46 protein-coding genes and 1 pseudogene (1 of these 47 running past the window's edge) are annotated in these 57,671 nt (G+C 61.1%); 32 read left to right on the top strand and 15 right to left on the bottom strand.

Going from position 1 to position 57,671, the window contains the following annotated elements:
• The 4 genes from QMK33_RS17885 to QMK33_RS17870 form a co-directional block, all read left to right on the top strand.
• A protein-coding gene (locus QMK33_RS17885; RefSeq protein ID WP_283565985.1) for a glycoside hydrolase family 130 protein crosses the window boundary here: on the top strand, positions 1 to 124 show its 3' portion. It extends 1,094 nt beyond the left edge of the window; 124 of the gene's 1,218 nt are visible here — the last part of the coding sequence; the start codon falls outside the window, past its left edge; it ends in the stop codon at positions 122 to 124.
• An 11-nt stretch (positions 125 to 135) separates the two neighbouring features.
• Positions 136 to 1,896: an arylsulfatase gene (locus QMK33_RS17880; protein WP_283565984.1), complete on the top strand. Its 1,761-nt coding sequence runs from the start codon at positions 136 to 138 to the stop codon at positions 1,894 to 1,896.
• 45 nt (positions 1,897 to 1,941) lie between these two features.
• Positions 1,942 to 3,120: an AGE family epimerase/isomerase gene (locus tag QMK33_RS17875; protein WP_283565983.1), complete on the top strand. Its 1,179-nt coding sequence runs from the start codon at positions 1,942 to 1,944 to the stop codon at positions 3,118 to 3,120.
• A 125-nt stretch (positions 3,121 to 3,245) separates the two neighbouring features.
• Complete coding sequence (locus tag QMK33_RS17870) at positions 3,246 to 4,790, top strand: glycoside hydrolase family 28 protein (protein ID WP_283565982.1); 1,545 nt, start codon at positions 3,246 to 3,248, stop codon at positions 4,788 to 4,790.
• Positions 4,791 to 4,902: 112 nt separating this feature from the next.
• Here QMK33_RS17870 and QMK33_RS17865 read toward each other — a convergent pair whose 3' ends face one another.
• Both QMK33_RS17865 and QMK33_RS17860 read right to left on the bottom strand, forming a co-directional pair.
• A complete protein-coding gene (locus QMK33_RS17865) occupies positions 4,903 to 6,339 on the bottom strand; it encodes a DEAD/DEAH box helicase (protein ID WP_283565981.1) in 1,437 nt (478 codons plus the stop codon).
• 104 nt (positions 6,340 to 6,443) lie between these two features.
• Positions 6,444 to 7,391, bottom strand: coding sequence for a YihY/virulence factor BrkB family protein (locus QMK33_RS17860; protein ID WP_283565980.1), 948 nt, complete (start codon positions 7,389 to 7,391; stop codon positions 6,444 to 6,446).
• 131 nt (positions 7,392 to 7,522) lie between these two features.
• On the opposite strand from QMK33_RS17860, the gene QMK33_RS17855 reads away from it, so the two are divergent.
• The gene (locus QMK33_RS17855) at positions 7,523 to 8,080 is read left to right on the top strand and encodes a DUF2062 domain-containing protein (protein WP_283565979.1); all 558 of its coding nucleotides are present in this window, start codon (positions 7,523 to 7,525) and stop codon (positions 8,078 to 8,080) included.
• Between the two features lie 90 nt (positions 8,081 to 8,170).
• Here the strand turns inward: QMK33_RS17855 and QMK33_RS17850 are convergent, their stop codons facing one another.
• The 5 genes from QMK33_RS17850 to QMK33_RS17830 all read right to left on the bottom strand — a co-directional run bounded on the left by QMK33_RS17850 (position 8,171) and on the right by QMK33_RS17830 (position 11,626).
• On the bottom strand, positions 8,171 to 9,160 hold the full coding sequence (locus QMK33_RS17850; RefSeq protein ID WP_283565978.1) for an enhanced serine sensitivity protein SseB C-terminal domain-containing protein: 990 nt from the start codon (positions 9,158 to 9,160) through the stop codon (positions 8,171 to 8,173).
• A 110-nt stretch (positions 9,161 to 9,270) separates the two neighbouring features.
• On the bottom strand, positions 9,271 to 9,678 hold the full coding sequence (locus QMK33_RS17845) for a c-type cytochrome (RefSeq protein ID WP_283565977.1): 408 nt from the start codon (positions 9,676 to 9,678) through the stop codon (positions 9,271 to 9,273).
• Positions 9,679 to 9,729: 51 nt separating this feature from the next.
• Positions 9,730 to 10,443, bottom strand: coding sequence for an SCO family protein (locus QMK33_RS17840; RefSeq protein WP_283565976.1), 714 nt, complete (start codon positions 10,441 to 10,443; stop codon positions 9,730 to 9,732).
• Positions 10,444 to 10,633: 190 nt separating this feature from the next.
• Complete coding sequence (locus tag QMK33_RS17835; protein WP_283565975.1) at positions 10,634 to 11,149, bottom strand: nucleoside 2-deoxyribosyltransferase domain-containing protein; 516 nt, start codon at positions 11,147 to 11,149, stop codon at positions 10,634 to 10,636.
• A gap of 21 nt (positions 11,150 to 11,170) precedes the next feature.
• The gene (locus tag QMK33_RS17830) at positions 11,171 to 11,626 is read right to left on the bottom strand and encodes a hypothetical protein (RefSeq protein ID WP_283565974.1); all 456 of its coding nucleotides are present in this window, start codon (positions 11,624 to 11,626) and stop codon (positions 11,171 to 11,173) included.
• A 162-nt stretch (positions 11,627 to 11,788) separates the two neighbouring features.
• On the opposite strand from QMK33_RS17830, the gene QMK33_RS17825 reads away from it, so the two are divergent.
• Positions 11,789 to 12,787: an aldo/keto reductase gene (locus QMK33_RS17825; RefSeq protein ID WP_283565973.1), complete on the top strand. Its 999-nt coding sequence runs from the start codon at positions 11,789 to 11,791 to the stop codon at positions 12,785 to 12,787.
• Between the two features lie 282 nt (positions 12,788 to 13,069).
• Here QMK33_RS17825 and QMK33_RS17820 read toward each other — a convergent pair whose 3' ends face one another.
• Complete coding sequence (locus QMK33_RS17820) at positions 13,070 to 13,915, bottom strand: Fpg/Nei family DNA glycosylase (RefSeq protein WP_283565972.1); 846 nt, start codon at positions 13,913 to 13,915, stop codon at positions 13,070 to 13,072.
• Positions 13,916 to 14,118: 203 nt separating this feature from the next.
• Positions 14,119 to 15,054 (bottom strand): M48 family metalloprotease, encoded by a 936-nt coding sequence (locus tag QMK33_RS17815; RefSeq protein WP_283565971.1) that lies wholly within the window; start codon positions 15,052 to 15,054, stop codon positions 14,119 to 14,121.
• Positions 15,055 to 15,282: 228 nt separating this feature from the next.
• Here QMK33_RS17815 and QMK33_RS17810 point away from each other — a divergent pair, with 228 nt between their 5' ends.
• The gene (locus QMK33_RS17810; protein ID WP_283565970.1) at positions 15,283 to 16,107 is read left to right on the top strand and encodes a polyphosphate kinase 2 family protein; all 825 of its coding nucleotides are present in this window, start codon (positions 15,283 to 15,285) and stop codon (positions 16,105 to 16,107) included.
• Positions 16,108 to 16,165: 58 nt separating this feature from the next.
• On the opposite strand, the gene QMK33_RS17805 is transcribed toward QMK33_RS17810, so the two are convergent.
• Positions 16,166 to 16,414 (bottom strand): hypothetical protein, encoded by a 249-nt coding sequence (locus tag QMK33_RS17805; protein ID WP_283565969.1) that lies wholly within the window; start codon positions 16,412 to 16,414, stop codon positions 16,166 to 16,168.
• 482 nt (positions 16,415 to 16,896) lie between these two features.
• Here QMK33_RS17805 and kaiC point away from each other — a divergent pair, with 482 nt between their 5' ends.
• Positions 16,897 to 18,348, top strand: coding sequence for a circadian clock protein KaiC (gene kaiC, locus QMK33_RS17800; protein ID WP_283565968.1), 1,452 nt, complete (start codon positions 16,897 to 16,899; stop codon positions 18,346 to 18,348).
• Between the two features lie 67 nt (positions 18,349 to 18,415).
• Positions 18,416 to 18,703, top strand: a complete 288-nt coding sequence (locus tag QMK33_RS17795; protein WP_283565967.1) for a circadian clock KaiB family protein — start codon at positions 18,416 to 18,418, stop codon at positions 18,701 to 18,703.
• A 6-nt stretch (positions 18,704 to 18,709) separates the two neighbouring features.
• On the opposite strand, the gene QMK33_RS17790 is transcribed toward QMK33_RS17795, so the two are convergent.
• A complete protein-coding gene (locus tag QMK33_RS17790; RefSeq protein WP_283565966.1) occupies positions 18,710 to 20,050 on the bottom strand; it encodes a type IX secretion system plug protein in 1,341 nt (446 codons plus the stop codon).
• A gap of 255 nt (positions 20,051 to 20,305) precedes the next feature.
• Between QMK33_RS17790 and QMK33_RS17785 the strand changes: the two genes are divergently transcribed.
• The 4 genes from QMK33_RS17785 (at position 20,306) to QMK33_RS17770 (ending at position 23,177) form a co-directional block, all read left to right on the top strand.
• Complete coding sequence (locus QMK33_RS17785; protein WP_283565965.1) at positions 20,306 to 20,713, top strand: hypothetical protein; 408 nt, start codon at positions 20,306 to 20,308, stop codon at positions 20,711 to 20,713.
• 300 nt (positions 20,714 to 21,013) lie between these two features.
• The gene (locus QMK33_RS17780; RefSeq protein ID WP_283565964.1) at positions 21,014 to 21,805 is read left to right on the top strand and encodes a M28 family metallopeptidase; all 792 of its coding nucleotides are present in this window, start codon (positions 21,014 to 21,016) and stop codon (positions 21,803 to 21,805) included.
• Between the two features lie 44 nt (positions 21,806 to 21,849).
• Entirely contained in the window at positions 21,850 to 22,224 is a 375-nt protein-coding gene (locus tag QMK33_RS17775) for a cupin domain-containing protein (RefSeq protein ID WP_283565963.1), read from the top strand.
• A gap of 50 nt (positions 22,225 to 22,274) precedes the next feature.
• Entirely contained in the window at positions 22,275 to 23,177 is a 903-nt protein-coding gene (locus tag QMK33_RS17770; RefSeq protein ID WP_283565962.1) for an alpha/beta hydrolase, read from the top strand.
• 227 nt (positions 23,178 to 23,404) lie between these two features.
• On the opposite strand, the gene QMK33_RS17765 is transcribed toward QMK33_RS17770, so the two are convergent.
• Complete coding sequence (locus QMK33_RS17765) at positions 23,405 to 25,315, bottom strand: ABC-F family ATP-binding cassette domain-containing protein (protein ID WP_283565961.1); 1,911 nt, start codon at positions 25,313 to 25,315, stop codon at positions 23,405 to 23,407.
• A 308-nt stretch (positions 25,316 to 25,623) separates the two neighbouring features.
• Between QMK33_RS17765 and QMK33_RS17760 the strand changes: the two genes are divergently transcribed.
• Complete coding sequence (locus tag QMK33_RS17760; RefSeq protein WP_283565960.1) at positions 25,624 to 27,000, top strand: sigma-54-dependent transcriptional regulator; 1,377 nt, start codon at positions 25,624 to 25,626, stop codon at positions 26,998 to 27,000.
• A 17-nt stretch (positions 27,001 to 27,017) separates the two neighbouring features.
• Here the strand turns inward: QMK33_RS17760 and QMK33_RS17755 are convergent, their stop codons facing one another.
• Positions 27,018 to 27,329 carry a hypothetical protein gene (locus QMK33_RS17755; RefSeq protein ID WP_283565959.1) on the bottom strand — a complete coding sequence of 104 codons (312 nt, stop codon included), beginning with the start codon at positions 27,327 to 27,329 and terminating at the stop codon, positions 27,018 to 27,020.
• 311 nt (positions 27,330 to 27,640) lie between these two features.
• On the opposite strand from QMK33_RS17755, the gene QMK33_RS17750 reads away from it, so the two are divergent.
• The 10 genes from QMK33_RS17750 (at position 27,641) to QMK33_RS17710 (ending at position 41,964) form a co-directional block, all read left to right on the top strand.
• On the top strand, positions 27,641 to 27,991 hold the full coding sequence (locus tag QMK33_RS17750) for a DUF7674 family protein (RefSeq protein ID WP_283565958.1): 351 nt from the start codon (positions 27,641 to 27,643) through the stop codon (positions 27,989 to 27,991).
• Between the two features lie 328 nt (positions 27,992 to 28,319).
• On the top strand, positions 28,320 to 28,400 hold the full coding sequence (gene kdpF, locus QMK33_RS23650; RefSeq protein ID WP_068333317.1) for a K(+)-transporting ATPase subunit F: 81 nt from the start codon (positions 28,320 to 28,322) through the stop codon (positions 28,398 to 28,400).
• A gap of 57 nt (positions 28,401 to 28,457) precedes the next feature.
• Positions 28,458 to 30,164, top strand: coding sequence for a potassium-transporting ATPase subunit KdpA (gene kdpA, locus QMK33_RS17745; protein WP_283565957.1), 1,707 nt, complete (start codon positions 28,458 to 28,460; stop codon positions 30,162 to 30,164).
• 190 nt (positions 30,165 to 30,354) lie between these two features.
• Positions 30,355 to 32,403, top strand: a complete 2,049-nt coding sequence (kdpB, locus tag QMK33_RS17740) for a potassium-transporting ATPase subunit KdpB (protein ID WP_283565956.1) — start codon at positions 30,355 to 30,357, stop codon at positions 32,401 to 32,403.
• 90 nt (positions 32,404 to 32,493) lie between these two features.
• On the top strand, positions 32,494 to 33,051 hold the full coding sequence (gene kdpC, locus QMK33_RS17735; protein WP_283565955.1) for a K(+)-transporting ATPase subunit C: 558 nt from the start codon (positions 32,494 to 32,496) through the stop codon (positions 33,049 to 33,051).
• A gap of 157 nt (positions 33,052 to 33,208) precedes the next feature.
• Positions 33,209 to 34,315: a porin gene (locus tag QMK33_RS17730; RefSeq protein WP_283565954.1), complete on the top strand. Its 1,107-nt coding sequence runs from the start codon at positions 33,209 to 33,211 to the stop codon at positions 34,313 to 34,315.
• A 16-nt stretch (positions 34,316 to 34,331) separates the two neighbouring features.
• Positions 34,332 to 36,308, top strand: coding sequence for a KUP/HAK/KT family potassium transporter (locus tag QMK33_RS17725; protein WP_283565953.1), 1,977 nt, complete (start codon positions 34,332 to 34,334; stop codon positions 36,306 to 36,308).
• Between the two features lie 45 nt (positions 36,309 to 36,353).
• Positions 36,354 to 37,523 (top strand): sensor protein KdpD, encoded by a 1,170-nt coding sequence (locus QMK33_RS17720; RefSeq protein WP_283565952.1) that lies wholly within the window; start codon positions 36,354 to 36,356, stop codon positions 37,521 to 37,523.
• 145 nt (positions 37,524 to 37,668) lie between these two features.
• Complete coding sequence (locus tag QMK33_RS17715) at positions 37,669 to 39,435, top strand: sensor histidine kinase (protein ID WP_283565951.1); 1,767 nt, start codon at positions 37,669 to 37,671, stop codon at positions 39,433 to 39,435.
• A gap of 90 nt (positions 39,436 to 39,525) precedes the next feature.
• Positions 39,526 to 41,964, top strand: coding sequence for a bifunctional YncE family protein/alkaline phosphatase family protein (locus tag QMK33_RS17710; RefSeq protein ID WP_283565950.1), 2,439 nt, complete (start codon positions 39,526 to 39,528; stop codon positions 41,962 to 41,964).
• Between the two features lie 253 nt (positions 41,965 to 42,217).
• On the opposite strand, the gene QMK33_RS17705 is transcribed toward QMK33_RS17710, so the two are convergent.
• On the bottom strand, positions 42,218 to 44,536 hold the full coding sequence (locus QMK33_RS17705) for a hypothetical protein (protein ID WP_283565949.1): 2,319 nt from the start codon (positions 44,534 to 44,536) through the stop codon (positions 42,218 to 42,220).
• A 127-nt stretch (positions 44,537 to 44,663) separates the two neighbouring features.
• Here QMK33_RS17705 and QMK33_RS17700 point away from each other — a divergent pair, with 127 nt between their 5' ends.
• Positions 44,664 to 45,800 (top strand): hypothetical protein, encoded by a 1,137-nt coding sequence (locus QMK33_RS17700; RefSeq protein WP_283565948.1) that lies wholly within the window; start codon positions 44,664 to 44,666, stop codon positions 45,798 to 45,800.
• Between the two features lie 152 nt (positions 45,801 to 45,952).
• Complete coding sequence (locus tag QMK33_RS17695) at positions 45,953 to 46,489, top strand: 2'-5' RNA ligase family protein (protein WP_283565947.1); 537 nt, start codon at positions 45,953 to 45,955, stop codon at positions 46,487 to 46,489.
• Positions 46,490 to 46,565: 76 nt separating this feature from the next.
• Here the strand turns inward: QMK33_RS17695 and QMK33_RS17690 are convergent, their stop codons facing one another.
• Entirely contained in the window at positions 46,566 to 49,589 is a 3,024-nt protein-coding gene (locus QMK33_RS17690; RefSeq protein WP_283565946.1) for a putative LPS assembly protein LptD, read from the bottom strand.
• A gap of 29 nt (positions 49,590 to 49,618) precedes the next feature.
• On the opposite strand from QMK33_RS17690, the gene QMK33_RS17685 reads away from it, so the two are divergent.
• The 6 genes and pseudogenes from QMK33_RS17685 (at position 49,619) to QMK33_RS17660 (ending at position 56,668) form a co-directional block, all read left to right on the top strand.
• Entirely contained in the window at positions 49,619 to 50,590 is a 972-nt protein-coding gene (locus tag QMK33_RS17685; RefSeq protein ID WP_283565945.1) for an N-acetylmuramoyl-L-alanine amidase family protein, read from the top strand.
• Between the two features lie 140 nt (positions 50,591 to 50,730).
• Positions 50,731 to 51,741, top strand: coding sequence for an MlaD family protein (locus tag QMK33_RS17680; RefSeq protein WP_283565944.1), 1,011 nt, complete (start codon positions 50,731 to 50,733; stop codon positions 51,739 to 51,741).
• A gap of 154 nt (positions 51,742 to 51,895) precedes the next feature.
• A complete protein-coding gene (locus QMK33_RS17675; protein WP_283565943.1) occupies positions 51,896 to 53,524 on the top strand; it encodes an acyl-CoA carboxylase subunit beta in 1,629 nt (542 codons plus the stop codon).
• Between the two features lie 18 nt (positions 53,525 to 53,542).
• A complete protein-coding gene (locus QMK33_RS17670) occupies positions 53,543 to 53,995 on the top strand; it encodes a hypothetical protein (protein WP_283565942.1) in 453 nt (150 codons plus the stop codon).
• Between the two features lie 114 nt (positions 53,996 to 54,109).
• Positions 54,110 to 55,261: a hypothetical protein gene (locus tag QMK33_RS17665; protein WP_283565941.1), complete on the top strand. Its 1,152-nt coding sequence runs from the start codon at positions 54,110 to 54,112 to the stop codon at positions 55,259 to 55,261.
• A 600-nt stretch (positions 55,262 to 55,861) separates the two neighbouring features.
• Positions 55,862 to 56,668: pseudogene (locus tag QMK33_RS17660) on the top strand (IS5 family transposase).
• Positions 56,669 to 57,671: the final 1,003 nt, after the last annotated feature.

The following is a 57,671-nucleotide window of genomic DNA, read 5'->3' as shown; positions in this document are numbered from 1 at the left end:
TACCCCGGAAGACGGGTTGCGCTCGGCCGCGTCGGTGCAGGCAATTAACACGCTCATTGACAGCAATTTAGCCGTGCCTGCCCCCACGGTAAGCGAGCGGGTGGCTAACGGGGTGGCGCGTTAACCAAAAAAACGATGCGCCGCCCCTCCGTTATCCTTGCGCTGCTGCTAGCGGCCGGCCTGGCCGGGGCTAGTGGGTGCAACCGGCCGCCGGCCCGGCCCAACGTTGTGCTGATTCTCACCGATGATCAGGGCTGGGGCGACCTGAGCGCCAATAAAAACCCGTGGGTGACGACGCCCAACATCGACCGGCTGGCCCAGCAGGGTACGAGCTTCGAGCATTTCTACGTGAGCCCGCTGTGCGCGCCCACGCGGGCCAGCCTGCTCACCGGGCGCTACCACCTGAGCACGGGCGTGGTGTCGGTGTCGAAGGGCCTGGAAACGATGGCCAGCGACGAAACCACGCTGGCCGAACTGTTTCGGGCCAACGGCTACCAAACCGGCATGTTTGGCAAGTGGCACAGCGGGCAGCACTACCCCAACCGGCCCAACGACCAGGGCTTCAGTGAGTTCCTGGGCTTTTGCGCGGGGCACTGGTCCAACTACTTCGATACGAAGCTGGACCACAACGGCCAGCCGGTGCCAACCGCCGGCTACATCTCGGACGTGCTGACCGACGCGGCGCTCAAGTTCATCGCGGCGAACCAAGCCAAGCCCTTCTTTTGCTACATCCCGTACAACGCGCCCCACAGCCCGTTTCAGGTGCCCGATGCCTACTTCAACAAGTACAAAGCCAAGGGCCTGAGCAATGAGCTGGCCTGCGTGTACGGCATGGTCAGCAACCTCGACGACAACGTGGGCCGGGTGCTGGCTTTTCTGAAAGAGCGGAACCTGGAGGAGAATACCATCGTCATTTTCATGACTGATAACGGCCCCAACGGTACCCGCTACAACGGCGACATGCGGGGCATTAAGGGGAGTGTGCACGAGGGCGGCATGCGGGTGCCGTTCTTCATTCGGTGGCCCACCAAAATTCCTGCCCGCACCGTGCTGCCCCTGCCCGCGGCCCACATCGACGTGTATCCGACCCTGGCCGGCCTGTGCGCCCTGCAACCCGTGGGCACCAAAAAGCTCGATGGTATCAGCCTGGCGCCCTACCTGCTAGCCGGCAACGCCACGGCGGCCCCCGACCGCAAAATCTTCACGCACGTCAACTTTATGGAGGTGCCGGCCACGCTCAATGCGGGTGGGTTTCGCAGCAACCAGTACCGGTTTGTGTATGAGCACAACGCGCCGCAGCTCTACGATGTGGACCAGGACCCCGGCGAGAAAAACGACCTCGCGGCGCAAAACCCGGCCCTGACCCAGCAGTTTTTGCGCGCATACCAAGCCTGGTTTACGCAGTCCATCAGCGGCATCTCGTACGAGCGGCCCATCGTGCTGTCAGAAAGGGGCGTGGTGCTGCCCGTGTACGAGGCCAACGTTTCGGCCGGCATCAAGCTCAAGGAGGGCCACGGCTGGGCCCACGACTGGGCCGAGCAGTGGCCCAGCACCCGCGACAGCCTCACCTGGAACATCGACTGCCAGACGCCAGGTACCTACACCGTAGCCCTGGATTATCTATGCACGGCCAAAAACGTGGGTTCGGTGCTCAGCTGCCGCGTGGGCCAGGTCGAGCACAGCGTCACCATCAGCCGGCCCTTCCAGGCCGCGCAGCTGCCGAGCCCCGACCGGGTACCCCGCAAGGAAGCGTATGAGATGGCCGCCTGGGGTCAACTGGTCGTCGGCACGTTCCGGGTGCCGGCCGGCAAAACCAGTATTTGCCTCAAAGCCCTGAAAATAACCGGCGCTACGGCGGCCGAAATCAACGGGTTGCAGCTGAGTTTTGATAAGTGATAACTAATTGATGGATAGTATATTAACTATTAATCTCCCCTTCCTATGAACTTAGCCGATTCCTTCCAGCAGGAGCTTGACCGCATTCTGGCCTACTGGCGCACCTACGCGCCCGACGAAGCTGAGGGTGGCTTCTTCGGCAAGATTGACAACGACAACCACGTCACGGCCACCGCGCCGAAGGGGGCGGTGCTGCACGCCCGCATTTTGTGGACGTTTGCGGCGGCCTGCAACCACCAGGCCAGCCCCGAAAACCTGGCCGTGGCCCGCCGGGCCTACGAGTATATTACGGCGCACTTTCTGGACGAGGAGCACGGCGGCGTGTACTGGTCGGTGGACTACCAGGGCCAGCCGCTCGATACCAAAAAGCAGATTTACGCGCTCGCCTTCACCATCTACGGCCTAGCCGAGTACCACCGCGCCAGCGGCGACAAAGCGGCCCTGGCGCACGCGCAAGCGCTGTTTCAGGCCATCGAAGCCCACAGCTTTGACCCCGCCGAGGGCGGCTACCTCGAAGCCTTTGCCCGCGACTGGCAGCCCCTCGGCGACCTGCGCCTGAGCGCCAAGGATGCCAACGAGAAGAAGACCATGAACACGCACCTCCACGTGCTGGAGGCGTACGCCAACCTCTACCGCGAGTGGCCCGACGCGGACCTGCGCCGGCAAATAAAGGCCCTGCTGCTCGACTTCACCGACCACATCATCGACCCCAAAACTGGCCACCTCGTCCTGTTTTTGGATGAGTACTGGCGGCCCCGGCCCGATGCCATTTCCTACGGCCACGATGTAGAGGCGGCCTGGCTGCTGCTCGAAGCTGCCGAGGTGCTGCACGAGCCCGGCCTCATCGCCCACTTCCAGAAAACCGCTGTGCAGCTGGCCCGCGCCGCCGCCGAGGGCCTGGCCCCCGATGGTGGCCTGGGCTACGAGCTGCACCCCGACGGCCACCTCGACGCCGACCGCCACTGGTGGGTGCAGGCCGAAGCCGTAGTGGGGTTCTACAATGCCTACCAGGTGAGCGGCGACGCGCAGTTTCGGGCGATGGCCGAGGGCGCGTGGCGCTTCACGCAGCAGCACATTCTGGACCAGCAAAACGGCGAGTGGTTCTGGGGCGTGCACGCCGACAACTCGCTGATGGCTGGCGAAGACAAGGCCGGCTTCTGGAAGTGCCCCTACCACAACGGCCGCGCCTGCCTCGAAATGCTGCGCCGCCTCCACAAGCAGTAGCGCGAAGTTTCCACTTCGTGCGCGAGCGCAGCGAGCAGGCGGGACCACGCGGCCCAAACGACCATGCTCGCTGCGCCTACGCACGGAGTAGAAACTTCGCGCTAAGCTACCCTGTCACCTTCGCTATGCTCAAGCTCTTTTTTCTTCTTAGTGCGCTGGTACTCAGTGCCAGTGCCGCGCTGGCCCAAACCTATTCGGTGCGCGCCTACGGCGCGGTAGCCGATGGCCGCACCGTGGCCACCGCCGCCATCCAAAAGGCCGTGGATGCCTGTACCAAGGCCGGCGGCGGCACGGTGGAGGTACCGGCCGGCACCTACCTCATCGGCACGGTATTTCTGAAAAGCAACGTGACCCTGCACCTCGACAATGGCGCGGTGCTCAAGGGCAGCCCCAATCTGACTGATTACCACGCCTATACGCTACCGCAGTACGGGCAGAACTACTACGGTATGCTGTTCACCGAAAACGCGGAGAACGTGGCCATTACCGGCGAGGGCACCGTGGATGGCAACAACCAGGCGTTCTACGACTTCACCCAGGCCAAGACTATCGACAGCGTGACGACGCGCTACACGCGCCAGAAAAACAACTACCGCCACGTGGCCAGCGGCATCGGCGACGGCCCGGTAGTGCCCAAGGACCGGCCCCGCCAAATGGTGGTGTTCTCGGTGTGTAAGAACGTGACGGTCAGCAACGTGTCGCTGATTAACTCGCCGTTCTGGACGCTGCACTTTGCCGACTGCAATGACGTGCGCCTCACGGGCATCCGACTCTATTCGGGCTTGTTGGTACCCAATGCCGATGGTGTGGATTTTACCAGCTGTAGCAACGTAACGGTGAGCGACTGCGACATTCAGGCCGGCGACGATGCGCTGGTGGTGGTGGGCTACGACCACCATTTTGAGATTCCGGGCTACCGTAACCTGCGCCACGTATCGGAAAACTTCGTGATTACGAACTGCAACCTGCAATCGGCCAGCAGTGGCATCCGCATCGGTTTCCTCGACCAGAATACCGTGCGCAACGTGACGGTGAGCAATTGCAACATCACCAACTCGACGCGCGGCATCAACATCTCGCTACGCGACGAAGGTTCGCTCGAGAACCTGACTTTTGATAACATTCGCATCGAAACCAAGCTGCGCACCGGCGACTGGTGGGGCAACGGCGAGCCGATTCACATCTCCGCCATTCGCGGCAACGCCGATAAAAGCGTGAAAATGGGCCGCATCAAAAACGTGCGCTTCAACAACATCACCTGCCGGGGCGAGAACGGCATCCTGCTCTACGGTACCGCCGAAAGCCCGCTCGAAGACGTGGAGTTTCACAACCTCACCTTCGACTTCACCGACAGTCCCCTCAACGGCGTGGCCGGCGGCAATGTGGACCTGCGCGGCAACCTCGACCCCAAATTTGGCCTCTTCGCCCGCGATATCCCCGGCCTGCTGGCCGAGCACATCAACGGCCTCACGGTAGATAACTTCAAGCTGAACTGGGTCGGTACGAAAGCCTCGTTTTTATCCAATGGCCTCGAAGTCAATCACTTCACCAATCTGCGCATCCGCGACTTCCAGGGTGCCGGCGCGCCCGGCAATGCCAAAGCCCAGCCAATCCTGTTGCACGACGGCACCGGAGCAGTAGTGGATGGCAAGGTGAGAAAGGCGAAGTAGCGCGAAGTTTCCACTTTCGTGCGCGAGCGCAGCGAGCAACTCGCGTTAGCGCCGGCCACACCGCCCGGTGCTGCCTGCTCGCTGCGCTCGCGCACGAAGTGGAAACTTCGCGCTACGCTACTTCCGTCACTCTTACTTTCACGCCCTTTACCTTCGCGCCGTTCAGCTTTTCGAGGATTTCGGCGGCCTGCTTGCGGGGCACGGCTACGTAGGAGTAGAAGTCGAATACCTCGATGCGGCCCACCGTGTGGCGCTCCAGGCCGCCCACGTTCACGAACGCGCCGACCAGGTCGTGGGCACTCACTTTGTGCTTCTTGCCGGCCGTAACGTGCAGGGTGATGGTTTCGGGGCGGGGCAGCTTATTGGCGGCGTTGGACGGGGGCATGGCCGGGGGCACCAGGCGCTTCCACTGGGCACTTTGGGCTGAGGGCCAGGCCTGCACGCGAGCCTGCTCGGGTGGGGTGGCCAGCAGGTGGGCGGTACCGGCTACGCCGGCCCGCGCCGTGCGGCCAGCGCGGTGCTGAAAGGTTTCGGCATCGTGCGGCAGGTCGTACTGAATCACCGTGTCGAGGGCCGGCACGTCGAGGCCGCGGGCGGCTACGTCGGTGGCTACCAGGGCCTGGGCCGAGTTATTGCGCAGCTTCATGAGGGCTTTGTCGCGCTCGGGCTGGGGCAGCTTGCCGTGCAGCACTTCGGCCGCCACGCCGCGGCCGCGCAGAAACTGGGCCAGCTCTTCCACCTTGTCGCGGGTGTTGGCAAAGATGAGCGTCTGGCCGGTTTCGGGCTGTTGCAGCAGGTGGTAGAGGGCGGCGGGCTTGTCCTCCACGGCGTTGAGCACGTGGCCGCGCAGGGTGAGCGAGGCGGGCAGGGCCGCGCCGGTTATCTCGCCGTTAATGCCGCCGGCGGCCGTTAGCATGCGGGGGCGGGTGAGGTAGTCGCGCACCAGGGCCATCACCTTGTCGGGCATGGTCGCCGAGAACAAGAGCGTCTGGCGGCGGCGCGGCAGGCGGCTGATAATGGTAGCCATCTCCTCCTGAAACTTCAGGTCAAGCAGCTTGTCAGCCTCATCCAATACCAACACTTTCAATTGGTTAGGAATAATGTTGCGCTTCTCCAGGTGGTCGAGCAGGCGGCCGGGGGTGGCCACTACCACGTGGGGCGTTTGCTGCAAGGTCTGCACCTCGTCGCGCATGGCGTGGCCGCCGTAGAGGGCCGCTACGCGCAGGCCGGGGGCGGCCATGTGCTTGCCCAGGCTCTTGAGGGCGTCGCGCACTTGCAGGGCCAGCTCGCGGGCGGGCACCAGCACAATGGCCTGCACGGCCTTGGCACTGGGGTCAACCTGGGCCAGGATGGCCAGGCCGTAGGCAGCCGTCTTGCCCGAGCCGGTAGGGGCCCGCCCGGCCACGTCCTGCCCATCCAGGGCTGGCTGCAACACGAGGGCCTGCACGGGCGTAGGATGGGCAAAGTTTAATTCGGCCAGGCCTTGCAGCAGTTCGGGCGAAAGGTTGAAATCAGAAAAAGAGGCCGGAGCGGCGGGGTCAGCTTGCATCCGGCAAAGGTACGGCTTAGGGGAATGGGTAATGGCAGTGGGTAATTGGTAATGGGGTAATGGGGTAATGGATAAGAGAACGTCATTACCCACTGCCCCACTGCTCACTCCTCCACATTCACCAGCCGGTAGCGCACGGCGGTTTTCTTGGGCTTAATATCGAGCCCCACATGGTGCGCGTAGACCTTGGTGAAGGCCGCGCCGAAGTAGAAAATCATGGCCGAGTAGAACACGAACAGAAGCACCAGCACCGAGCTGGCCGCCGGCCCGTAGATGGGTCCCAGGTCGCGGCTCACCAGCAGCTGGCTCAGCACGCGCTCGCCCAGCTCGATGAGTATCGCCGTGAGCAGCGCCCCGCGCCGCACGGCCCGCCAGGGCACTTTGGCCGAGCTGAGGGTGCGAAATACGAAGCCGCACCACACCGCCAGAATGAGCAGGCTCACCACCAAGTTGAGCACCCACACGGCGTAGAACGCAAAAATGACGTCGAAGCCGGACGCAAAATTGGCAAACAGCGACAGCACCGCGTCGGCCGAGAAGGCCAGCACCGAGAGCGCCGCCGTGGCTAGCAGCACGCCTGCCGAGCGCAGCCGCTCGCGCGCCGCCACCGATACGGAGCTGAGTTGCCGCCGCGGCCGCACGTGCCACAACTGGTTGAGCGAATGCTGAATAACCGTAAAAAGCGTGGTGGCAATAAACACCAGGAACGCGAAGCCCAGCCACGTGATGAGGCGGTTGCTGGCGGCGTGGCCCACGTTGTGCACCGTTTGGGCTACCAGGCCGGTGGCCGTACTGCCAATAACCTCGCCCAGCTTGGTGAGCAGCATCATGCGCGCGCCCCGCGCCGAGTACACCGAGCCCAGCAGTTGCACCAGAATGATGAGAATGGGCGGCAGGGCAAACGACGTAAAAAACGCCGTAGCCGCGCCCAGCCGCAGCGGGTCGTTGGCGGCCAACTCGCGGGCGGCGCGGCGCAGCAGTAGCCACAGCTCGACCCACCAGAGCAGGCGGTGCGGGGGCGGGGAAGCAGGAGAGGTAGAAGCCTTGGCCATAAGAAACTTAACGCCCCGCCAACAACATTTTGGGCCAGAGTAGGTAAAAAGAGCGGCCGCGTGGCGGGCGTCGTCACCAGCCAGGTGGCCGGGCGCGCTACTAAACAGGTTATTTCGCCGGCTAGTTACGCATGACCACAACTTCCACCTCCGCCACCGGGGTGCGGGCCGCGCCCGGAGCCCCGCCCCGCACCTGGATTCAGCGCCGGTTGACAGACCCGTTTCTGAGTTTGCTCAAGGCGGGCCTCTCCCCCGGCAGCCTGGCCCTCACGGCCGGCCTGGGGGTGGCGTTTGGGCTGGCGCCCACCTTCGGCGTTACCACGCTCATCAGCACGGCGGTGGCGCTACGCCTCAAGCTCAACGTAGCGGCCATGCAGCTGGTGTGCCACGTGCTGAGCCCACTGCAAATACTGCTGTTTCTGCCGCTTTTGCGTTGGGGTGCCACCTTGCTGGGCCATGGCCGCGAAGTAGCCCACCTCAACCTCGGCCAGATTAAGACGATGGTAAAAGCCGATGGCTGGGGCCAGGTGCTGCACTTGCTGTGGCGCGCCGAGCTGGGAGCGCTCCTCATTTGGGGCGTGGCCGCCGTGCCGGTAGTGTTCGTGCTATACGTGAGCCTGCGGCCGATTTTCAGGCGGTTCATTACGCGCCACGAAGAAGCCGAGGCCGCTGAAGCGAAAACATCTTAATCAATTGAAAATAAGCTACTTAATAAAAAGAGCGGCCCGCGTATTACGCGGGCCGCTCTTTTTATTAAGTAGCTGATACTAAGTCCTCAGCTAGGATTTGTAAACCGGCTGCACCTCGGGCTGCTGGAAGTAGGGGTTTACGCCTTCTTCCGACGTCAGGTCAAGCAGCATGAGGTCAACGTGCTGGAAATCGCCGGTGCGGCCTTCCAGCGCGGGGCCGAGCTGCTGCATAAACTCGGGGTCGTGGCTGATGGTATCGAAGCCCAGCAGCAGGCGCGGGGGCTGGCTATCGTCGCCGGCCAGCTGCATCTGCGCCACGTAAATGGACAGGATATCGGCATTGCTCGCGCCGAACTCGGCCAGCGACTCGGCCAGGCCCTCGGGCAGCTCGGGGGCGTTGAGCACCACTTGGGCATCGGAGGGCAGGCCGTTGCTCTGCGAGAGCTGGCCCGCGAGCAGCGCCTGAATCTCGGCCGCTGGCAGCAATTTGCCCGCCACCGAGAAGGGGTTCAGCACGCAGTCCTGGCCCTGGGTCATGGCAAAAAATGCCTGGCCCGGAATGGGTACCCAGCTCACGGTACCGGCATCCATGCCGCCATCGCTGAGGCGCGCTTCCGAGGAGAAAATGGGCAGGCGGCCATCCTGCAACACTTGCAGCTGAATTTGGGCACCTTCGGCCAGTTGCACTTCACCGGGGGCAATGTCCTCGGCGGGCGCCAGCACCATCAGAATGTTCTCCTGCAACAGCGCCTGGTAGAAGGCGGGGCGGGCGTTCTCATCCACCGGGGCCAGCAGCAGTAGGTGCTCCAGAATGTTCTGGGGCTCGTAGGGAAACTCGGCCTCGGTCGGCATACCCAGCGGCTCGGGCATGGGCGGAATACCAACCATAGGCGGCGCGCTGGGCGTGGGCGGGGCCACGTGGGCCGAGCCCTGGTAGCGGGGGCCTTTGGGCGCGGCCGCGGCCGCAGGGGCGGCGGGCTGGGCCGCGTCGGCGGCCGGGGTGGTGCCCGGCTGGGCCGGTGCCGAAGGGGTGGCCGGGGCCGACTCAGGTTTGTTTTTTAGAAAGTCGAAGAGACCCATGGAATTGGTAATGGTTAAGGGTTAATGCTTGATGCGTAATGGGCTGAGGAGTGGTTAAGTGCTCCCCAGGCATTAATCAGCAACCATTCAGCAGTAAAAGCAAAGGTAGCCTAACGCTCGCCACAGGCGCGCAAATCGGCCTCGGTGCCGGCAATGGTGCGGGCACCCGCCGGGCCGGGGTGGTTGCCCCAGTGGCTCTCGATAAAGTTGAGCAGGTTGGTAACCTGGGCCGGCGACAGCTGCCGGTGCGTGGCCGTGTCCTGCACGCCCAGCATCAACTGGTTGTAGCTCACGCCGTTTACCACAATCGGCCCCTTCAGGCCCACGCGCACAATGCAGGCCAGCTGGCCGGGGTGCTGGGCCAGATAATCGGAGCCCGCCAGCGGCGGCACCAGCTGCCCAATGCCTTCGCCCTGCCCGCCGTGGCAGCTGGCGCAGTGCAGCCCATAGAGGCGCTCGCCCTGGTTCTGCTTGTTGGTGAAGCAGCCCGTGAGCGACAGCAACACCAACAGCAGCAAGGAGTTACTAAGTAGGCCAGAAAAATTGAGTTTGAGGGCCGCCATCAGTGGTTAGCGTTGCGCCGTGGCCTGGCGGGTTTTTACCTCGGCCAGCAGCTTGGGCAGCTGGCGCAGCAGCTTGGCGGTTTCCTGGGGGTTGAGGCCGTCGTAGAGGCCGCGCACGTGGCCCTGGTCGTCAACGAGGGCAAAGGTGCCGCTGTGGGCAATGCCGCCGGGGGCTTTGGCATCGGGCATAGCCCCGGTGAAGTAGGCCTTGGCCAGGGCGTAGGCCGAGTCGCGGCTGGCCCGCACAAAGCGCCAGTTGCTGCCGGGCGTGTTCACGCCCAGGCGGCGGGCGTAGTCGCGCAGCACGGGTAGGCTATCGTGCTCGGGGTCAATGGTATGCGAAATAAACACCACGTTGGGGTTGGCCGCGTACTGCTTGTACACCTTCAGCATCTCGCTCTGCATTTTGGGGCAGATGCCGGGGCAGGTGGCAAAGAAAAAATCGGTGATGTAGACCTTGTGGGCCAGGCTCTGGTTGGTAACCAGGTGGCCATCCTGGTCGTGCAGGCGAAAGGCGGGCACCGTGGGGTACACCGCAGTAGTGTCGCCAGCGGGCCCCACCTGCTGCTCGGCGTCGCCGAGGTAGGGGAGGGTGGCGGAAGCAGTATCGGGCGCGGCATCCATGTGAATGGCCAGCGCGCCCGTGTCGGAGTCGGGGGCCGCCTGGTTGCAGCTGGCCAGAGCCAGCAGTGCCACGGCGGGCAAATATTTCAACAACATAACAATACAGAATAGAAGGCAACAACGCAGCCCGGCCCGCGGCCCGGCTCAGGATATAAACAGCCGTAGGCCACCAGTCGTTCGCGGCCGGCCGGGTTAGTAATCAGTAACCAATCAGAGTAGAAGCGCCCACCACTCAACGTAAAAACCATTTCTGCTCAATCTTTACGCCTTATTTTTAGGAGCCGTATTACCCCTTCAGGATTTGATTAGCCAAGTAGCTGGCCGCCAACGAGAGTGTGTTGAATTGGAGAATGCCGTAGCGATTACACACCACGTCCACGTTACCCTTGCGCCAGAACCCCTCCGGGCAAACTACCAGGAGTTTACCCGATTTGGCTTGTAAGCCGAGTTCCAGGAGGCTGATTGGGGATTGCGTACCGGGTTCCAGATACATGATGATATGCGTGGCCTTGTCTAGTGCATCGAGCTCCCAGTTAACCTGTTGGTAGAACTGGGGCTCAGCAAACCCCTGTTTCCATTCGCTATCCCAATCTTTGCGGCGCGGGTTATAAAAACTGTAGCTGGCAAGCCTGTGTAAGTAGGGGGGAGACGTACGCTCCCGGATGAATTCGCTGACTTCGAAGGTAAAATTGGCCTGCCATTCGGTGGCTTTGCCCATTTCAATACTTCCAGCAAGAAATACGCGGTGTTGTTTGAGGAAGCTGGGGGTAATGGAAGCTGGGGGGAAGAAAGTATCGCTCATGCTAGTATGCCCGGTGGTAGGTTATTTGGGCTGCGGGGCGGCGGGCGCGGCGGCCGGGGTGGCGCGGCGCAGGGTGGCGTTGCCCGAGTCGAGGGCCGCCGTAATCTGCTGCGCTACGGCCAGGAGCTGGGTTTGCTGGTCTTGCAGGTAGGTGAGGCGCTGGGGGGCGGGCGCGGTGCTATCGGGCGGCTGGTAGGCGTGCATCCAGGTCATCATGGCCTGGGAGGCGGTTTGCATCTTGGCCAGCACGGGGGCGTTGGCGGGTACCTTGGCGGCGGTAAGCTGGGCTTTGAGCTCGAAGAGCTGCTCGGTTTGGCCCATCAGGCTATCGTGGCGGGCCATGAGCGTGTTTTCGAGCGCGCGGGCCTGCACGGCGGGCGTGGCAGCCTCGGTGGTAGCCTTGGTGCCGCAGCCCGGCAGGCTCAGGCTCAGCAATCCAAACGCCGCACCCAGCGGCAAAAGCAGCAGTTTTCTCATGCCCTAAAGGTACGGCCGCCCCCGAAGATGCCAGCGGTTTTCGCGCGCTTTGCCAACCGCTGCACCCTCTGCGGGAACCTCTTACCCGTGCCAAATGCGCCGCTGATAAATCAAAAACCCACCCCCAGGAGTTTATCGCCCATCCTTTTCCCCACACAACATATGCAAACCCGCCAACTCGGCCGCTCCGGTCTCACAGTTTCTGCCCTCGGCCTCGGCTGCATGGGCATGTCTGACTTCTACGGCCAGCCCGACGATGCCGAAAGCCTGCGTACCCTAGCCCGCGCAATAGAGCTGGAAATCAGCTTCTTAGATACCGCCGATATGTACGGCCCCTACACCAATGAGGAGCTGCTGGGCCGGTTCTTCAAGGCCGATAAAACCCGCCGCAACAAGGTGGTGCTGGCCACCAAGTTCGGCATTGTGCGCGACCTCAACGACCCCACCAAGCGCGGCATCAGCGGCCGGCCCGAGTACGTGCGGCAGTCGGCCGAAGGCAGCCTCAAGCGCTTGGGCACCGACCACATCGACCTCTATTACCAGCACCGCGTGGACCCCACCGTGCCCATTGAAGAAACCGTGGGTGCCATGAGCCGCCTCGTGGAAGAAGGCAAGGTGCGCTTTCTGGGCCTCAGCGAAGCCGGCCCCGAAACCATTGCCCGTGCCCACGCCACGCACCCCATTGCCGCCCTGCAAACGGAGTATAGCCTCTGGAGCCGCGATGTAGAAGTAGAAATTTTGCCCCTGCTGCGCGAAAAAGGCATCGGCTTGGTGCCCTACTCGCCCCTGGGCCGGGGCTTCCTCACCGGCGAAATCCAGAAATTCGAGGATTTCGCGCCCGACGACTACCGCCGCCATTCGCCCCGCTTCCAGGGCGAGAACTTTAATAAGAACCTCAAGCTGGTAAACCACCTGCGCGACCTGGCCCAGAGTAAGCACGTCACGGCCAGCCAGTTGGCTCTGGCCTGGGTGCTGGCTCAAGGCAACGACCTCGCGCCCATTCCTGGCACCAAGCGCGTGAAATATCTCGAAGAAAACGTGGGTGCCCTTGAGGTGCAACTAACTGAGGATGAGCTGCGCCACCTCGATGAGCTGCTCCCCCTGGGGGCCGCCGCCGGCACCCGCTACCCCGAGGCTATGATGGGCATGGTAGGGCGGTGATAGCTGGACCACGGATTCGACGGATTTTTTTAGATTAGTCGGATTTTGTGGATGGCGCTTGCTCGGTGGGCTTTCTACTGGGTACTGAAAAGAGGCTGCCTTAATAGGCAGCCTCTTTCTGTTTTAGCAGGACTTACGCAGCAGGTCTTTTTTAGCCCCTACCAGGTACGACCCCGCTGGGGCTAAAAAAGACCTGCTGCGTAAGTCCTGTCTAGGTGTCGTGCTCCTTGTGTGCCCGACCATTCCTGCGGCTCAAGCCCTTATTCCGGGCCTGTGCTGCACTCAGGCTTCAGCTGCGGAAGAAGTTGCTGGCGCGGGCTGGCAGGTGGGGCAGATGTAGGTAGCCCGACCACCCACGTAGAATTTCTCGATTTTTACCTTGGGGTGGCGGGGGCAAAAGGTATGCGCATCGCTGCCCGGCGTGGCCGAGTCGTCCCACTCACGGGCGTGGATGAGGAAGGATTTGGGGAAATGCCGGTAATTGGCTTCGTGCCGAATGGCCGTCGTTAGTACCAATTGAATGGCGGCGTGCAGGGCAGTTGCCTCGGTTTCAGAAATAGTGTTTCCTATTCGCTCGGGGTGAATTTTAGCCTGGAATAATACCTCGTCCACAATCCAGTTGCCGAGGCCGGCGGTGAGGCTTTGGTCAAGTAGCAGGGGCTTTACAAATACCCGGCGGCGGCTGAGTTTCTGGTGTAGCTCGGCGGCGGTGATGAGCAGGGCGTCGGGGCCCAGCTTCTTGGCCTTTTGGTAGGCTTCGACGCTCTCAGCCAGGCGAATGCGACCAAATTTACGCGGGTCGATAAAGGCCAGGTTCAGGCCCGAGTCGCCGAGCTGCCAGGCCACTCGGGTAAAGCGCGGGGCATCGGGCGCATCGCGGAACGCGCCAATGTCGCCAGTCATGCCGAAGTGCAGCACCAGCAGGCGGCCGTTGTCCAGCTCCACAAAGCAGTTTTTGCCCAGCCGGCCGGTGCCGGTGATGGTGCGGCCCACGAGGGCAGTGCGCAGCTCGTCTTCGGACACGGCCAGTACGTGCGTATCGCGCACTTCTAAGCCGGTAATCTTTTGTCCCACAGCTACTTCGTTGATAAAACGGCGGTAGGTTTCGACCTCGGGTAATTCGGGCATTCTCTTTTAATTATCAGTTAGCAGTCAGCAAGTATTAAACACGCTAACGGCTTTTGCGGCCGAAGGATGCCGCCCGAAGGGTTGATAATTACTGACTTGTGACTTGCGCAAAAACCGTCCGTCATTGCCGCGCTCCACTGCGTTGTGCTCGCAATGACAAATGGTGCGCGTAAGCCCTCTGCTTGTCAGTTGCTAACTGAAAATCAGTCGTACAGCTTGGCCACGCGCTGGCCTTCCCGGTCGTACACGTCGCCGCGCGGCGTCACGAACAAGGAATGCTGCTGGCTGTCTTCGAGCACGAAGGGGAAAGCGGCGTTGCCGGTGCGGCGCAGGCGGCCCACCACCTGGGCGTCGCGCACGCGGTCGGTTTCGTCGTCGTCGCTGCTTTCATCAGCCAAGCGTACCACGTTGAGGGTGCTGGTGAGGTAAAAGGGCACCTCGGGGTTGTCGCGGAAGGTGAGCTGGCCCACTACCCGCACTGGCGCGTTACTATCGGCGCGCGTCAGTGCTACGGTAGCAGCTGAGCCATTGTCATCTGCATTAGGTTGCTGGTAAGTAGGATACGTACGCTGGCGCTGCTGCGCGGGGCGTGGGGCCACGGCAATGGGCTGGGCCGATGGCTGCGCGCGGCCAGCCTGGGTGCTGGCCACAATCTGGGCGGTGGCGCGGCCCCAGCCGCGGCCGATGGCGGCCAGGCGCGGGGCGCGGCCGGGGTGCGTGGCCGAGCCCTCGCTGGGCGACACGGTGGCCATGGCGGCCTGCGCCTGGGCCAGGCTGGCCCCCAAGCGGCGCAGCACGAAGCCCGAAAACTCGTCGGCCTCCAGCTCGTCTTCGGGTTGCGAGCCGCCCGCACGCAGCGTGTGGCCGTTGAGGTGGTGGCCCATTTCGTGGGCTAGGATGCTGATGCCCGCCCAGTCGGTGTGGCCGGCGCGGTTCACGGCGGCCAGGAAGCTGGGGTTGTAGAGCAGGTAGCGCCGGCCGCCGTACACCACGGCGGCGGCGTTAGCTACCTGGGTAGTAGCGCGCAGCTCGAAGCGCGGCTGCAAGCCCACGGCCTCGGTAATCTCGCGGATGATGCCCGCGGCCTGGCTGGCCGGCAGGTCGGTAGCGCGCGTTTGGGCCGCGGCGGGCTGTGCCAACGGGCTTAGTAAAAGTGCCGGCAGGGCCAGTACCGCGGCTAGCCGACGAAAAGAGCGGGGAAGCATGGACATGGAAAAGCGGGGTAAGGACAAGAGAAACAGGCAATTTCAGCGCCAAAAAGCACCGGCGGGCGGCAAGTGCGGCGCGCATAAACACAACGTTAGCCAGCACCTTTTTCGTTTAACTGATTTGCGGCCGGCATTGGCCGTTTTCAGCACATTTTCCTTATGGCATCAGCCCACTCTGCCACCACGCCCGCCGTGCGCGTGCGGCCCAGCACCCCCCTGCGCCTCGCCGACATCGACCCGGATAATAACAAGCCCTTCGACCACAAGAAGAAGGTGGAAAAACGCCTCGAAGAACTGCGCGAGCAGCTCAGCGACTACCAGGAAAACCTGTATGCCGAGCACCGCCAGAGCTTGCTCCTGGTGTTCCAGGCCATTGACACGGGCGGCAAGGATGGCACTATCCGCAACCTGCTCACGGGTGTGAACCCGGCCGGGATTGAGGTGGCTTCTTTCAAAGTACCTAGCAGCGAAGAGCTTAACCACGATTTTTTGTGGCGCATTCACAAGCACACGCCGGGGCGGGGCCACATCGGCGTGTTCAACCGCTCGCACTATGAGGATGTGCTTGTGACGCGCGTGCACGGCCTCATCGAGCCCTTCACCTGGCAGCAGCGCTACCAGGATATCAACCACTTCGAGCAGCTACTCACGCACAACGGCACGCGGGTGCTCAAGTTTTTTCTGCACATTTCCAAAGACGAGCAGGCCAAGCGCCTGCAAGCCCGCCTCAACGACCCCAAAAAGCGCTGGAAATTTGAGCCCGGCGACCTCAAAGAGCGCCAGTACTGGGATGCTTACCAGATAGCCTACCAGGAGACGCTGGCCGCCACCTCCACGCCCGAGTGCCCGTGGTACGTTATCCCGGCCAACGACAAGCGCGCCCGCGACCAGGCCATCGCCGAAATTGTGGTAGCCACCCTGGCCGAGATGAACCCGCAGCCACCCGCCGCCACGTTCGACGTAGCCGCGCAGGTGGTGGAGTAGTAAATGAGTAGTGTCGTTCTGGCTGTTTAGAACGGCACTACTCCAATTACTCATTTACCTAATTCATCCACAGCGTGGCTACGGCCTCGAAGCGGTGGGCGGCAAACGCGCCGTAGGGCCGCTCGGCATAGAAGCCCAGCACATGCACGTGGGGCTGGCCGGTGCGCACGTGGGGCATCACCTGCACGGGGTACACGCGGCCGGCCGTGGGCCAGTCGCCGACGAAGCCCGCGGGGCGAGCAGTATCGTCGATGCAGCGGGCAAACTGCTGCACGGGCAGGGGGGTCGGGAGCTGGGTCTTACGCATAGCCAAAGGTACGAAAAAAAGAGTAGATAAACTAAAAATATTGGCAATTAAAACCAGGCGTAAAATTGGGCAATAGACGGGCTTAAGGAGTAAAAGGGACTTGCCAGGTATTGGCACAAGCACGGCTAGCAGCACTACTAAAAAACACGGCTAACAAGTGTTTGTTTAACGGCTTATTTACGTTAAAAATGGGCCTATTGGATTGGGGAATAGTTACCCATCCGCGGGCCGGCCTGGCTGCCCCGCTGGGTATCGCCGTGCCAGGGCCTGGGGCGATTGTGAGCGGCAGCTACGAGCGCACTGGCCCTGACGATGCAGCGCGGCGATTAAGCGCTTAACTTGCGGGGAACGGGGCCCACCGGCAGTTTTGCTAACCGCCCGATAGTCTCGCTTTTTCTGCCCACATACACTGGAGCTGTTTCTCCTTACCGGAGCCGCCCCGCCAAGTAGTGCTGGCCCTACCGCCAGCCCCCTGTTTGCCCATGAGCATTAGAAAACTAGTTACCGGGATTACGGCCTTCGACCATATTTCGGCTGGGGGCCTGCCCTACGGCCGCACCACCCTGATTTCGGGCAGCTCGGGCTGCGGCAAAACGCTGTTTGGCGCGCAGTTTCTGGCCATGGGCATTCAACTGTTTGGCCAGGCGGGCGTATTTGTTACGTTTGAGGAGCAGGTGGAGGATATCCGCATCAACCTGCGCACTCTCAACTGGGATATTGATGCCTGGGAGCGCGACGGCAAATGGGTATTCGTGGACGCCTCCCAGAAGGACGACGACACGCTGACCGTGGGCGACTACGACCTCAGCGGCTTTCAGGTGCGGCTGGAGCGCGCCATCACCAAGTGCCAGGCCAAGCGCGTGGTGCTTGACTCGATTGGCAGCGTATTCAGCCAGTTTCAGGAGCTGAATTCCATTCGGCACGAGCTGTTTAAGGTGACGCTGGCGCTGGGGCGCCTCGATACTACCTCCATCATTACTACCGAGCGCACCGAGGAATACGGCAAGGTGTCGCGGCTGGGCGTGGAGGAATTTCTGACCGATAACGTCATTATCCTGCGTAATGTGCTGAGCGAAGAAAAACGGCGGCGCACCATCGAAATCCTTAAGTTTCGAGGCAGCTCACACGAGAAGGGCGAAAACCTGTTCACCATTCACCCCGAGCAGGCCATCGTCATCATCCCGCTCTCGGCCATGGACCTCAAATACCGCTCCTCGGGCGTGCGCGTAACCTCGGGCGTAGCCAAGCTGGACGAGATGTGCGGCGGTGGCTTCTACCGCGATTCCATTATCCTAGTCAGCGGCTCCATTGGGGCGGGCAAAACGCTACTGGTGGCCAATTTTATCGACGGTATTCGGGAAAAAGACGAGCGCTGCCTGCTGCTGGCCTTTGAGGAAAGCCGCGAGCAACTGTTTCGCAATGCCACCGGCTGGGGCCAGGACTTTACCAAGCTCGAAGACGACGGCTACCTCAAAGTAGTGTGCCTCTACCCGGAAGTAGCGTCGCTAGAAGACCATCTGCTTAATATTCAGGAGATTGTGCGTGAGTTCAAGCCCGACCGCATCGCCATCGACAGCCTATCGGCGCTCTCACGCACGAGCACCGACAAGGCATTTCGCGAGTTTATCATCGCCCTCACTTCCTTCCTCAAGCACCAGGAAATTACGGGCATGTTCACCGTCACCACCACGCTGCTCTCGGGCGGCACCTCCGATACCGAGGGCAATATCTCGCCGCTCACCGACACCATTATTCTCCTGCGCTACGTCGAAATGTCGGGCGAAATGCACCGTAGCCTGTCTGTGCTCAAAATGCGCGGCTCTAAGCACGATTCCTCCATCCGGGGCTTCACCATTGATGATAAGGGCATCAATATCGGCGAGCCCTTCACCGGCGTCAGCGGCATTTTGACGGGTATTCCTGCTAGGGGATAATTAGTTGATTTACTGATAGTTAAAAATAAACAAGTTACTAAACAAGCCTTAATTCTACTTGGTTATCATGAGCAAATACGCGTTGCAGCTCTATATAAATGGCAAAAATAATGTTTCGGTGGAGGCCGTCGATATACTAAATACTATTTGCCGGGAGAAATTAAACGGAGAATATTACCTGGAAATAATTGATATCCAAGAGCATCCCGACCGGGCGGAGGAGGAAGGCATTATGGCCATCCCCACGCTAATTCGTAAGTGGCCCCTGCCCGTGACGCGCCTGATTGGGGCGCTCACGGTGCGCTCGCGGGTACTGGCCGGCCTGGGCCTGTCGAGCCTGGAGCCGGTGGCCTAGCGCCTCCTAGCGCTTATTCAGGTCGAGAGCCTGGTAGGCGATGAGCAGGTCGGTGCGGGTGCCCGGCGGGCGGTAGTACACGAGCAGGTCGTACTGGTTTTCGGTTTCTTGGTGAGTGCCCTCAAAGTACACTTCGTCGGGGGCCGCGCCGGCCCGCTGGGGAGCCACGGCGTAGCTATAGTTGTAGTAGCCCTGCTTGAGCAGCGCCCGGCCCGTATAGCGCTGTTGCAGCGAGTCATACGCCAGCCGAAACTCCTCCTTGAGCTGCCAGTCGCTGAGCGCGCCGAGCACGTACACCGGGCCGGGCGCGGGCTTGTCGGCCTTCAGGTTGAAGGTGACCATGGCGTAGTCGCCGTTGTAAGCGCCGTTGCCAAACTCACGGTTTTCGAACACGCGCTGGCCGTTGGCATCCACGTACTGGTTGTAGGCCAGGCCGTTGCGGGTGGTTTCGGGCAGCAGCTCTACCTGCACGGGCGCGGTTTGGCGCAGCAGGCGGGCCACGCCCAGGCCGTTGGCTTGCAGCGAGCGCATATCAAAATAGCGGTACTCGCTAAGGCCGGCAAAGGCGTTTTCATAGTTGATGTACTGGTATTGCAGCACGCGCTCGGCGTCGCGCACGAAGGTGGGCGCCAGGTTGTAGTGGGCATTGTCCCAGCGGTAGTTCTGGCGCAGCACCACCTTCACCTCGGCGGCCGGGTTTACGAGGGCCACGGCGCTGTAGTTGATATTGAAATTGAGCTGCTGGTAGGCGTAGCGGGCATCGGTGCCGCCGGCGAGAATACCCTGCTCCAGATTCGCAATTACCTGATTGTCATACACCAGCATGCGGCGCGACACCAGCGGCACGCCGGCCGCGTTCTGCACTACCAGTACGTAGTTGCCGCTGAGCTTCACGCGCGGCACTTGCAGGGCGTAGTGGTAATAAGGCGTTTTGGTATTGACCGAGATGCGGTAATTGGTGAGCGTAAACTCGTTTATCTCGCCCAAAAACTGCATATCCGTAATCTGCGAGGGCGTCCAGCCCAGGTCGCAGTGCACGAGCTTGGCCGTGAGGCGCGGGGCCTGCTCGCCCAGCACATCAAACTCCAGCGTCACGGGCTGCTCCTGGCTCAGGGGCACAATGGGGGGCAGCAGCACGTCGTTGGCCTGGGCGGTGGGCACGTAGCACTGCACGCTGCGCACGCTGGGGTCATATATGTAGTCCTGGTAGCGCAGGGTGCGGTCGGCGTAGTACTCGGCCGGCCGCTGCTGGCTTACGGGGGCGTTGGGGTTGGTAATGGGCGTGCCGAGCGGCACGCAGGCCGTGGCCAGCAGTATGAGCGGGTAGGGAAGGAGGCGGAAGCGCATGGGGCGAAAGTACGGCTCCTGCTACCTTGCGCAGCCTTTGTAAGGCTCAACTGCTTAGCAACAAGCCTTGGCAAACAGTCATTGTACTCGTCGTGAAGTGGGCTGCGAGCAGTGCAGAACGGAGTGGCACTTTGTTTGGCGTAGGCAACGCCTGCGAACGCAGAAACGGAGTGCCATTCCGTTCTACACTGCTCGCAGCCTATTTCGTGATGAGTATATCATCCGCTGGCCTTCCTGTTTTTATTCCTCATTCTTATGCAGAGCCCCATCGAAACCAGATTACGAAAAGCCTTATTGCTTGATGGCTCCATGAGTCTGGCCCTTTACAAGCATGAAGTAGCGGAACACGTTGCCTACTGGAAAAAAGGAATGCGGCGCGATAAAGACGAATTTCTATTTGTAGTCGACGAGCACAGCGGCGATGTAGCCATGCTCCTGATAACGGCCAGGGGTGAATTATTTATCAACGAGCAAGGGCGGGAGAAACTACGGACCATCTGGCATCACGAGGGCGTGTACGCCCAAAATATGGAACTGATGATTCCGCAGATGGCAGCGTCACTTGCCGCGGGTGAGTTGTGGGTAACCGGGGTAAAAACAACTTCCCAATTGCCTGTCGGAAACCCCGGCTCCGCACTGCTACCCGACGCCGGCTATTTCTAAGTAATCCAAGTTGCGAGCCGCTTTACCGGTCTGCCGGCTCGCGCCGACGAACCGGCAAAGCGGCCACAGGAGTTGAATCTTTCCGTTACGGCGCGCTGGTCCCCAATTTGGGTTGAGTAGCCTATTTTCTGGCGTTACGTAGAGTACTATTCATTCGGGTCAGCTAACCGTTTCCCCATGCTGTGAGGCTGCTGACCGAGGGACTTTTCGGCTAGCGTCGGGCAGGGGCAGCAACGGAGGGCCCCGCCGTTGCACAGTCTTACCACTCACCTTGAAATGAGCGCCGCCACCCCGTAGCCTATGAACCTGCTGCCCTTTATAAAACAGCTCGACCACCAGCCCAATGCCACGCGCCGGGCGCTGATTGCGGAGCAGCTCAATGAGCTGAACGTCAGCTATATCGAGCAGCCCTATGCCACTGGCACCAACCTGGTGGTGAACCTGGGCCGGGCCGGGCGCAAAATCGGGGTGGGCACGCACTTCGACCGGGTAACGGACTCGGGCGGGGCCAACGACAATGGCTCGGCCATCGCCGTGGCCCTCGATATTATCCGCCGGCACCAGGAAAGCGGCAGCGCGGCCGGCGTGCGGGTGTTCTTCTTCGATGAGGAAGAAACGGGCCTGAAAGGCTCGCAGGCCTACGTGGCGCAGCACGGCACCCAGGACCTGGTGGGCCTGCTCAACCTGGAGCTGGTGGGCATGGGCGATAAGCTGGCGCTGTGGCCCGTAGAGGCGGCGCGGCAAGGGCCGCTGCTCAGCGCCTTCGAGGCCACGGCGCGGCGGCAGCACGTCGGCGTCAGCCGGTTTGGCCAGCTCGTGACAAATACCGCCGACCACGTATCTTTTCGCAGCGCCGGGCTAGCCGATGCCTTCACCATCACCTGCATCACCGACCAGGATGTGGCGGTGGCGCAACGTTACTTTGAGGCGATGACGCAGCAGGCCCCGCTGCCGGCCCTGTACGAACTACTGGTGCAAGCCCCCCTTTTTCGACACTACCACCAGCCTACCGATACCTACGAGAAGCTGAGCGAAGCCGCATTGGCCATGACCTCGGTCGCCGTGTGGGACACGATTCAAACTATGCAATAAGCGCTGCGCAGGCCGTATTACCAACAATCTAACTAACTAAGACAATGGAAGAAATCAAGCCAATCAACATTTTGCAGAAGTTCTCCCTGTTTAATAAACAGTGGACACCTCACATTATTGGCGAGCTTAATGGCCAACACGTGAAGCTTTGTAAACTTAAAGGTGATTTTGTGTGGCATAGCCACGAAAATGAAGACGAGCTTTTTATGGTTTTCAAGGGAACACTGCTAATGGATTTTAGAGATGGTAGAACCGTGGAGGTGAAAGAAGGAGAAATACTGATTGTGCCAAAAGGCGTAGAACACAGGCCTCATACGAATGGGGAAATCGTGCTCAACCTTCTTTTTGAACCCACAGCCACCTTGCACACAGGAGCCGTTGAGAGTGAGCTGACCGTAAAAAATTTGGATTGGATATAATAAAGAAACACTGATTATTTTCAAGGAATACAACGCAAGCCGTTTTGGATATGAAGAAGAAAATTGCAGTAGCAGTTTTATTTATTGCTCTGGCAGCTAATTCGTGCGCCGTTAAATTAGCTTCCGTAGTTGATAAAAGTCCTGAGCAGATACAGGCTGCTTATAAGATAACGAAAGATATTTCTTACGGCGCTGATAAAGAGCAGGCCATGGATGTTTACCAGGCAAGCAATGCGAAGAAATTAAAAAACAGCAACTACACCATTGTCTTTCTGCACGGCGGTGGGTATTACGTCAGCGATAAGTCCCGGGAGGAACGCTACGTTCAGCCGTATTTGAAAAAGGGAATGAATGTAGTTAACCTGAATTACCGAATTAAGCGTGGTATTCCCGTTGCCACGGAAGATTTAACATATGCCTTGAATTTTCTGAAAGCGCACAACGATACGTACCATCTGAATTTAGAACGGGTAATTCTGACGGGCTTTTCAGCCGGCGCGCACATTGCCAGCTTGGTGGCGGTAACGGCCAACGACCCAACGTATCCCAACAAGCTGGACGCGGGAATTGAGATTGCTGGCGTTATCAACTTTTCCGGCCCGGTGGATGGACTAGACGTGGTAGAGAAGGTTTTTATGAGCAACGAGGTGCCCGTCATGAAGGAAATTGGCTTTGCGCTTTTCCCGGCGACCACCGAGTATGCACCCAAGGAGTTTATTCGGAAATATGAGCCAATAACCTATTTCGATAAAAACGACCCGCCCTTTCTTATCTGGTACGGTGGCAAAGACGACCAGGTACCGCCCGAAACCTTTGCGAAATTCGTAGAATTACTCAACAAAGACAAGCAAAAGAATGAAGTGCTTTTCCTGCCACAAGGCCTTCACAGTCCTACTGCCGATGAGTTAAAAGACGCTTACGTGGAGATATTTAAATTTCTAGACAAAAGATAGCGCACGCTCAGAAGCTGTTGAAATTAATTAAAAGAACGTCATGCTGAACGTAGTGAAGCATCTCTGCTATGTCGTTGAATTACTAATCCCAACGGCGTGATAGAGATGCTTCACTGCGTTCAGCATGACGTTCTAAGAGTTTACTAGACAGCTTCTAATTCTTAAAAAGGCAAAAGCCCCGTTAGAAACACACGGTTTCTAACGGGGCTTTTGCCTGAAAGTAGTTTTTACATCTCCGCCAGCATTTCCCAGCGGTCATTTAAGCGAACCAACTCCTTTTTGACTTGCTCGAATTTCATGGTTGCGTCTTTGAGCTGCGCGGTATTCTGGTAGATTTTGGGGTCGGCCAGCTGCTTTTCGTATACGGCTAACTCCTTTTCGGTTTTGTCGATATTGGCTTCTACCTCAGCCAGCTCTTTGAGGGCTTTTTTCTGGTCGGGAGAGGGCGTTTTATGGTCAGCCGTGACGGGCTTAGCTTCCACTTTCGGCGCGGCCTTGGGGGCTTTGATGGCGGGGCCGCCGGCCAGCTTCTCGGCCTTAGCGCGGTCGTCCTGCCAGCGCTCGTACTCGTGGTAGGTGCCGGGGTATTCCTTGAGCTGGAAATCTTCGATAAACCAGATTTTGGTGGCCACGTTCTCCACGAAGTAGCGGTCGTGGCTAATCACGATAAACGTGCCCTCGTACTGCTCCAGGGCCTGAATGAGGATGTTGACCGACTGCATGTCCAGGTGGTTGGTCGGTTCATCGAGCAGCAGGAAGTTGGCTTCCGAAATCAGGGTTTTGGCCAGGGCCACGCGGCTTTTTTCGCCGCCGCTCAGCACCTTGATTTTCTTATACACATCGTCGCCCGTGAACAGGAACGAGCCGAGCACGCCGCGCAGCTCCATCTCGTTGCGCTTGCTGCCGGCGTTGTTCATCTCCTGGATAATCTCGTTATCCACCGACAGGCTTTCGAGCTGGTGCTGGGCGTAGAACGCCATAATGACGTTGTGGCCCAGCTGGTGCCGGCCGGCGGTGGGCTCCTCGGCCCCAGCCACGAGGCGCATGAGCGTCGATTTACCCTTGCCGTTGGCCCCGATGAGCGCGATTTTATCGCCCCGCTCGATGTGCACGTTGGTATCGCGGAAGATGAGCTTGTCGCCGTAGTTCTTGCCCACGTGCTCCATGCGCAGGATGTGGCGGCCGGGCTGCTGGGTGAAGGTGAACTTGAAATTTACCTTGGCCGCGTCGGGCGCAACGGCCTCGATGCGGTCGAGCTTGTCGAGGGCCTTCACGCGGCTCTGGGCCTGCTTGGCCTTGCTGGCGCTGGCCTTGAAACGCTCGATAAAGCGCTCGGCCTGCTTGATGGCCGCCTGCTGGTTGTCGTAGGCGCCCTGCTGAATCTCGGTGCGTAACACCTTTTCCTCCTGGTAGAACGAGTAGTTACCGGCGTAGGGATTAAGCTTGCCGCCGCTCACTTCCACGGTAGTGTTGGTGGTGCCATCGAGAAATTCGCGGTCGTGGCTCACGATGATAACCGCGCCTTCGTAGCCGGCCAGGTAGTTCTCAATCCACTTGATAGAGGGCAAGTCCAGGTGGTTGGTGGGCTCGTCGAGCAGCAGCAGCGAAGGCTGTTGCAGCAGGATTTTGGCCAGCATCACGCGCATGCGCCAGCCACCCGAAAAGGTCTTGAGTGGCTTCTGCAATTCGTCGGTGGAGAAGCCCAGGCCTTCGAGAATCTCTTCAGCCTTCGACTGCATGGTGTAGCCACCCAGCGCCTCGAAGCGCTCCTGCAAGGTGGCCAGCTTGTCGGCCAGCTCGTCGCGGTAGTCGGTTTCGAATTCCAGGAGCACGGCGTCGATTTTCTTCTGCAAATCCAGCGCCTCGGCGAAGGCCTGCATGGCCACCAGCAGGATGGACTCGTGCGAGTCGTAGCTCAGCAAATCCTGGTTGAGGAAGCCGAGGCTCACCTCTTTGCTCATTGAGATGGAGCCGCCGTCGGGGCGGTACTCGCCCACGAGCAGGCGCAGCAGCGTCGATTTGCCGGTGCCGTTGAGGCCCACCAGGCCAATTTTATCCTTGGGTTTGATGTGCAGGCTGGCCCGGTCGTAGAGGGTGCGGGAGCCAAAATGGAAGTCGAGGTCGGAAATTGAAATCATGGCGGGGCCGGCTGCGGCCACTGAAAGCGAAAAGAGGCGTGCGGAGGGGAGGCGCTAAATGCGCCGCGGGCCAGACACTAATGGCCGGGCAAAGATACGGCCCGGCCGGGGGTAGGCGAATACCTAACAGCAGGCAGTTGGGTCGGTGTTCGCTGGGGAAGATTATTTTCTCCGTCTGTCATGCAGACCGCAGGGAAGCATCTCGCCCGCTTCATCCAACGATGCGAGCGAGATGCCTCCCTGCGGTCCGCATGACAGATGGTAGGAATTCAGCCTGACAAACGTGAGAATTCCCCCACCTTTGCCCCATGTCAGCCGCTACCAGCCCCGAAACCATCTTGCTCATCGACGACGAAAACCAGCTGCGCGGCATCACGGCGCGGCTTTTGGAGCTGGAAGGCTACGCCGTGCTGCAAGCTCCCGACGCCTACCGTGGCCTGGCCCTGCTGGCCGAGCACGCCGAGGCTATCGTGCTCATTCTCTGCGATGTAAAATTGCCCGATGCCCACGGTGTGGAGCTGCTGCCGCGCTTCAAGGCCAGGGCCCCGCTGGCCGAAGTAGTGCTGCTGACCGCCTACGGCACCGTGCCCGACAGCGTGCGCGCCATGAAGGCCGGGGCCTTCGACTACCTCACCAAGGGCGATTCCGACGACCAGCTGGTGGTGGTGGTAGACCGCGCCGTGGCCAAGGCCCGCCTTCAGCGCCGGGTGGCCGAACTGGAAAAGCAGGTGGGCCAACGCGCTACGTTTGAGACGATTATCGGCCACGCGCCGGCCCTGGAAGCGGCCAAGCACCTGGCCCGCCAGGTAGCGCCCACCGAGGCCACCGTGCTGCTCGAAGGCCCCACCGGCTCGGGCAAGGAGCTGTTTGCGCAGGCCATTCACGAGGCCAGTGCGCGGCGGGCCAAGCCCTTCGTGGCTGTCAATTGCAGCGCTTTTTCCAAAGAGCTGCTGGAGTCGGAGCTGTTTGGCTACAAAAAAGGGGCGTTTACCGGGGCCATGACCGATAAAAAAGGCCTGATTGAGGAAGCCAGCGGCGGCACGCTTTTCCTCGATGAAATAGGCGAGCTGGAGCTGAGCCTGCAAGCCAAGCTGCTGCGGGTGCTGGAAAGCCAGGAGTTTATTAAAGTGGGCGATACCAAGCCCACCCGCGCCAACGTGCGCGTAGTGGCCGCCACCAACCGCAGCCTGCGGCAGGAAGCCGAACAGGGCCACTTCCGGCCCGATTTGTACTACCGTCTCTCGGTGTTTGTGGTGCCGGTGCCGCCGCTCAGCGCCCGCCGCGCCGACGTGCCCGAGCTGACGGCCAGCTTCTTACGCTACTTTGCTGGTAAGCTGCGCCGCAGCGCGCTGGCCCCCACCGAAGCCGCCTTGCAGTTGCTGCAAGCCTACCCCTGGCCTGGCAACGTGCGCGAGCTGCGCAACGTGCTGGAGCGGGCCGCCATTCTCACGCCGGCCGGCCAGCCGCTCGATGTGGCTGGCCTGCCCCTGGAGGTGCAGCTGGCCGCCGCGCCCGGCCCCAGCGCCAGCCTAGCCCTCGAAGACGAGCGCAGCCTGCGCAACGCCGAGATGCACCACATCCGGCGCATCTTGCTGGAAGCCAGCGGTAACAAGGCCGAGGCAGCGCGGGTGCTGGGCATTGCCCACACCACGCTCTACCGCAAAATTCAGGAATACGGGCTGTAAAACGGGCCGGCCGATTGCTAGCGCTGCACGGCGCGCACGGGCAGGTCGCCGTTGAATTCGCCGTGGGCGGCCCATAGCTCATAAGCCGCCACCGATAGGCGCTCGGCCAGGAAGGGGCGCATGGCGTAGCCCCGGCCCTCCAGGCAGTAGCGCAGAAAATCGGGCTCGGCCTGGCTGGTGGCGAAGCCGCGGGCCAGCACGTCGGCCTGGCGGGCTGGGGGCAACGCGCCCAGCCAGTCGTAGAAGTCGGTGGCCGTGAGGGGGAAGTTGCTGGTTTGGGCGTAGTAGGCCTTGGCGGCGTGGGTGATTTCGGTGAGTAGGTCGGACATAAGGCACGGGCCCCGGCTTGCGTAAGGGGCGCGCATAGCCTGCCAAATGCGGGGCCAACTACCGCAGAAGGCCGCTGGTGGGCCCCCAGGCCAGTTGGCAGCGGGCGCGAGGCCTAGCACTTTGCACAAAGCCCTAGCGAAACGCTAGCCCGCCGGGTGAGACCATGTGGCTGCTGAGAAGCTGGTATTTAGCATAAGTACTTAACTAAAAGATAGTTGTGAAATAGGGCGCAGGGTAGTAGCCCAGCTGGCCCCCGCCTTGTGTAGGTGGGGCGGGCCAGCTACTGGCCGCTTCTTAACCCCTTACCCAAATGACTTCCCTCGAAACGGCCGACCTGCTCACGGCCGAATTTCCCGAGCTTTCGGCCGACCTGCACGCGCCCAATATGCTGGGCAGCGTGTACCGCCAGCTCGATTGCTTTGCCGCCTTCACCCGCCGCGCCTTTGCCACTGGGCGGCTGGAGGTGCTGCGCCACTGCTTTGCCGTGGCCGACAGCCTGCTGCGCCGCGCCGACCGCTACCTCACCAACGCCATCAACAACGTGTACCTGCACGGCCTGCACCTCGACGGCAGCACCGCCGACACGCACCTAGCGCGCCAGCTCATGCCAGTGCACCTGTACGCGGCCTACTGCTACCCCCACACCAACATGCTGCCCTAACCGAGCCCCGCGCCGGGCTAGCGTTTTGCAAAGCACCCTAGCAAAACGCTAGTGCCACGCCCGCCCAGTAGCAACCTGCAAAGAGCGCCATTAAAATTTAATATTCTGTAAATCAACTAGTTATGATAAATATTCCATTGCTGCCCCCGCTTCGGGCCACGGCTTGCCACCGTTATCATCGCCGCTGCTGCTAGCGGCTTAGCTACTCTTTCCAACTAATGTCGCCCATTCTGATGATTCCCCTGCTCACGGCCACTGGCCTGGCCGGTTTCTGGCTCTTCCGCCGCACGGTTGACTTTTTCGACCACATCTAACCCCGCTCCCCGCCATGATGCTCGCCCTATTACTGCTTTCGCTGGCCACGTTTGGCTACCTGTGCTACGTGCTGCTGAAGCCGGAGAAATTTTGATTTAGCCCGCCGGGCCGCCCGCCGCGCCGCTTGGCAAGCACTCATTCCGAAAATACAATGAACAAAGAACTTCTCGGCATCCTCGTCATTTTCCTGACTACGGTGCTGCTGGCCGTGCCGCTGGGCCGCTACCTGGCCACCATTTACCGGGGCGACAAAAGCTGGTCCGATTTCCTGTTGCCCTTCGAGCGCCTGCTCTACCGCCTGGGCGGCGTGCGCCCCGAGCGCGAAATGACCTGGCAGCAGCACCTGCTGGCGCTGCTGGCCATCAACCTGGTGTGGTTTGGCTGGGCCATGTTCGTGCTCTGCACCCAGGGCAGCCTGCCCCTCAACCCCGACCACAACCCCAGCATGACGCCCGACCAGGCGTTTAACACGGCCATCTCGTTTCTGGTGAACTGCAACTTGCAGCACTACTCGGGCGAGTCGGGCCTGACGTACTTCTCGCAGGTTTTCTGCATCATGTTCTTGCAGTTTGTGACGGCCGCCACCGGCATGGCTGCTTGCGTGGTGGTATTCAATGCCTTGCGGGAAGGTGCAGTCGATAAGCTCGGCAATTTCTACGTCTATTTCGTGCGTAGCATTACCCGGGTGCTGGTGCCGCTCTCGCTCCTTGTCGCGCTGGTAATTGTCTTTCAGGGCACGCCCATGACCTGGCAGGCCAAGGCCCCGGTTGTTACGATGCAGGGCGACAGCACGTTTGTGAGCCGCGGCCCGGCCGCCGCCATGATTGGCATCAAGCAAATCGGCACCAACGGGGGCGGCTACTACGGCGTAAACTCGGCCCACCCGCTCGAAAACCCCACTTTCCTCTCCAATGCGGTGGAGAATGGCGCTATCGTACTCATTCCCATTGCGATGGCCCTGGCCTTTGGCTACTACCTGCGCCGGCCCAAGCTGGGCTGGATGGTGTTTGGGGTGATGACGGCCGGCTACCTGCTGCTGCAACTGCCCACCGTGTACCTCGAAATGCACGGCAACCCGGCCATTACCCACCTCGGCATCGACCAAAGCCTGGGCTCGCTCGAAGGCAAGGAAATGCGCCTCGGCGCGCCGGCCTCGGCGCTCTGGGCCATCCAAACCACCGTCACCAGCAACGGCTCGGTCAATGCCATGCACGACTCGCTCACGCCGCTTTCGGGCATGAACGCCATGCTCGGCATGATGACCAACGCCTTCTATGGTGGGGTAGGGGTGGGCTTTCTCAACTTCTTCGTGTTCATCATCGTGGCCGTGTTTATCTCGGGGCTGATGGTGGGGCGCACGCCCGAGTTTCTGGGTAAAAAGATTGAGGCCCGCGAGATGAAAATTGCCATTCTGATTGCCCTGCTGCACCCGCTGCTCATTCTGGCTGGTACGGCGCTGTCGGCGCACCTCTACGTGGGCAACCCCACCGAGTACGCCGGCTGGTTGGCCAACCCTGGCTACCACGGCTTCTCCGAAATGCTCTACGAGTACACCTCCGCGGCCGCCAACAACGGCTCGGGCTTCGAAGGGCTAGGCGACAACACGCCCTGGTGGAACATTAGCACCGGTGTGGTGCTGCTGCTCTCGCGCTACCTGCCCATCATCGGCCCGGTGGCCATCGCCGGCCTGCTGGCCCGCAAAAAGTACATCCCCGAAAGCGCCGGCACCCTGCGCACCGACACCGGCACGTTTGGCGTGATGGTCTTCTTCGTGATTTGGATTATTGCCGCGCTGGCCTTCTTCCCGGCCCTGGCGCTGGGCCCGCTGGCCGAGCACTTCACGCTGTACGCTAAGTAGTTGCAAGACTGCGCTAATGTGGCGCCTCACCCCCTAGCCCCCTCTCCGAAAAGGAGAGGGGGGACTAGCTCTAGTTTTTTAGTCTTACGCTTTTCATCGCTTTACCCGGCTAGCTTCTAAAACTAGAGCTAGTCCCCCTCTCCTTTTTGGAGGGGGCTAGGGGTGAGGCGCACGCCAGCCCAACCCGAAAATGGCAACCCAATCCCAATCCCTCTTTCAACCCGCGCTGGTGGCCGAGGCCACCAAGCAAGCCTTCGTGAAGCTTGACCCACGCGTCATGTTCCGCAACCCGGTGATGTTTACCGTGGAAATCGGCACCGTGGTGATGTTCCTGGTCACCATCGGCCTGCTGCTCAAGCCCGATGCGGCGCAGGGTAGCTTCGGCTACAACTTCACGGTGTTTATCGTGCTGTTTCTCACCCTTTTATTTGCCAATTTTGCCGAGGCCATTGCTGAGGCGCGCGGCAAGGCCCAGGCCGATTCGCTGCGCAAAACCCGCCAGGATACGCCCGCCAAGGTGCGCCAGCCCGACGGCACCTTCACGAGCGTGAGCTCGGCGCAGCTGCAAAAAGGCCAGGTGTTCGTGGTGGAGGCCGGCGAAATCATCCCCACCGACGGCGAGATTATCGAGGGCCTCGCCACCATCGACGAGTCGGCCATTACCGGCGAGTCAGCCCCGGTTATCCGCGAGTCGGGCGGCGACAAGTCGTCCGTTACGGGCGGCACCAAGGTGCTCAGCGACCGCATTGTGGTGCTGGTGACCACGGCCCCCGGCGAGTCGTTTCTCGACAAGATGATTGCGCTCGTGGAAGGCGCGTCGCGCCAGAAAACGCCCAACGAAATTGCCCTCACCATTCTGCTGGCCGGCTTCACGCTGGTGTTCGTGATTGTGTGCGTGACGTTGCAGCCCTTCTCGCGCTACGCTAACACGCCCATCGCGGTGGCCTCGTTCATTGCCCTGTTTGTGTGCCTCATTCCGACTACCATCGGCGGGCTGCTTTCGGCCATCGGCATTGCGGGCATGGACCGCGCCCTGCGGGCCAACGTTATCACCAAGAGCGGCAAAGCCGTGGAAACGGCCGGCGACATCGACGTGCTGCTGCTCGATAAAACGGGCACCATCACCATCGGCAACCGCAAGGCCACTCACTTCTGGCCCGCCCCCGGCGTAAGCGAGCGCGAGCTGGTAGAAGCCGCCACGCTCAGCTCATTGCACGACGAAACCCCTGAGGGAAAGAGCATTGTGGAATTGGCCCAGCAAGTGCGCCGCACCGATGCCGCCGACCTCAAGGTGCGCGCCGAGGGCAGCGAGGCCATCAAGTTCACGGCCGAAACCCGCAGCTCGGGCGTGACGCTGGCCAACGGCCTACGCATCCGCAAGGGCGCGTCCGATGCCATCCGCAACCTGGCCAATGCCGCCGGGCAGGAGTTTCCTAACGAAACCACTCAGCAGGTGGCCAAGGTAGCCAGCAACGGCGGCACGCCGCTGGTAGTGAGCGAGAACGACCGCATTCTGGGCGTAGTCGAACTCCAGGACATCATCAAGCCCGGCATTCAGGAGCGCTTCGAGCGGCTGCGCAAAATGGGCATCAAAACCGTGATGGTGACGGGTGATAACCCCATGACTGCCAAGTTTATCGCCGAAAAAGCCGGCGTCGATGACTACATCGCCGAGGCCAAGCCCGAGGACAAGATGCAGTACATCCGCAAAGAGCAGCAGGCCGGCAAGCTGGTGGCCATGATGGGCGACGGCACCAACGACGCGCCCGCCCTGGCCCAGGCCGACGTGGGCGTGGCCATGAACTCGGGCACCCAGGCCGCCAAGGAAGCCGGCAACATGGTGGACCTCGACAACGACCCCACCAAACTCATTGAGGTGGTGGAGATTGGCAAGCAGCTGCTCATGACGCGCGGCACGCTCACCACCTTCAGCATCGCCAACGACGTGGCCAAGTACTTCGCCATTGTGCCCGCCTTGTTCATGGTCGCCATTCCGGCCCTGGGCGCGCTCAACGTCATGGGCCTGAAGTCGCCGCAATCGGCCATTCTAAGCGCCGTTATTTTCAACGCCCTCATCATTCCGGCCCTCGTGCCGCTGGCCCTCAAGGGCGTAGCCTACACGCCGGTGGGCGCGTCGGCGCTGCTGCGCCGCAACCTGCTCATTTACGGGCTGGGTGGGGTAATAGTACCCTTCATCGGCATCAAGGTTATTGACCTGATAGTGGGCGTGTTTTTGTAAAACGGAGTGGCACCCCGTTTCCGCCCGCGCCGGTAGCGCCTTGTTAAACAACGACAAACGGAGTACCATTCCGTTTTACATTTTGAAACCATGAAATCCCAATTCTTAACCGCCCTGCGCCTCACGCTCACCATGCTGGTGCTGTGCTGCGGCATTTACCCCGCCATTGTGTGGGCCGCCGCCCAGCTGGCCCCCGGCCACGGCGAGGGCGTGCAAGTCACGCAAAACGGCCGCCTCGTGGGCTTCGCCAACGTGGGCCAGCGCTTCGACAAGCCCGAGTATTTCAACTCGCGGCCCTCGGCGGCCAGCTACCACGCCGACGGCTCCAGCGGCTCCAACAAGGGGCCCAGCAACCCCGATTACCTGAAGGAAGTGCAGGCCCGCCTCGATACGTTTTTGCTGAAAAACCCCGGCGTGCAGCGTGCCGACGTGCCAGCCGAGTTGGTTACGGCCAGCGGCTCGGGCCTCGACCCCGACCTCTCGCCCCAGGGCGCGCTGGTGCAGGTGCCCCGCGTGGCCAAGGCCCGCGGCCTGGCCCCCGAGAAGGTGCAGGCCCTGGTGCAGCAGCAAGTGGTACCCAGCTTGCTCGGCCCCAACAAGGTGAACGTGCTGGCCCTGAACGTGGCCCTGGATGCGCTGGCGAAGTAGTGCCTGGCTGATAAAATAAGTGCTGGGGTAGGGGGCGCATCTTTGTGGCGCACCTCTTACCCCACCCGCCGCCAGCCAAAATCTAAAGACCTGGCAAGTAGCAATTTATAATATAATAAGAAGAAAAGCGTGCGGCCACCCAGGCCGCTTTCTACCGATGAAAAAACTACTACTGGCTGGCTCGCTGGCCGCTTTGTGCGGCGTAGCACAGGCCCAAACGACTACCCCCGCCGACACTGCCAAGGCTGCGCCCGCCGCCGCCAATCCGCTCACCTACTACGGCTTTGTGGATGCCTACTACGGCTTCGATTTCAACCACAACAACACCAACGTGCGGCCGGGCTTCCTGTACGCGCACAACCGCCAGAACGAGTTCACGGTGAACAACGCCATCCTGGGCGCGCGCTACGACGATGGCAAGGTGCGCGGGGCGCTCGGCATTCATGCCGGCACCTACGTGAGCGCCAACTACGCCGCTGAAGACCAGGTACTTAAGCATATTTTTGAGGCTTACGCGGGCTTCCGGCCCTTCCAGAAGGCCTGGCTCGACCTGGGTATTTTCGCTTCGCACATTGGTTTTGAGTCGGCCATTTCGAAGGACAACTGGACGCTGACCCGCTCGCTGATGGCCGAAAACTCGCCTTACTACGAGTCGGGTGCCCGCTTTACCTACGAAGTGGACCCCAAGCTGACGCTCACCGCGCTGGTGCTCAATGGCTGGCAGAACATTCGCGAAAACAACCAGGGCAAGGGCCTCGGCACCCAGATTCAGTGGAAGCCTACGGCTAAAATCCTGATTAACAGCAGCACTTTCTACGGCAACGAGCAGCCGCAGGACTCGCTCATCCGCCGCCGCTACTTCCACGATTTCTACATTACCTACGCCGCCACCGAGCGCCTGAGCCTGGCCGCCGTGTTTGATGTGGGCAAGCAGCAGAGCGCCCAGCGCAGCGGCTACGACACCTGGCACACGGGCTCGGCCTTTGTAAAATACAAGCTCAGCGACCTGTTTTCGACCACCCTGCGCGGCGAGTATTACAACGCCGACCGGGGCGTCCTCATCAGCAGCATTATGCCCGCGCCCACTGATGCCCGCTTCCTGGCCGGCGGCACCTCCCTCAACCTCGACTACCTGCCCACGGCCAACGTAGCTTTCCGCGTAGAAGGGCGCTACCTGCGCGCCCAGGACGCTATTTTTCAGCACGACAACGGCAACTCGCGCAACTACGGCAACCTGACTACGAGCGTGGCGCTGTCGTTCTAACCCCCTCGCTTTTGCCATGACTGTGCCCAGCGCTACCCCCGATTTGGCCCTGGCCGCCCCCGTTTCGTCGGCCCACAGCCGCATTACGGCGGCGGGGCTGCTGGTGGCGCTGGGCATTGTGTACGGCGATATCGGCACCTCGCCGCTCTACACCGTGCGCGGCGTGTTTGTGACGCAGCCCGTGACCGAGCCGGTGGTGCTGGGTACCATCTCGTGCATTATCTGGACGCTCACGCTGCTCACCACCGTGAAGTATGTGGTTATCGCGCTGCGCGCTGATAACCACGGCGAGGGCGGCATACTAGCGCTGTATGCCCGGCTGCGGCGGCTGCCGTTGCGCCGGCTCTACCTGCCGGCCCTGGTGGGGGCGGCGGCGCTGCTGGCCGATGGCCTCATTACGCCGCCCATCTCGGTGGCCTCGGCCGTGGAGGGGCTGCGCATCCTTAAGCCCGACCTCGATACGGTGCCCATTGTGGTGGCGATTCTGGTCGGGCTCTTTGCGTTTCAACAGTTTGGCACCCAGATTATTGGCAAGCTGTTTGGGCCGGTCATGCTGCTGTTTTTCTCGATGCTGGCCGTGCTCGGGGTGGTGCACTTGGTGCAGGAGCCGAGCATCTTGCGCGCCTTCAGCCCACACTACGCCATTAGGATGGTGACGCAGGTGCCGGGCGCGTTCTGGCTGCTTGGCTCCATCTTTTTGTGCAGCACCGGGGCCGAGGCACTGTATGCCGACATGGGCCACGTGGGCCGGCAGAACATCTACGGCTCGTGGACCTTCGTGAAAACCTGCCTCATCCTCAACTACTTGGGGCAGGGGGCTTGGCTGCTGCGCCACCTGGGGCCGCCGCTGGGCGAGCAAAACCTGTTCTTTTTGCTCATGCCCAAGTGGGCGCTGCTGCCGGCCATCGGGCTGAGCACGCTGGCCACCATCATTGCCTCGCAGGCGCTCATTTCGGGCTCGTTTACGCTCGTTATTGAGGCGCTGCGGCTGCGCTTCTGGCCCAAAGTAAAAGTGCAGTACCCCACCGAACTGCGCGGGCAGGCCTACGTGCCCAGCGTGAACTGGCTGCTGTGCGCCGGCTGCGTGGGCGTGGTGCTGTACTTCCGCGAGTCGGGCCGCATGGAGGCGGCGTTTGGGCTGGCCGTGACCGTAACCATGCTCATGACCACGCTGCTGCTGGGCTACTACCTGCGCCTGCGCCGCGTAGCGGGCTACTGGATTGCGCTGCTGGTGGGTACCTACGTGCTCATTGAGGGCTCGTTTTTGGTGGCCAACCTGGCCAAATTCTCCCACGGCGGCTGGCTGAGCGTGCTGCTGGCGGGCCTGCTGCTGCTGGTAATGCTGAGCTGGGTGGCCGGCCAGCGCATTCGCAACGAGCTCACCGAGTTTGTGCCGCTGGCCGAGTGGCTGCCGCTGCTGCAACAGCTGAGCCAGGACGAGTCGGTGCCCAAATATGCTACCCACCTGGTGTATCTCACCAAGGCCGAAAACGCCAAGGAAATCGAGAATGCCATCATTCACAGCATTTTCCGCAAGCGCCCCAAGCGGGCCGACGTGTACTACCTGGTGCACGTGAACACCACCGACGAGCCCTACACGCGCCGCTACCACGTGACGCACGTGCTGCCCAACGAGCTGGTGCGCATTGACTTCTACCTGGGCTTTCGTATCGACCACGCCCTCAACTACATGTACCGCCAGGTGGTGGCCGACCTCGTGAAGAACCACGAAGTGGACATTACCTCGCGCTACGCCTCGCTGCGCGGGCAGGAGGTAGTGGGTGATTTTCAATTCGTTATCCTCAATAAAACCCTTCCGTACCAATACCTGCTGCGGGGCTGGCAGCGCCTGGCCCTGCGCCTGCACGCCGGCCTGAAGTGGCTTGGCTCTTCCGAAACCGAGAGCTTCGGCCTCGATAACAGCACTTACGAGGTCGAAAACGTGCCCCTACAAATGCCCCCGCGCCCCGAGCTGCTGCTCACCCGCGACTAGCGCCGCCCCGCCCCCAAAACCTCGTCCCAAACACATTCTTCTTCCATGCCTTCCGCCGAAAACGACCTGCGTGACCAATCGGCCGAGCGCTTCCTGCGTTTGGTGCGTGAGAAGCGGCGCGGCACGCTCAAGATATACCTGGGCCTGGCCGCAGGCGTGGGCAAAACGTATCGTATGTTGCAGGAGGCTAACGACTTGCACGCGAACGGCGTGGATGTGCTGGTGGGCTACGTCGAAACCCACGGCCGCGCCGGCACCGTGGCTCAGCTCAGCGAAGTGCCGCTGCTGGCCCGCAAGCAGGTGTTTTACAAAGGCCACGCGGTGGAGGAAATGGACCTCGATGCCATTGAGAAGCGCCGCCCCCAGGTGGTGATTGTGGATGAGCTGGCCCACTCCAACGTGCCAGGCTCACGCAACCAGAAGCGCTGGCAGGATGTGGAGGAGCTGGTGAAAAGCGGCATTTCGGTGATAACCGCCGTGAATGTGCAACACTTGGAAAGCCTGCACGACCAGGTGCTCAAAATAACGGGCACCGACGTAACCGAGCGCATTCCGGACCAGTTGCTGCGCGAGGCCGACGAGGTGGTGAACGTGGACCTGACCGTGGGCGAGCTGCGCGGCCGCCTAGAGCAAGGCAAAATCTACGATGCGGCTAAGGTGCCCACCGCGCTGGCCAACTTTTTTCAGCCCGAAAACCTGCTGCAATTGCGCCGGCTGGCCGTGCGCGAGGTGGCCCAGCTGCTGGGCCGCCAGGTCGAAAACGAAACTGGCGGCGCCTCGGCCGTGCCCGCCCAGCGCCGCAACGACGACCGCCTGCTGGCCTGTATTAACTCCAACGCCCAGGCTGCCAAGGAGATAATTCGTAAGGCCTCGCGTCTGGCCGACCGCTTTGGGGCCGCCGCCTGGTACGTGCTCTACGTGCAGACGGGCCGCGAAAGTGCCGACCGCATCGGGCTGGCCACGCAACGGCATCTGCTTAATAACCTGCAACTTGCCGTGGAGCTAGGCGCCCAGATACTGCGCGTGAAGGATGACAACGTGGTGGCCGCCATCCAGCGCATAGCGCAGGAAAAAAGCGCCACGCTGCTCGTCTGCGGCATCACCCGCGAGAAGGGCCTCTGGCAGCAGCTCAGCCGCAGCGGCGTCACCCACGACCTGCTCACGGCCGTGGCCCGCGACAGCGGCGATTTAGATGTGTATTTGGTAACGTATTGATTAACAGCATAAAATTCGTCTGTCATTGCGAGCGCAACATTCTGCGCATCAAGCAGAGATGGAGCGCGGCAATCTCTGCTTGATGCGCAGAATGTTGCGCTCGCAATGACAGACGATTTGATAAGTGCCTTCCTCCCCCTCTATTATGACCCTCAAGACCAAAATAACGCTCGGCTTCGTGGCCATGCTGGCGCTGCTGCTTAGCATCGGTGGCTACGCTTTTTACACGGTGCGGCAGCTCGATTTGAAATCGCGCGATATTCTGAAGGCCAACCTCTACTCGGTGGCGCTGGGGCAGCAGATGCTGCGCGGCCTCGATGCCCTCGGCCAGGAGCCGGGCAGCCCCGCCGGGCTGCGCCGGTTTCGGGAAAGCCTGACCCGCGAGGCCGGCAACATCACGGAGGTAGGGGAGCGCGAGCTGGTAGATTCGCTAACGCAGCAACTAGCTGTGTATGAGCGAACAATAAGCCAGAATGCCCGCGTACTGCCCGCCGCGTGGCGGCCCCTGCGCACCCAAACCCTACGCATAATGGACCTGAACACGGAGGCCCTCACCCGCAAAAACTCGCTGGCCAACCACTACGCCGAGCAGGCCAACCGCAACCTCATCCTATTCATCACGCTGGCGGTGCTGCTGGGGCTGGGCTTTGTGGCCAGCGTGCCCGAGGCGGCCGTGCAGCCCCTGCGCAAGCTGAGCGCGGCCTTGGCCCACGCCACGGCCCGCGACTTTGCGGCCACCATTCCGCAGGAAAGTAACGACGAGTTTGGGCAGGTGGCGGCAGCTTTTAACAAGATGCTGAGCGAGTTGCGCGAGTTTCGCAGCTCCACCGCCGCCGAGCTGCTCACGGCCCGCAACCGCGCCTCCAGCATCATCAATACCCTCGACGAGGGCTTGCTGGTGCTTGATGAGAGCCGCCGCATCTTGCTGGCCAACCCCGTGATGTGCGAGTTGCTGGGCCTGCCCGCCGATAAGCTGGTGGGCCGCCCCGCCAGCATCGTGCGCCTCGAAAACGACCTGTTCCAAACCCTACTGAAGCCCCTCGATGCGCCCAACCGCGAACAGGCCGTGGCCGAAGCGCCGGTGCTCACCATCACGCAGCGTGGCGAGGAGGCCTTTTACCGGCTGGCCGTGCAAGACCTGGTTTCCTTCAACGAGGCCAGCGACAAAACCGAGTTCGTGGGCCAGCTGCTGACGCTGCGCAACGTGTCGGACTTCAAGAAGCTTGACCAGGTGAAGTCCAATTTCCTGGCTACGGTGTCGCACGAGTTCAAAACACCGCTTTCCAGTATTAACCTCAGCCTGAAGGTGTTGCAAAAAGACAACCTGCCTGAGGAGGAGCGCCAGCACATCACCGATGGCATCCGGCACGAAACCCAGCGCCTCCAGCGCCTGGTGAGCGAGCTGCTCGACGTGTCGCGCCTCGACTCGGGCGAGGGTATTCAGCTCAACTTTGCGCCCACACAATTAGCTGATGTAGTGACCTTTGCAGAAGCCACCGTGCAGGCCCAGCTGGCTCACAAGCAGCTCACCCTCCAAACCGACCTGCCCGCCGACCTGCCCCCCGCCCGCGCCGACGTGGAGAAAACCACCTGGGTGCTTATCAACCTGCTGGCCAATGCCATCCGCTACTCGCCGGCTGGCGAGCGCATTACCGTGCGGGCCACCCGCGCCGGCAAGTTTGTGCAGGTAACCGTGCAGGATGCCGGCCCCGGCATCGCGGCCGAGTACCACGACAAAATATTCCAGCGCTTCGCGCAACTGCCCGATAAGGCGGGCTACACCGGCGGCTCGGGCCTGGGCCTCAGCATTGCCCGCGAGTTTATTACCACGCAGGGCGGCCGGCTGTGGGTCGAAAGCGAGCTGGGCAGCGGTAGTTCCTTCCACTTCACGCTGCCCGTAGCAGGGGTGTAGCGTCTGCGCTACCTCGCAACGTAACCTTGGCGTAACCAGAAAGCCGCGCGTTGCGCAGACCTTTGCGCGTTGCTGATTTTACCCGATGCTATGAAGCGCTTACTGGCCGTTGCGGCCCTCACCCTAGCTGCCGGCGCGGCCCACGCCCAGCGGCCCACCACCGACCCGGCCGCCGCCAAAATCCTGCTGCCCAACGGCTGGAGCCTCACGCCGGCCGGCACCGCGCTGCCCCTCGGCGACCTGCCCCTCAATATGCAGCTCGCGCCGGGTGGTAAGCTGCTGGCCGTTACCAATAATGGCCAGGGCAAGCAGAAGATTCAGCTCATCGACCCCGTTACCGAAAAGCTGCTCGACGAGCAGCCCATCGGCAAGGCGTGGTACGGGCTGGGTTTCAATGCGAAGGGCGATAAGCTCTACGCCTCGGGCGGCAACGACAATATCATTCTAGCCTACCCCGTGGTGGCGCGCAAGCTGGGCGCGCCCGACACGCTACGCCTCGGCCCCGGCTGGCCCAAGGCCAAAATCAGCCCCACCGGCCTGGCTGTGGCCGCGACCGGAGAGCGCCTCTACACCGTCACGAAGGAGGACAGCGCTCTCTACGTGCTGGATACCCACACCAAGCATACCCTCAGCAAGGTGAAGCTGGGGGCCGAAGCTTACGGCTGCCTGCTCTCGGCTGACCAAAAAACGCTCTACATCACGCTCTGGGGCGGCGATAAGTTGCTGGCCTACGACCGCGCCACGGGTCGCATCCGGGCCGGGCTGGCCACCGGCAGCCACCCCAACGAGCTGATACAGAGCCGCGACGGCCGCTACCTGTTCGTGGCTAATGCCAACGACAACTCCGTGTCGGTGGTTGACGCCAAGGGCTGGAAGGTGCTCGAAACCATCTCCACCAGCCTGTATCCCACGCGCCTCACCGGCTCTACCACCAACGGCCTAGCCCTAGCTCCCAACGGCAAAACCCTCTACATCGCCAACGCCGACAATAATTGCCTGGCTGTATTCGACGTGGCCACGCCCGGCCACAGCGTGGCGCGGGGCTTCATTCCTACCGGTTGGTACCCCACCTGCGTACGCACGCTGGGTGCTAAAATATTGGTAGCCAATGGGAAAGGCTTTTCGAGCCTGGCCAACCCCAATGGCCCGCAGCCAATGAAGAAAACCGACAACAGCGGCTACCAAACCGGCAGCACCGAGCAGCGCGAGGTGCAGTATATCGGCGGCTTGTTCAAGGGCACGCTCTCTTTCATCCCGGCCCCCGATGCGGCGCGGCTCAAGGCATATTCGGCGCAGGTATACGCCAATTCGCCCTTTACCAAAGCCAGCGAAACGCTGGCGGCCGGCGCGGCCGGCAACCCGGTGCCGCGCCGGGCCGGCGAAAAGTCGCCCATCAAGCACGTCTTCTACATCATCAAGGAAAATCGGACCTACGACCAGGTATTGGGTGATGTGCGGGAAGGGGAGGGCGACTCTTCGCTTTGTATTTTTCCGCGGAAGGTCACGCCCAACCACCACGCGCTGGCCCGCGAGTTTGTGCTGCTCGACAACTTTTACGTGAACGCCGAGGTGAGCGCCGACGGCCACAACTGGAGCACCGCCGCCTACGCCACCGACTACGTGGAGAAGTCGTGGCCCATCAGCTACGGCGGGCGCGGCGGCACCTACGACTTCGAGGGCACCCGCAAAATTGCCTACCCGCGCGACGGCTTTATCTGGGATTATTGCCAGCGCGCCGGCCTCAGTTACCGCACCTACGGCGAGTTTGCCGAGAACGGCAAAACGCCCCTCAAGTCACTGCGCGGGCACGTGTGCCCCAAAGCGCCGGGCTTCGACATGGACGTAACCGACGTGGCACGCACCCGCATCTGGGCCCAGGACTTCGACTCGCTGCTGGCCCGCGGGGCGGTGCCGCAGTTCAGCACCATCCGGCTCAGCAACGACCACACCAGCGGCCAGCGCCTGGGCAAGGTGAGCCCCACCGCGGCTGTGGCCGACAACGACCTGGCCCTGGGCCAGCTCGTGGAGCACATCGCCGCCAGCAGCATCTGGGGCGAGTCGGCCATTTTTGTACTGGAGGATGATGCCCAGAACGGCCCCGACCATATCGACGCGCACCGCTCGCCGGCCTTCGTCATCAGCCCCTACGTGCGCCGCGGCGCCGTAGACCACACCCTCTACACCACCGCCGGCGTGATGCGCACCATCGAGCTGCTGCTTGGCCTGCCGCCCATGAGCCAGTACGACGCGGCCGCCCGGCCGCTGTTCGGCGTGTTTCAAGCCACCCCCAACCTGGCCCCGTACCAGGCCAAAGCCGCCAACGTACCCCTCACCACCCGCAACACCGCCTGGAACCGCAGCGCCGAGCGCTCGGCCAAGTTCGACTTCGCCCACGAAGACGAAGTACCTGATTTAGACCTCAATGAGGTGGTCTGGAAATCGGTGCGCGGCGAAGAATCTACCATGCCCGCGCCCCGGCGCGGCGCTTTCCTGCAGCTCACCCCCAAGCGCAAGGACGACGACGATTAGCCCGCCTCGCCGGGAGTGATTGTGGGTCGTAAGTAGTAGTTTAACTACCTGACTATCAAAAAAATATTCAAAAAGGAACTGTCATGCTGAGGAAGGAAGCATCCTATCACGTTTGGACGACTTGTGCCGACGTTATAGGATGCTTCCTTCCTCAGCATGACAGGCCCTATTCGGATAGCTTCTTAGTAGGTGGATTAGCACTGGCAGCCCACCCAGCGGTGCTAATCCACCCAATCATTACCCGAAGTAGCTGCTAAGGCGCAATCGCCCGGCCCACGCGCTTGCCCAGCTTCTTCACGCGGCGAATAGCCTTCTTCACCCACCGGATGGGCTTGTGCAGCAGCCCTTTGCCTGCGGGCTCACTGGGTTGCGCGCTGGCTGGTATCGGCGCGTAGGGCCCCGGCGGCAGGGCCGTGCCACCGTCCGAGTGGCCCAGGCTGGTGGCTATTTTTTTGGGCACGCCCACGTTGTGCAAAAAGCCGCTGATAAGACCCTGCCGCCAAGCCGTGAACGCGGAAAACTCCGGTTCGCGGCGCGAGTCGATTTCGCCCACCACTAGGCGGCCACCGGGGCGCGGGTTCTGGTCGCGCACCACTACGTTCACCACCCCGCTCTTGAGGCGGCCAAACAGGGTTTTCTTGACTTCGCCCTCGTCGTAGCCTAAGAAGTTGATACGCAGGTCGGTATAATAAGCCCGCACCTCGCCCCTGATATGCTGGCGGTCAAGCCGCTCGTCAAAATCAATGTGCTGCACCTGCCCGCTCTTAAAGCTAATGAGCTTGGTGGGCCGCAGGGCGGGGTTGAGCACGCTGAACGGGGCCGGCCCAAAGCTGCCCCACAAGTGCTGGCGGCCGCGCGGGTCGAGCAGCGAGGTGGTGAGCTGAATTTCGGCCCGGCAGGTATTCTGCAAATACCCAGTGACCGTGCCGGTGAGCGGGTGCGCCAGGCTCATGCGGGCCGGGTCGTTGCTGACGTTGCGCAGCGTGGCATTCAGGCGATTGATGCTGAACGTGCCCAGCAGCGGCGTGCGGGCCCCGCGAAACTGCGCCAGGATAGTGCCGTTGCGCAGCTCCAGCTGGCCCACGTCGAAGTGCGCCCGCACGCGGCGCACCGCCTCGGGCGTGAGGAAGGAGGGCCGGCGGTTGATGGGCCCGCGCCCGTCGCTGTTGGTCAGCAAATGAGGCTGCTCGGCCATGACGCGCGCAATGCGCAGGTGGCTATTGGCCGAAAGCTGCTGAAAATCAAAGCCCTGCGCCCGCAGCTCGGCAATGCGAACAGTGAGTTGGGTGGTCTGGTAGCCGCTGTGCCGGTTGAGCTGCGCCGGGGTGAGGGTGGGCCGCATAGCCAGCGCGGTGAGGCGCAGCGCCTGGGTATCAGTATCGAGAAACGCCCGCTCGACGCTAACCGGATATACCGGGGCCAAAAACGTGGCTGTAATGCGCCCCGCGTGCCCGGCCCAGGCGCGGGCATACAGCACCCGCCGGGCCGCCGGCTGCTCAGCCACCGAATCGATGCGGAGGCTGCGGCCCGTTAGAAACAGGTGCCGCACGGCGGGCGCTTCGCGCACGCCCGCCACGGCCAGGTAGCCATCGTCGATGACCACCTGCCGCACATCGGCCCGTCGAAACAGCGGTTTTAATAATTGCCACAGCGGCGGCGGGGCCTTGGTGGGCGGTTTAAACGTGAGGTGTGGCCCAGTGAGCCGCACCGAATCGGCGCGCAGGCGGTGCTGGTGCTGCCAGGTAGCCGCTTGCAGGCCCTGCATCCGCGCCCGCGGCATGGTGAACGCCACCTGCAACGCCCCTGGCTTGCCCTGCCCCGGCGCAGGCGGCGTAATGTGCAGCGAATCAATGCCTAGCGATTGCTTATCGCTGGCAAAATAAAGCGCTTGCGTGGCAATAGTGTGCCCGCCCAGCTTCACCCGGGCCTCGTGCAGCGTGGCCTGCCAGTCGGTGGCCAGGGCCAGCCGCTCGGTATCGGTCACACCGGCCGGGCTTATGAGCAGGTCGCGGGCGCGGACGGTGGCCGCCGCCAGCTGGGCTACCGGCGCGCCGGCCGGCCCAAAGCGGCCGCCCACCCGGCGCAGGGCCAGGTAGCCCAGCCGCAGCGGGTGCTGCTGATAAAAAGGTGCGCCGGGCCGGGCCGGGGCCGGCCGCCGGGCCAGCGCCGCCACCTCCAGCCGCAGCGAGTCGAGGGTGAGGCTGTCGATGGGGGCGGTGGTGCCGCGCCACAGTGCCAGCAGGCCCACGCCGTGCAGGTCGAGGCGGGCCAGGCGGGCTTCGAGGCGGGGCAGAGTATCGGCGAGGGTAGGGGTGGCGGGGCGCAGTACTACGCCCCGCAGGTGCAGGCTGCGCGCCAGTAGCTCCGTGCGCAAGTCATTCACTGCCAGGGTATATTGGCCGTGGGTCTGTTTGGTTACCTGCTGCGTAAGCTGGCGGCGCAGCCAGGGGTCGAGGCCCCATTTCAGCCAGCTGAGGGCGGCCAGGATTACCAGGGCTAGTCCGGCCAGGAGCCAGCGGACCCAGTGGCAACCAGTAGCAGCGGAAGGAGCAGGAGGGGAGGGCACGGCCATAAGCTGAGCGCTGCTAACGGTGAATAGCCGGTTTAGGGTTGCCCCAATTCAGCCCTAAGCTGGCTATTTGCCGTAGAGCAGGCGACCTTTACGGGGTATTTAATTTTCCTGGATTATTCGCTGGCTTATGCAGTTTTCTTCCCTCCCGCTCGCGGCGCGCCTTGGCCTGGCCAGTAGCCTGCTGCTGCTGGCCGCCTGCGAAAAGGACAGTGATACCCGCATTGGCGCGGTGCTGCCGGCTACCATCAACTTCTCTGATGCCAATAGCCCGGCGGCCGGCCTCTACCCCGAGGGCGTGCAGTACGACGACCAGCAGGGGCGCTTCCTGGTGGGCTCCCAAACGGCCGGCCGCATCGGCCAGGTGCGCGACACTGGCCAGAATGATAAAGGCCAGGACGGCAAGGACTTAGGCTACGCCACGGGCTCCTACGCCGTTTTTACCGATGATGACCTGCTGGTTTCGAGCGTCGGCCTCAAGCTCGATGTGCCGCGGGGCCGGCTGCTCGTGGCCGTGTCAGACCCCGGCTACAATACTGGCCGTACCAAACCAACTACCCTGAATCAACTGGCTCGCCTGGTCGTGTTCGACCGCAGCAACGGCACCAAAATCAGCTCCGTGGAGCTTAGCGCCCTGCCCACGAGCTTTGCCAAGCACTTCGCCAACGACATTGCCATTGATAACCAGGGCAATGCGTACGTGACCGATAGCTTCGCCCCGGTTATCTACAAGGTTACGTTCACCAGCACCGGCGTGGGCACGGCGTCCATTTTCGCCACCGCCGCCGATACGTCGGCCCTGGCCGCCCCGGCCGGCCAGTTTGGCCTCAACGGCATTGTGTATCACCCCAATGGCTACCTGCTGGTGGCCAACTCCGCCAAGGGCACGCTGCTGAAGGTGACGGTGCCGGTGGTGGTGCCGCCCACTGCCAGCCAGCCCAACCCCGTCCTGGTGCCGAGCCGGACTACCAAAGTAACCCTGCCCGCCGGCCTCAGCCTGCTCAACGCCGACGGCTTGCAGCTGACCGCCAACACCGTGCTGCTGGCCGCCTGCAACGCCCAGGGCAAGGTGTACCAGCTCACCTCGACCGATGATTTTGTGACCGTAGCCACCCCCAAGAGCTACGACACGGGCGGCGGCTACCCCACCACCCTGGCCCGCCGCGCCGCCAGCACCAGCTACGTGCTGCAAGCGCACCTCGATGCCTTGCAGGCCAAGTTGCCTCCAGTGTCGACCTATGCCCTCAAGAAAGTAGTTTTTCAATAACTGCCCCGGCCCGGCTCCGGCGGCCCGCTCGCGGGCGCTGGTAGCCGGTGGGCGCGCCGCCCAACCCCCGAATAATTACTTCGCCCCGTAGCTTTAGGCCCGGTAGCGCCCTGCCAGTCCATTATCCTTTTCCCTCGCCCCGTTTCCGCGTCATGCTCGCCATTACTTCGCTGCTGCCCTCGCCGTCTTCCGACCACATCAATGCCCTCATCAAAAGCCTGGAAACGGAGTTCGGCCTGACCGACGTGCAGGCCACCCCCGAGCCGCACCTCACCTACCAGATTGTGGAGCCCGCCGACCTGGAAACGCTGAAAGAGGCGCTGCACGAGATTGCCCACACCACCGCGCCCTTTATTGCCCACACCACCGGGCTGGGCATGTTTCCGGGCGATAACCCTGTCATTCACATCCCAGTGCTGCGCTCCGATGCGCTCAACCTGCTGCACCACCGCATTCTGGAAGTAGCAGCCCCGCTCTGCTCGCGCACCGACAAGTTCAGCGCCCCCGACCTCTGGCTGCCCCACATTTCGCTGGCCCTGCACGACACTACCCCCGAGCTCCTCGGGCCGGTTATGCAATTTCTTAATAATCAGACGTTTAATCTAGAGTTGGAAATCAGCAACCTGGCTATCCTTCAGCCGCAGGGCGATATGTTTGTGCGCGAGGTAGTGTTTGAGTTTGGGCAGTAGCGTAAGCTAACGCCACCTGTCATTGCCGCGCTCCGCTTTGCTACGCTCGCAATGACAAACGATTGGGGCGCACTGCCTACCGGTTCAGAATCGTCTTATTCCGGTTCAGCTTCAGGTCTTGCAGCAGGCTGCTTTTGGCGGCAATGGTGAAGTTGTAGCCCCGGTAGGGCCCCACGGGTATCCAGAGGCCCGAAATCTGCCAGCAGTGCAGGTCGCGATAGAAGTTGACGGTGGGATACACAAAGGTATTGGCCCGGAAATCGTAGTTGAGGCTGGTGCTCAGGCGCAGGTTGGGCGTAAGCTTCACCGAGCCGCTGGCCGTCACGGCATTGCCCGAGAGCAGCGGCGTCACGCCATACAACGAGGGCCGGATGGGGGCCGACGCCGTGGTGTAGGAGGCCGTGTACTGCACCGTGGCCTCCCACGGAATGTCAAAGTCGATGTAGTCGGCGTAAATCTGCTGTTGCAGCGGCGAGCCCAGCACCGGGTCGTTGGCCGGGGCCACGGCCCGCGGAATGTTGGCCTTGCTCTTGGGCCGCGCGGCGGGGTTGAACTGGTAGCCCAGGCTCAGGTTGGCGTTGAGCAGGCGCGCCAGGCGCAGGTTTTTATCCTCCCACAGGTAGCGGGCGCTGAGCACCCGCTTACCAGTCGGCCCGCGCTCAGTGAACGTGGTGCTGCCGGTCGAGTCGCGCTGATAAAAAGAGAAGGCGCTGCTAATTACGATGTTAAGCTTTTTGGCTACCTGCACCCGGTAGCCCAGGTTGAGGTTCGATAATTTTTGCGGCACCAGCGAGTCGGGGGAGAAGTTGTACGACAAACTCAGGTCGATGCCGTCGGCCAGGCTCACCTTTTTATAGGGGTTGGTGCCGGTGGTATCCTGGCTGTTGCGCACCTTCATCTCAATCTGGTTTTGCAGGCTGAACGATATCGCGCTTACTCTGGCGCTGGCCGCCGTAGAATACACGGAGCCCTGGTAGCGCGAAAAGCTGCGGGGGTCCAGAATGCGGCCATTATAGGCGGCGCGTAGCTGGTTGTAGTCCTGCGCCCCGTTGGTGAAGGCGGCGTATTCCGAGCCCTTAGCCAAATCGGGCGAGTACGAGTAGCTTACGCTCGGCGACACCTTGTGCCGGATGGCCTTCACGTAGTGGTTACCCTTAAAATTGGCCGTGCCATAAAAGTTGGTCGAGGCCGATACGCTGCCCGAGTAGGAGTAGGACCGGTTGAAGCTCGGCGAAATAGTGTCGATGCGCACCGCCCGCGGCACCGGCTCGTAGGTATATCGCAGGCTCTGCAAATACCAGGTTTCGCCGTAGCTGATGGAAGGCTGAATCTGGATGTGGCGCGCCAGCAGCGTGGCCGCGGGCAGCGTAATCTGAAACTGGTGCTGCAAGCCGTTCTGGGCGTTTCGCAGTAAGTTATTGATATTCTTTAGGTTAACCGGAATATTGTAGGCCGTGCTGCTGCCACCCAGTAGCGGAATGTCGCCGGCCAGGGCGCGGGCCGGCACCAGGCTGCTGATGCGGTTTTGGGCCACCAGGTTGTAGCTGACGGCAAACTGCTCGTAGAACTTGCCGCTCGGCTGAATGCCCAGCCACTGATGGGGGTACTGCCGCGCCACGCCCAGGTTGAAGTTGGGCAGCGTGAAGTCCATTACGCCGGTTTGGGTGTTCTGGCTCTGGGCCAGCTGCACCGCGTAGTTGATGGGCAGCGTGCGTAGCTGCTTGCTGTAGCTCACCGTCGAGCTAAACGTGGCCGACAGCAACTGCCGGGCATTCAGCGTGTTAATGCGGTTGTACGACGAGCTGCCCGCCTGCACGCTGGCCGAGAACACGCCGCCGCCCGGCAGTGGGGTAGGCGAGTGGGCCCAGCTTATCCAAAACGTATTCTGCGAGTTGGAATACAAATAATCGGTGTTGGCCACCGTAGTGGTGGTGAGAATGGGTGATATCGGCTGGTTGGAATACGTGAACCGAAAGCTACCCTGGTACTTATACCGCTTGCGGTACGTGAGTTCCGTGGCAATGCCGTAGCCGCCCAGCCGGTCGGCGTTGCCGGCGTAGAGGTCGCCGGTCACGCGCAGGCCAATGTAGTCGTTGGGGGCCCAGTAGTAGCCGCCATTGGTGAGCGAGTAGCCCCGCTGCGCGCCCTGCCCAAACGTGGGAATGATAACGCCTGACCCCCGCCCCGCGTGCGGCGTGGGGAAGTAGCCAAACGGCAGCCCCACCGGCAGCGGTACATCGGCAATCACCATGTGAAAGGGCCCGGTAATGACCTTGGAGCCCGGTATCACCTTCATCTTGCCCGCCTCAATGTAGAAGTGCGGGTGCTCCAGGTTGCAGGTAGTGTAGCGGCCGTGTAGGCCAAAGAAGTCATTATCAGGTAGTTTCTTCACCACCTCAGCATGAATGTAGCCCTCGCCCTGCTGGGTCACCACCTCGCTGATTTTGCCCTTCTTGGTTTTGAAGTTGTAGTTAATCTTGCCCGCTGCGTAGGTACCCGCTTCGTCTTTGAGCAGGGGCTGGTCGGCCATTTTGTGCCGCACCGTGTCGCGGCGGCCAGCGGCCTGCACCGTGTTATCGCCGTAGTTCACGGTAATGAGCGCCGCTTTGAGACTCATCTTGCCGTAATCAACCGTCGATTTGTTGTAGAGGCGGGCCACTTTCTGCGTCACGTCGAACTGGATGGAGTCCTTGGCGGCATACTTCACTGTGGTCTCGACCTGGCTGCGGCGGCGCAGCACCACCAGGTTCACCGAGTCGCGCACGCGGCGGCTGGCCCGGCTCGTGTCGGCCAGCAGGCCGGTGCTGTCGGGCGAGAGGCGGGGGGCCGGCTCGCGCAATACGGCCGGTACGGCGGGCTGGCCAGGGTTAATTACGCCGGGTGGCGGCGGGCTCTGGGGCGCGTTGCGGTCGTAGTTAAGGTTGCGCACCGGCTGCGTGGGCACCGAGCCGGGCCGGCGCGGGTTGGTAGGGGTGGCGCCGGTTTGGGCCTGGGCCCCGGTAGCGCCGCCCAGCAGCCAGAGCCACACGCTCACCATGACCGCCAGCGCCCAGCGGCGGCGGTGAAAAAGACCCGAAAAGAGAGCGTTGAAGAAAAGCAAGTTACCTAAAGCCACCGGGTGAATTACTTTTGAGGCTTACTACAAAGATAAGAGGCCGCTACCCCCACCAAGGGTTGCTAGTAGCCTGGTTTTTTCACCCAACGACCATCGTGCGGATTATTGCGCTGACCTGTATCCTGCTGAGTGCCCAATGCCCGGTGCTCAATGCCCAGGACTCGCTCACCAGCCCCCGGCCCCTGCCGCCCGTGCGGCAGCAGGTAGTAGCTGCCCCCGCCCCCGACTCGGTGGCCCCGCGCCCCGATGCCTCCGGCGCCGATATGGACCCCACCCGCTACCGCCTGCGCACGGTGGTGCTCGATGCCGGCCACGGCGGCAAAGACATTGGCTGCAACGGTGCCAGCGCCCACGAGGCCGATGTGGCCCTGGCCATCATCAAGAATCTGGGCCGCCAGATTGAGGCCGGCTCGCCCGGCGTGCGGGTCATTTACACCCGCAAAACGGACGTGTTTATCGAGCTCGATGAGCGCGCCGCCATTGCCAACCGCAACCACGCCGACCTTTTTATTTCGGTGCACTGCAACGCTGGCCCCAAGGGCGCGCGCGGCACCGAAGTCTGGACCATGGGCCTGCACAAAACCGACGCTAACCTGGGCGTGGCTCAGCGCGAAAACTCGGTTATTCTGCAAGAAAAAGACTACAAGCGTCGCTACGATGGCTTCGACCCGCGCTCGCCGCAGTCGCACATTTTATTTTCGCTGTTCCAAAGCGCCTACCTCACCAATTCATTGCGGCTGGCCCAGCGCATCGACCGGCAGTTTCGTACCAGCGTGGGGCGCAGCTCGCGCGGTATAAAGCAGGCCGGCTTTATTGTGCTCTGGAAGTCTACGATGCCCTCCGTATTGGTGGAAGCTGGCTTTCTCACTGACCGTGGCGAGGAGAACTACCTCGACGATAAAGTGGGCCAGCAGGCTATTGCCAACGGTATTTACCGGGCCTTTCGCGAGTACAAGCACGACCTGGAGGGTACCCGCGGCGAGTAAGCTGAGATTAGGCCCATTCACTAGCCTAACATCTGGCCAGCATTTGCCGTTAAGGGCGCTAGTATCGCCGGCCAACGCAACCATTGGCGGCCTAATACCCATCCTTCAGTTGGCCCATCTCAGCTTAAATCTATCTTCCTGTGTCTAAAGAAATAAAAGTGGGCCTGTTGGCCGTAGTGGCGCTCATTGCCTTGGCCGTGGGGTTTAACTTTCTGCGAGGTAGCAACTTGCTCTCCAGCGACCGTACCTATTATGCCATTTACCCTAAAGTAGACGGCCTCAATGTGGGCGCGCCCGTTATCCTCAACGGTATTAAAGTGGGCCAGGTAAAAAACCTGGAGTTGCAGCCTGACAAGAATAACTCGATTAAAACTTCTCTGGAGCTGGATAAGAGCATTGAACTTGGCGACTCAACCAGGGCTGGCCTGAGTGGCTCGCTGCTGGGTTCCAAAACGATTACCCTTATTTTGGGCCCCGATTCCAAGAAGTTCAGTGGTGGCGAAACTCTGAAAACCACTACCGCCGTGAGCATCACCGACATTGTGCAGGCCCGCGCCACAGTGTTGCTCGATACTGTAAACTCGACGCTCTCGCACATCAACGGCTTCCTGAATAAGGATGCCCAGACCAATATTCAGGGTACGTTGGTGGGGGCCCGCGAAAGCACTGAAGCCTTGCAGCGCCTCATTACTGCTAACCAGGCTAATATCAACCAGATAACCCGCAACTTTGCCCAAATGAGCGCCGCCCTCAATAAGAGCACGGCCAAGCTCGACCGCATTGCTACCAACTTCAGCCAGCTGTCCGATTCGCTGAAGGCGGCTCCGGTGGGCCCGGCCCTGCGCAACCTCAACGCAACGTTGGTAGAAGCCCAAACGTCGCTGAAAGGCGTGAGCGCTGCCCTTAACGATAAAACCGGCTCGCTCGGTAAGCTCATCAACGATACCTTGCTCTACAACAACCTGAACGCCACGGCCGCTAGCTCCAACGCGCTGATTTCCGACATGAAGGCTAACCCCAAGCGCTACGTGCACTTCTCGGTATTTGGCGGCGGCAAGGATAAAACAAAGAAGGAAGTTACCAAAAGCCCCGATGGCACCGTGACCACTGAAACCAAAAAGGTGACCACCGCCCCCGCCCTCACCAATTAGGCCGCCCTGCTGCCGCGCCTAGTATCTTTGAAACCCGCCCCCCAAAGGCGGGTTTTTTTGTAGCGTGGACTCTGCGAGTCCGCGCGTGTTATCACTGAACAACGTTCCCACGCGCGGACTCACAGAGTCCACGCTATCATTCTATCCCACCCACATGAATATCGAGTTTAATCGCAACGAAGACCAGCTCAAGCAACTAACTTTTAAGCTGCGCCAGAAGCTGGCCAACGTATCCCTCGGCGGTGGCGAAAAGCGTATTGCCGCCCACAAAGCCAAGGGCAAGCTCACCGCCCGCGAACGCGTTGACTACCTATTAGATAAGGGCGCGGCCCGGGTCGAAATCGGGGCCTTCGCCGGCGAAGGCATGTACCAGGACGAAGGCGGCTGCCCCGGCGGCGGCGTGGTAGTGGTAATGGGCTACGTGCAGGGCCGCCAGTGCGTGGTAGTGGCCAACGATGCCACCGTGAAGGCCGGCGCGTGGTTTCCCATCACGGCCAAAAAGAACCTGCGGGCCCAGGAAATTAGCATCGAGAATAAGCTCCCTATCATCTACCTCGTCGATTCGGCGGGCGTGTACCTGCCCATGCAGGACGAGATTTTCCCTGATAAGGAGCACTTCGGCCGCATTTTCCGCAACAACGCGGTGATGAGCAGCATGGGCATCGTCCAGATTTCAGCCATTATGGGCCCCTGCGTAGCTGGCGGGGCCTACCTGCCCATCATGAGCGACGAGGCCATGATAGTAAACGGCACCGGCTCGGTATTCCTGGCCGGCTCCTACCTGGTAAAATCTGCCATCGGCGAAACCATTGATAATGAGGCCCTGGGCGGCGCAGCCATGCACTCTGAGGTATCGGGCGTCACGGACTACAAGTTCGACACCGACGAGGAGGCGCTCAACCACATCCGCAACATCTTCGACAAAATGGGCGCGCAGCCCACCGCCGGCTTCAGCCGCGCCGCGCCCGCCGCGCCCCGCCTCGACGAAAAGGAGCTCTACGGCCAGCTGCCCAGCGACCGCGCCAAGCCCTACGACATGATGGAAATTATCAATCGCCTGGTCGATAACTCCGAGTTTGAGCCCTACAAAGACCTCTACGGCCAGACGCTTATTTGCGGCCTCGCTCGCATCGACGGCTGGGCCGTGGGCATCGTGGCCAATCAGCGCAAAATCGTAAAAAGCAAGAAAACCGGCATGCAGATGGGTGGCGTCATCTACTCCGACTCGGCCGATAAGGCCGCCCGCTTCATCATGAATTGCAACCAGAAGCGCATTCCGCTGGTATTCCTGCACGACGTATCGGGCTTCATGGTGGGCTCGGCCAGCGAGCAAGGCGGCATCATCAAGGACGGCGCAAAAATGGTTAACGCCATGGCCAACAGCGTAGTACCCAAGTTCACCGTGGTAGTAGGCAACAGCTACGGTGCTGGCAACTACGCCATGTGCGGCAAGGCCTACGACCCGCGCCTCATCGTGGCCTGGCCCACCGCCCAGCTCGCCGTAATGAGCGGGGCCGCTGCTGCCAACACCCTGCTGCAAATCCAGGTCGCCTCCCTAAAATCTAAAGGCCAAGTCATTACCCCCGAAGCGGAAAAGGAGTTGCTCGACCGCATCAAGGCCCGCTACGAGGAGCAATTATCGCCCTACTACGCCGCTGCCCGCCTCTGGGTCGATGCCGTTATCGACCCGCTCGAAACGCGCAAGGTTATTTCGGAGGGGATTTCGGCCGCCAACCATGCGCCGATTGAGAAGGCGTACAACGTGGGGGTTATCCAGGTGTGAGGTAAAATACTTAGCAGTATGGATTACGTGTATTCATTGGACTGGTATGATGGTCCCAGGTCGGGAATTGCTGATTACAACGGGCAACCCTATTTCTTTGAAAGTCAGTGGTCTAACATAGGTAATGGCCTTGGCGATTGGTATAAGTTAAGTCCAGTGTCAAAAGAAGTATTGCAACTAGAGCTTGAGCGCTGGAGATTGTGGAAGAAATACGAAGTAGCATCCAAGGTAAAAGCAGTAGGGGAGGAGCATCATCCCTTCTTGCCATCTGACCAGACACGGGGCGAGCAACTGACAATACTATTGGAGGGCCGTCTCGGAATTGATGAGCATGATTACCTGATTGCCGAGGCAATCTTTGAACCGGTTCTTGTGCAGCCACAGCAAGAAAATAATGCCGAGATGGTTGTTTGCTGGACAATTCTCACGGAGGCTCCTTGCGAGAGTAGAAAGCGGGGTTATAATCCTTAAAACATTCTTTTATAAAAACCGACGTGAGTTAAGCTATGCTAAGCTCGCGCCAGTGGTTGACCAACAAAACTGCCGAATCAGCATTATTTCGCGGCTCCATGCCACACAGTTCTTATGGCTAAAAAACCAGTTGCTCCCAAAGTGCAAATAGTCCATATCCAGGCGGCTGGCACCGATACCAGCGCACTTTCCAAGGCGCAGAAAGAGTTTAACCGCCTCACCAAGCGCATTGTCAAACTCGAAAAAGAGGCCCGCGATTTCCGCGAAGCTGCCACCCGGCTTCGCCAGCGCGTGCAAAACGAGTACCGCCCCTTGCAGCACCAGCACAACGAGGCGCGCGCCAGCTTGGTACGCGTGCTCGACTTGGCCCACGATACCTACAAGCTCACGAAGGGCGAGCGCACGAAAGTGGCCGACCTCATCGCCCACGGCTGCCACGACCTGCCCCAAAAAGGCTTTCCCGACTTGCAGCCCGTCATCGACAAATACACTGCCCCGCCGCCCAGCGCCGCCGAAGAAGCCGCTGCCGACCAGGCCACGGCCGATATGATGAAGCAGCTCTTCACTCTGCAATACGGCATCGAGTTTGACCCCGCCATGGACGTGAGCACGCCCGAAAAATTCCGCGCCTACGTCGACCAAGTGATGGCCGAGCGCGAAACCGCCTACGAAGCCGAGGAGCAGGCCCGCGAGGCCCAGCGTGCCAAGCGCAAGAAAAGCCCCAAGCAGCAGGCCGCCGAAGACAAGAAGCAAGCCGAGGAAAAGAACATCACCAAAGCAGTGCGCACCCTCTACATGGACTTGGTGAAGCACCTGCACCCCGACCTGGAGCGCGATGAAGCCGAAAAAGACCGCAAAACTGAACTGCTAAAGCAAGTAACCACCGCTTACGAGGCCAACGAGCTGCTTACCTTGTTGCGCCTGCAACTAGAGTTGCAGCGTATTGACCAAAGCCACCTCGAAAGTTTGGCCGAAGACCAGTTGCGCTACTACAACAAGCTGCTCAAAGAGCAGGTGCAGGAGTTGGACCAAACTCTTTTCAATGAGCAGCAGGACTTGGCCGCCTTCACCGGCCGCTCGTTTTTCTACACCCGCACCGCCTCCGGCATCGACTACGACTACCAGCAGCAAAAGCAGCAGCTTGAAGCCAAAACCAAGCAGCTGGCCGCCGAGGTACTGGCCTTCGAGCACGACCCTACCGCGCTGAAAGCCTGGCTCAAAACGTATCGCACTCCCAAGAACACACCGATAAGACTAAATTTCTAAAAAAGCAGTGTAGGATAAGCTTCAGCTTGCCAATAACGGAGCTATATGCCTCTTAATTAACTGATAAACAATGTATTATTAGTTATTTGCTATCAAATCAAAGATTGTCCTTCATTTCGGCTACCTGAAGCCACCCGCCATGACCACCGTTGAGCTAGCCTGCCACGTCGAAGCAAAAGGCTGCAACCCAGCGAACTGTGCCATCAACACGCGGAGCTACGATGGCCTTAGCCTGCCGCACGATGACTGCTAGTGGGCCATATTTTACTCGTAGTGGGGCGACGACTAGCCGCCCATCTTCACCGCTACCGATGCGGCAGTGGCCTGTCAGTTCTTCTTGGATTTTATACTCCAAATGCGCCATTTCCACTGCGTGGATTTCCTGCGGTCGGCTGCCGCAGTATAGGCGCTACAGGCCAAGCCGACTCAGCAAGGTGTTGCAACTAGCACCAGCCGCATCTTATGCAGTACTAACGACTACCGCCGCCAAGTATTTGTGATGGGCAAGGCTGTTTTTGCGGCGTGCAAACTCTTGAGAGAGTTGCCACTGGCTAGAGTAGTTCCTAGAGCGTGTTATGCACTTGGGGCGTAACTTGGGGTATAACAGTTGTTCGAAGCTATCCCAGCGATGTAAGTGATGACGAGTGGGCCTTTGTAGCCCCGGATCTGGTACTGCTGCGCGAAGATGCGCCCCAGCGGGAATTGCCTTGCGCGCCCTGTTCAACGGCTTGCGTTATCTGGCCCACACGGGTTACCCCTGGTGCTCTCTGCCTCACGACCTGCCGCCGTGGGCCACGGTTTTACCAGCAGTGGCAGCGCTGGCGGGATGCTCGCGTACTTGAAGACATGGTGCATGATTTGAACGAGTTGCAGCGCCTTTTACTGGAGCGGGCAGCCACGCCCACGGCCGTTAGCCTCGACGGGTGCGTGTTGCAAAGCACGCCGGAAAGTGGCCACCGGGCGGGCTACAACTGGGGCAAACGGCGCAAGGGCAGCACGGCCCACATCGCCGTCGACACGCTGGGCCATTTACTGAGTGTGGTCATAACGCCGGCCAACGAACAGGAGCGGGCACAGGTGGGGGAACTGTGCCACCAAGTTCAGTAGCGGATGGGCCAAACCGTGCAGGTCGTCTTCGGAGATGCAGGCTATACGGGGGAGGAGGCAGAATACGCGGCGGCTGTGCATGACATTGACTTGCAAGTAGTTAAAAAACCAGAAAGGCAGACGGGTTTTGTGCTCCCACCTCGGCGCTGGGTCGTAAAGCGCACCTTTGCTTGGCTGAGTCGTTCCCGCCGGCTGGTCCGCGATTACGAACGCCTCGCCAGTAGCTTGCAGCAACTTCACTTCCTCGTTTTTCTCGGCATCATACTGGCGCGACACGTCAAACCGCTCATAAGTACATAACAGGCTCTAGGTCGGTGTACGGTGCGGACTGCCGGCTTTAGCCAATCTGTACACTGATTTGGGAACTGCTCTAACTGCACCGGCGCGGCCGCTAGCGCCGCCTTTGGGTCGCCGATGGTCACTTGCATTTTCTCCTCCTGACTGCCCGTAAACGATTCGGGTAGCGTCTGCCGGCTCGCGGTGGCCACCACAAGCTCCGGCTTACTTTCCTCGTGAGTGATTCGCACTGGCATGGCGGCGTGGCGAGCCCTTTCGTGCGTGTTGGCCACCAGGGCCAGCGGTTTTGATGCGTACACCTTAGTCACATCTTGCAGAGAATGAAGCGTTTCAGTAGTATCACCCTCGCCATGAGATAGCGCTTGCCCCACCTTATCAGTGATGGATTGCAGGCGCGGCGCATCCAGTTATGTGAGCAATGCCAGCACTCTGGGAGCATGTTGCGCTTCCTGCACATCCAGCGTGCACTCCGTAACCGCGCGCAATGGCGCTGGTCAAGAGCACGCCGTAGGTGAGGCCCGGCAGGTCCCATTAGGCGGTATAGCGGGAGCCACCCATCACTTTGAGCCGTCCGTCTACGCGGGCGAGCAGTTGGTCAGTAGCTTCCGTCAGTATATAGAGTAATTTAATTGGCAGGAGTAGCAACCTGGCTGGCCATGCCGCCCACGCTGGCCGCAAAAGCGGTACCGGCCGGGCCTTGCAAGTGCTGCGTGCTGCTGGTTTCTAATAAAGCCCGTCTCGGCAGGTTACGGCCTATGGGTATCTTGAAAGTATTGTATTCAAGAGGCTGAGCATTGACAAAAGCTGCCGCTGCTGCCAGCCGAAACAACTTTTCGCTTGGCTGCTGGCCGGCAATTAGCGCCTCGGCTGGCCTCACGCGCTAGTGGTTGAAAAACATTAGATAGTCGGGTATAATTTAGCAAGTTTGATGCGAGCATCGGCCGTTTTGAATTGCCAGTTGCGGGGCTTGGGCCGCGCATTCTGGCGGTCTTGCCACTGTTCTACC

The organism is Hymenobacter sp. H14-R3, from assembly GCF_030063445.1.
Taxonomy (GTDB): domain Bacteria; phylum Bacteroidota; class Bacteroidia; order Cytophagales; family Hymenobacteraceae; genus Hymenobacter.
This window is presented reverse-complemented; position numbering and strand designations above follow the sequence as displayed.

Excerpts from the sequence above, each read along its gene's own strand:
- QMK33_RS17880 (WP_283565984.1), top strand. The coding sequence starts at position 136 with ATGCGCCGCCCCTCCGTTATCCTTGCGCTGCTGCTAGCGGCCGGCCTG.
- QMK33_RS17875 (WP_283565983.1), top strand. The coding sequence starts at position 1,942 with ATGAACTTAGCCGATTCCTTCCAGCAGGAGCTTGACCGCATTCTGGCC.
- QMK33_RS17870 (WP_283565982.1), top strand. The coding sequence starts at position 3,246 with ATGCTCAAGCTCTTTTTTCTTCTTAGTGCGCTGGTACTCAGTGCCAGT.
- QMK33_RS17865 (WP_283565981.1), bottom strand. The coding sequence starts at position 6,339 with ATGCAAGCTGACCCCGCCGCTCCGGCCTCTTTTTCTGATTTCAACCTT.
- QMK33_RS17860 (WP_283565980.1), bottom strand. The coding sequence starts at position 7,391 with ATGGCCAAGGCTTCTACCTCTCCTGCTTCCCCGCCCCCGCACCGCCTG.
- QMK33_RS17855 (WP_283565979.1), top strand. The coding sequence starts at position 7,523 with ATGACCACAACTTCCACCTCCGCCACCGGGGTGCGGGCCGCGCCCGGA.
- QMK33_RS17850 (WP_283565978.1), bottom strand. The coding sequence starts at position 9,160 with ATGGGTCTCTTCGACTTTCTAAAAAACAAACCTGAGTCGGCCCCGGCC.
- QMK33_RS17840 (WP_283565976.1), bottom strand. The coding sequence starts at position 10,443 with ATGTTGTTGAAATATTTGCCCGCCGTGGCACTGCTGGCTCTGGCCAGC.
- QMK33_RS17835 (WP_283565975.1), bottom strand. The coding sequence starts at position 11,149 with ATGAGCGATACTTTCTTCCCCCCAGCTTCCATTACCCCCAGCTTCCTC.
- QMK33_RS17830 (WP_283565974.1), bottom strand. The coding sequence starts at position 11,626 with ATGAGAAAACTGCTGCTTTTGCCGCTGGGTGCGGCGTTTGGATTGCTG.
- QMK33_RS17825 (WP_283565973.1), top strand. The coding sequence starts at position 11,789 with ATGCAAACCCGCCAACTCGGCCGCTCCGGTCTCACAGTTTCTGCCCTC.
- QMK33_RS17820 (WP_283565972.1), bottom strand. The coding sequence starts at position 13,915 with ATGCCCGAATTACCCGAGGTCGAAACCTACCGCCGTTTTATCAACGAA.
- QMK33_RS17810 (WP_283565970.1), top strand. The coding sequence starts at position 15,283 with ATGGCATCAGCCCACTCTGCCACCACGCCCGCCGTGCGCGTGCGGCCC.
- QMK33_RS17805 (WP_283565969.1), bottom strand. The coding sequence starts at position 16,414 with ATGCGTAAGACCCAGCTCCCGACCCCCCTGCCCGTGCAGCAGTTTGCC.
- kaiC (WP_283565968.1), top strand. The coding sequence starts at position 16,897 with ATGAGCATTAGAAAACTAGTTACCGGGATTACGGCCTTCGACCATATT.
- QMK33_RS17795 (WP_283565967.1), top strand. The coding sequence starts at position 18,416 with ATGAGCAAATACGCGTTGCAGCTCTATATAAATGGCAAAAATAATGTT.
- QMK33_RS17790 (WP_283565966.1), bottom strand. The coding sequence starts at position 20,050 with ATGCGCTTCCGCCTCCTTCCCTACCCGCTCATACTGCTGGCCACGGCC.
- QMK33_RS17785 (WP_283565965.1), top strand. The coding sequence starts at position 20,306 with ATGCAGAGCCCCATCGAAACCAGATTACGAAAAGCCTTATTGCTTGAT.
- QMK33_RS17780 (WP_283565964.1), top strand. The coding sequence starts at position 21,014 with ATGAACCTGCTGCCCTTTATAAAACAGCTCGACCACCAGCCCAATGCC.
- QMK33_RS17775 (WP_283565963.1), top strand. The coding sequence starts at position 21,850 with ATGGAAGAAATCAAGCCAATCAACATTTTGCAGAAGTTCTCCCTGTTT.
- QMK33_RS17770 (WP_283565962.1), top strand. The coding sequence starts at position 22,275 with ATGAAGAAGAAAATTGCAGTAGCAGTTTTATTTATTGCTCTGGCAGCT.
- QMK33_RS17765 (WP_283565961.1), bottom strand. The coding sequence starts at position 25,315 with ATGATTTCAATTTCCGACCTCGACTTCCATTTTGGCTCCCGCACCCTC.
- QMK33_RS17760 (WP_283565960.1), top strand. The coding sequence starts at position 25,624 with ATGTCAGCCGCTACCAGCCCCGAAACCATCTTGCTCATCGACGACGAA.
- QMK33_RS17755 (WP_283565959.1), bottom strand. The coding sequence starts at position 27,329 with ATGTCCGACCTACTCACCGAAATCACCCACGCCGCCAAGGCCTACTAC.
- QMK33_RS17750 (WP_283565958.1), top strand. The coding sequence starts at position 27,641 with ATGACTTCCCTCGAAACGGCCGACCTGCTCACGGCCGAATTTCCCGAG.
- kdpF (WP_068333317.1), top strand. The coding sequence starts at position 28,320 with ATGATGCTCGCCCTATTACTGCTTTCGCTGGCCACGTTTGGCTACCTG.
- kdpA (WP_283565957.1), top strand. The coding sequence starts at position 28,458 with ATGAACAAAGAACTTCTCGGCATCCTCGTCATTTTCCTGACTACGGTG.
- kdpB (WP_283565956.1), top strand. The coding sequence starts at position 30,355 with ATGGCAACCCAATCCCAATCCCTCTTTCAACCCGCGCTGGTGGCCGAG.
- kdpC (WP_283565955.1), top strand. The coding sequence starts at position 32,494 with ATGAAATCCCAATTCTTAACCGCCCTGCGCCTCACGCTCACCATGCTG.
- QMK33_RS17730 (WP_283565954.1), top strand. The coding sequence starts at position 33,209 with ATGAAAAAACTACTACTGGCTGGCTCGCTGGCCGCTTTGTGCGGCGTA.
- QMK33_RS17725 (WP_283565953.1), top strand. The coding sequence starts at position 34,332 with ATGACTGTGCCCAGCGCTACCCCCGATTTGGCCCTGGCCGCCCCCGTT.
- QMK33_RS17720 (WP_283565952.1), top strand. The coding sequence starts at position 36,354 with ATGCCTTCCGCCGAAAACGACCTGCGTGACCAATCGGCCGAGCGCTTC.
- QMK33_RS17715 (WP_283565951.1), top strand. The coding sequence starts at position 37,669 with ATGACCCTCAAGACCAAAATAACGCTCGGCTTCGTGGCCATGCTGGCG.
- QMK33_RS17710 (WP_283565950.1), top strand. The coding sequence starts at position 39,526 with ATGAAGCGCTTACTGGCCGTTGCGGCCCTCACCCTAGCTGCCGGCGCG.
- QMK33_RS17705 (WP_283565949.1), bottom strand. The coding sequence starts at position 44,536 with ATGGCCGTGCCCTCCCCTCCTGCTCCTTCCGCTGCTACTGGTTGCCAC.
- QMK33_RS17700 (WP_283565948.1), top strand. The coding sequence starts at position 44,664 with ATGCAGTTTTCTTCCCTCCCGCTCGCGGCGCGCCTTGGCCTGGCCAGT.
- QMK33_RS17695 (WP_283565947.1), top strand. The coding sequence starts at position 45,953 with ATGCTCGCCATTACTTCGCTGCTGCCCTCGCCGTCTTCCGACCACATC.
- QMK33_RS17675 (WP_283565943.1), top strand. The coding sequence starts at position 51,896 with ATGAATATCGAGTTTAATCGCAACGAAGACCAGCTCAAGCAACTAACT.
- QMK33_RS17670 (WP_283565942.1), top strand. The coding sequence starts at position 53,543 with ATGGATTACGTGTATTCATTGGACTGGTATGATGGTCCCAGGTCGGGA.
- QMK33_RS17665 (WP_283565941.1), top strand. The coding sequence starts at position 54,110 with ATGGCTAAAAAACCAGTTGCTCCCAAAGTGCAAATAGTCCATATCCAG.